Genomic DNA, 57,671 nt, shown 5'->3' with positions numbered 1-57,671 from the left:
AATGAGAAAAGCTGAAAACTTCATCCGGTAATATAATGCCGGGCTTTATTCCTTTATGAATTAGCTGTTGGAAACTATCTGAACTGATTTGGTCAATTGTAAAAACAGGCCACCATGTATCTTGATAGGGGAAAAACATGGAAAGGTCATCTGTACTTTGAACTTCTGTTTTAGTTTGTTCTGCTTTAATTTCACAATGATAATATTGCTGATAAAACTGTTGTAACGTGGCATCAGGATACTGGCTAGATGCAATAATAATTCCACAGATATTAAAGAGATTAGACATTAAGTCATCTCCTCTTCAGGTGGAATTTGAATAATTTTGTATTCTACTTCAAGCCGCAAGGTCATAATTTCTTTTAGCTTTTTAATGAAATCTGGATCTTCATCCGTTTTCTGCTTGCGAATTACAATACTGTATATATTTTCAAGATCATCATCAGCAAACTGGAAAACAATTTCTTGTGGATGATGTTGGCTTAAAATTTTGATCATCTCATTTTGCGTGGTTTTCCAAACATCATCGCCTAACATTTCTTTAATTAAGCTTCGGTTGAGAATTCTAATTTCAAAGACTTCATAGTCTTGTATGTGATGATGATCAAGAAGCTTAAAGAAGCTACGTTGAAAATATTTGAGTGCGCTGAGCGGGAAAATATCACGGCGATAATTCCGGTCATAACTTTGAATATCGCGATATTTTTGAACATTAATTTCAATATTGTGGCGTATAGCACTGAGAAAAAGTGGAATGAGGGGAATAATGAAAAGTAAAAGGAGCTGCCTCTCAATATGAGTTTGAGCTCCTAAATCGAGTAAGAAATATACTGCAACGCCTACGAACGCAATTAAACCAACGATTAAAGATGCACCGACTTGTAAAAAAGCCCCGGAGATTAAAAGAATAAGAATAAAGATCCAGCTTCCTCTAAAACTTACAGGCAACCACTCATAGGCCACTATGCCCATAAATAGATGAGCTGCGATAATCCATAAGACGAGTGTTCTTCCAGGGTTCTTTTGTTGGTGTTGCATGCGACCTATGGCTACCTTCTTGTAATGTTAATTTTTTTATACTTTTATTACTAAATGTGAGACATTGCGAAGTTATTGTTGTTTATGACCTTTTTAAGTAGCTATTATGGTTATTTGTAGATCAAAGTCACCATTTAGTCAAATATTGTTATTATTTTTTAATTAAAAATAAACAGATAAGACGCAACTCTTATCTAAATACTCTTGAAAGTTTCAATAGCCTTAAGGCGAGTTTCCTTTAAATCAACTATTGGTTTTGGATAATTTAAGTGAGTATTCGTTTTGGTCGAGTAGGGCTCATGAATGGTTTTATTGTCTAAATGAGCTAATTCTTTAACCCATTGACGAATATAGTCTCCATCTGGATCGAATTTCTTTGATTGAGCAATAGGATTAAAAATTCTAAAGTAAGGTACAGCATCTGTTCCCGTAGAAGCGCACCATTGCCAACCTCCATTATTTGCTGCTAAATCACCATCTATTAAATGCTCCATAAACCATTGTTCACCTATTCTCCAATCGATAAGCAAGTTTTTACATAAAAACATGGCAGTAATCATGCGAACACGATTATGCATCCATCCAGTTTCTAAAAGTTGACGCATTCCAGCATCAATAATCGGTATACCCGTCTGGCCAGTTTGCCATGCCGTTAGATGTTCTGGATTATGATTCCACTTGATTTTCTGAGTATTCTTTTTAAATGGAATATGTTTAGAAACATGAGGGAAATCAAATAAAATATGCTGATAAAATTCTCGCCAAAGCAGTTCATCTAACCATGTTTGCTGCCCTTCATTTGTCAAATGAAAGTTACCATGTTCATCCCTAAAAAGAGCTTGTAAACATTGACGAATAGATAAAACTCCGATGTTCAGATAAGGGGAAAGTTGGCTAGTACCTTTTACATTTGGAAAGTCACGTTCTAATTTATAATTAGATAAATGATCTTTAATAAATACATCGAGCTGCTCTAGTGCAAAATCTTCTCCAACTGGCCATAAATCATCTTGCTCTTTAGGATCAGATGAGTCAAAAAACGCTTCGATATCTTCTAAAGTTAAGCTGCTTATTTCTGAAAAAGAAGTGGGGTAGTCATTTTGTTTTTCAGGAATCGGATAGCATTGAGGTAAACCACTGATATCCAATTTTGAATAACAGGCTTTTTTGAATGCACCGAAAACCTGATAGGGCTGTTGTGACTGAGTGCGAATCGAGCGTAAAGGAAAAATCGTACGGTCATGGAATAAAAAGAGCTCTTTAGCTTGCTGGTTTAAAACTTCTTGTACAGTTTTATCTCTTTTTAATTCATTAACACCGATTTCTATATTTGAATAGACATTTTCAATATTAAGTTGAGTGCTAAGTTCACCAATATGATTAGCGATATCTTTCCAAAAAGGAATGACTTGGATAATAAGGGGAATATTAAGTTGTTCTAGTTCTTTTTTGAGCTGTTGAAGTTGACGCAAATAGAAATTAATTTTTATAGGTGCATCGTGATGAATTTTCCATTGTTCAGGCGATAAAATAATTAATCCAATACAAGGTCCTTGTTGAGAGGCATGCCATAAAGCAGCATGGTCTCGAACTCTCAAATCTTGACGAAACCAAATTAGCTGATTTACGTTTGACATGAAAATTGGCCTTTATAGAGTGAAATGAGTTAAAGAATTATTATCAAAATATTATATAAAAATAAAGACATAAAAAAAGCAAAGCCGAAGCTTTGCTTTTATCATCTTTAAAGATGAATTAGTGGTGATGACCACCAGCACCGTGTACGTGACCGTGATCTAATTCTTCTTGAGAAGCATCACGGATTTCTACGATTTCAACTTCAAAAGTTAAATCTTGACCAGCAAGTGGGAAGTTAGCATCAACAACAACGTTGTCGCCTTCAACCGCTTTAACAGTAACGATCTGTACGCCGTCATCTGTTTGAGCTTGGAATTGCATACCAGGTTGAATGTTCTCAACACCTTGGAACATTTGAGCTGGAACTTCTTGAACTAGGTCTGGGTTGTATTCGCCATAACCTTCAGCAGCTGGAACGTTAACAGTAAATTTTTCGCCAACAGTTTTACCTGTTAATGCATTTTCTAAACCAGGAATGATATTGCCTGCACCGTGCAAATAGGCAAGTGGTTCACCTTGAGATTGATCAAGTGTTTCACCCTCAGCGTTTGTTAATTTGTAGTGGAATGAAACCACGTGGTTATTTGCAATAGCAGTCATGTTTTTGATCCATTCAATCAATTGAAGCGTACATCATAAAGTGAAAAATAAATTTTGTAGACTACAAAATCTTAATCTTTGGCACTTTTTCTGATGCGTTTTTATATAAATAGGGACGAACTTAAAAAATTCAACTTAATACAGCTTAATTTTTGGACGTACACGTCTTGTAAGTAAATCTTTCATTGTGAGTAGTCCAGCTTGAGTATATCCGTGAATTGTTGCTTGATGTAAACGATATAAAGAAACATACATTGTTTTCGCAATATAGCCTTGCACGCTTACATCCCCAAGTAATTCTCCAACGGCTTTATGACGACTTAAAGACACGAGTGAACCTTTGTCGTTAAAGGTAAACATAGGTTGTGATCGGCCATTTAGTCGAGCAGCCATAGCATCGACTAAAAAACTCGCTTGTTGGCTTGCAACTTGAGCACGTGGGCCAAGTGGAGGATGTCTTGCATCAAGTTGGCAATGAGCACAGTCACCAAACGCAAATACATTTGGGTCGGAATAAGTTTGCAAGGTTGCATGCACCATTAAACGGTTAATGTTATCGCGTTTAAAGTCTGTAAAACTTTCTAGTACTTTAGGTGCTTTTACGCCTGCTGCCCAAACGGTAATATCACTTTTGAGTTGGTTACCATTACTAAAGTAGATGCAATGTTCATCAATTTTTTCAACACGGTGTTGAGTTAAAATTTCAACACCCATTTTTTTGAGTTGCTCGGCACTGTGGTCGGCAGTTTTATCACTTAAAGCAGGTAAAATACGTTCAGAAGCTTCAATTAGTGTGATTTTGACTTGGTTTGGATGAATCTTCTTTAAACCATATCGATAAAAGTTTTTGGTTGTTTCAATTAACTCAGCTGCAAGCTCTACGCCTGTTGCTCCAGCACCAACAATTCCAATATTTAAGGTTCGTTGATTAGGTTGATTTTGCGCTTCAATATAGAGATGTAATAAATCTTGCTGGAAAACATCGGCTTGTTTTCTGCTATCGAGGAAATGGCAGTTTTCACGGACACCAGTGGTATTAAAGTCATTTGATACTGAACCAAGTGCTAAAATAAGTGTGTCATAACTTAGCTCTTGCGAATGAGTCTGTTGATCCTTAGACACTTGAGGGGCAATTAACTCAATTAATTTTTTATCTTTATTGATTCCAACTAATGTTCCGAGCACAAATTCATAATGATGTTTTTCTGAGTGCGCAAAATAGTTAGTTTGTTCTTCGTGAGGATTTAAAGAGCCAGCAGCAATTTCGTGAAGCAAAGGTTTCCAAATATGGGTAAGGTTTTGGTCAACCAGTGTAATCTTCGCTTTATGGTTTTTCCCAAAAGTTTCACCGAGTTGTGTCGCCAGTTCTAAACCACCAGCGCCACCACCAACAATGACAATATGATGTAAATTTTGGGTCATTTTTTCCACCTAATTATTTTTCTATAAAAAAAGATGGCTGAATTATGCCATCTTTTATTTATAAAATTTATTGTGCGTCTGTGCACAATTTGATGTTTTTAGTGCGAATCTACAGGGTAGAGTTTTGCCGCGCTATGTTCACTTGATGAAAAAATAGAGAAGAGGCTAGAAAACCACATTGCGATTTTTTGGAAAATATTGGCTTCTTCAATATGTACGTTATCTTCGATTTGAAGACTACGGATCAGTTGATTATTTTGATAAATTGATACTGTTGCCAAACTTACAACTTTCATTAATGGTGCAGTTAATTGTTTTTCGTTGAGCTCAATGTTTACACGAGTTTGGGTCGTTTCGAGCGGTGCAATAATCTTTGGTTGCATGTTGCTGTCGAGAACTTGGACGCGTTGAGTCACATTGTCGAAATTATTTAAGTCAATTGGTGCTGGGTCTGCATATAAAGAAGTCGTTACAATGGTCGGTTGCTTCGTTTCAACCTTAAACATTTTTAAAGTCGATTTTACAACAGGTAGCTCTGCAATTAATTTTTGCTCAGGAATAATCACTTCATCACGTGTATAGGCATAAGCAAGATTCATTAACTTGTCTGCAATCTCAGCGCGTTTTACTGCACTTGGCGTACCTAAAACAATGACCAATAAACGTCTTTGAGTTAAGTCAGATGAGAATGAAGGACGTGAAGCTGTTAAAGCCAAGTTATAACCTGCTGCTTTGGTATATCCCGTTTTTAAGCCATCTACAGATGGATCATATTTCAAAGCAAGGTTAGTCGCGTGGTGGAAACGTTGGTTATAGCTAAAGCTTGGCATTTTTGAATAATGTAAATATTCAGGGGTCTGCTTAATTACAGCCTGACTTAATAAACTAAGGTCGTGTGCTGTAGTGAAATGATCAGGCATCGTGATTCCGGCAGGATTACTAAAATGAGTATCCTTCATACCCAAAGCTTGAGCTTCCTGATTCATACGTTGTACAAAGCGTGGAACATCACCAGAAATTTTTTCAGCTAAAGTCACGGCTGCATCATTAGCAGACATCACAATTAAACCTGCCAATAACTGATCAACTGAAATTTGTTCACCAGCTTTAAGATACATTTGTGATTCATCCCACTGCACAACACTTACAACAGGAGTCGCAGTAATGATTTCTTCTTTTTTCAGTTTGCCGGCTTTAATCTCTTTTAAGGCAATGTAGGCAACCATCATTTTGGTTAAAGATGCTGGTGCACGTTGTACATGGCTATTATGCTCAGCAATAATTTGACCCGATTGAGTATCTACAATAGTCCATGCAGCAGCTTCAACACTTTCAGGTGCAATATTGAGTAATGCAGCATTGGTTAGGGTAGTACAAAAAATACTAAAGAGGGTAAAAAGAGATAGAAAAAATTTCACGGATGACCTTAACTTTCACTGGCAAATACGGGACACAGATGCACAGCATGCTATGCCTTTTTTTCATGGAAGGCTAGTGGGAATTGTTGCCAAAAAATACATCTACGCAAGACGATACAAAAAAGTGATAATCTAATGTGAAGCCGTTCTTATTTTAAATTGAAGAATTTATGTTGCATTATCAAATTGAGTTCGATGATTACAAACAACACCTTGTTCACGTGACAATTCGTTTTTTAGCCAATCCAAATCAGGAACTTTGGTTACCAACGTGGATTCCGGGTAGTTATCTAATTCGAGAGTTCTCAAAACATATTGAATCCGTTAAAGCTTATGATGAAGCTGGTCGTTTGCTAGACATTAAAAAAACGAGCAAGAATCGCTGGCGTTTATTTAATACAGATCATGAGCTAATGACGATTGAATATGATGTGTATGCATATGATTTGTCGGTACGTGGTGCGTATGTCGACCAGACTCGTCTATATATTAATCCAGCATGTGTATGTTTGGCTTTAGAAGGGCAGGAGCAATCTGCTTGTGAAGTCGAAGTTTTCTTGCCAGATGAATTAAAACATTTTCAATTAGCAACGGGCTTAGCTTCAAAAAGCTTAGTTAAAGGTCGATTTACTTTAAAAGCAGATCATTACGATCAGTTGATTGATAGTCCATTTGAATTGGCTGATCAAACACGCTTTAGTTTTGAGACGAACGGTATTGAACATGAGTTCGTAATTTCTGGTTCGCATAATACTAATATTGATCGTCTAAAAGCCGATATTGAAAAAATTTGTGCAGCTGAAATAAATATGTTCGGTTCAGCACCATTTAAAAACTATACCTTTATGACCATGGCAACAGGTAATAGTTATGGCGGATTAGAGCATTGCAATAGCACAAGCTTGATTACACCACGTGACGATTTGCCAAAGTCGAATGAGCCAACTGAACCTTCTAAAGACTATCAACGTTTTTTAGGTTTATGTAGTCATGAATATTTTCATTCATGGTTAGTCAAGTTTATCCGTCCAGAAAACTTTGCAAACTATAACTTGCATCAAGAAGGCTATACCTCTTTACTTTGGATATTTGAAGGCTTTACTTCATATTATGATGACTTGATTTTATTACGTAGCGGCGTGATTTCACAGAAGTCTTATCTTGATTTACTCAAAGCACAAATTGACCGTTATTTGCAAAATCCTGGCCGTTTTGTTCAAACAGTTGCAGAGTCAAGTTTTGATGCGTGGATTAAATTTTATCGTCAAGATGAAAACTCGAATAATGCGGGCACCAGTTACTACAATAAAGGTTCGTTAGTTGCGTTATGTTTAGATTTAGGTTTACGTCTACGTGGTTCTAGTCTTGATGCTTTAATGCGTCGGTTATATGAAAATACCCAAAATGGTATGCAAGTAAATGAAAGAACCATTTTTGATTTATGTAAAGAACTGACGGGTGATAGCTGGATTGAACAAATTAATCATTTGATTAATACCACTGATGAGTTACCACTTGATCAATTGTTCCCTGAGTTTGGCTTAAGTTATAGAGTTAAAACTGACAAATCTTTGCCACTAGGTTTAAAACTTGTTGATAAGCCAGAAGGTGTACTCGTACAAAGTGCTCGTCGTGATGGCGCAGCAGCTAAAGCAGGTATTTCTGCTAATGATGTAATTATTGCAATTGATGGGTTAAAAGCGACCACTAAACTTGTTGAGAAGTATGCAAAGCAGGGTGGTACTTATACAGTGTTCGCTTTCCGCCGCGATGAGTTACTATCTTTTGACGTTGGGTGTGCTACATCTGATTTAACTGAAGTTGAACTTGTCATTGAAGATCAGGCCAAAACCGAAAAATGGTTAAAAGCTTAAATAATAGTTAAATAGTTTATAAAAAACCGATGTTTTGCACATCGGTTTTTCTTTTTTAATGGTATTAAGAAATAGTAAGACGCGTTATCTTTGAGTTTGTTTTGAATGAAAAGTATAATAATTGTCAGAACTCTGAAAGATATCTCATGTAATTTAAGACTGTTCTATACCTAGAAGGTTGGTAAAGCTGTGTGTATTACTCTAAGTTAGGTATAAGAATATTATTAATAGATTTAAATTATGTATTATTTCACTGCGAAATGTCGTTATCACTGGATATTTCGTTGACTGGAAGACAATGAGAGCCGATACTCTCAGGGTTTTATTTAAGCATATCGGTTCGTAGGCACTGGGCCACAAGCTCGGTCCTCAACACTCAATCAAACGGAAGGGGCTATATATGGCTGGTGAAAAGTCAACTATTATTTACACACTGACTGATGAGGCGCCATTATTGGCGACCTATTCGCTACTGCCGATCATTGAGACCTTTACCAAGCCAGCTGGCATCGAGATTATTAAAAGTGACATCTCTGTAGCTGCACGTGTGCTCGCAGAATTCGCTGATTACCTAAGTGAAGAGCAAAAGGTATCTGACAACCTTGCAGAGCTAGGTCGTCTTACACAAGATCCAGATACAAACATTATCAAACTCCCGAACATTAGTGCGTCTGTTGCGCAATTAACTGCATGTATCAAAGAGCTTCAATCAAAAGGTTACGCAATTCCTGATTATCCGGAAAATCCGACGACTGAAGAAGAAAAATCAATCAAAGCTCGTTATGGTAAGTGCCTTGGTTCAGCAGTAAACCCTGTCCTTCGTGAAGGTAACTCTGACCGCCGTGCTCCTGCAGCAGTTAAAAACTATGCGAAAAAACACCCTCACTCAATGAGCGAGTGGAAACAGTGGTCACAAACTCACGTTTCACATATGGAAGAAGGTGACTTCTACCATGGTGAAAAATCAATGACACTTGATCGCGCGCGTAATGTGAAAATGGAACTTATCACTAACAGTGGTAAGAGCATTGTTCTTAAGCCAAAAGTTGCGCTTCAAGAAGGTGAAATCATTGATTCAATGTTCATGAGCAAGAAAGCACTTTGTGATTTCTATGAAAAAGAACTTGATGATTGTAAAGAAGCGGGAATTTTATTCTCTTTACACGTAAAAGCGACAATGATGAAAGTTTCACACCCGATCGTTTTCGGTCACTGTGTGAAAATCTATTACAAAGAAGCTTTCGAAAAACACGGTAAGTTATTTGACGAGTTAGGCATTAACGTAAATAACGGTATGGCTGGGTTATACGAGAAAATCGAAACTCTTCCAACGTCATTACGTGAAGAAATCATTGAAGACTTACATGCTTGTCAAGAACACCGTCCTGCACTTGCAATGGTTGACTCGGCAAAAGGCATCACAAACTTCCACTCACCAAACGACATCATCGTTGATGCTTCTATGCCAGCAATGATCCGCGCCGGTGGTAAAATGTGGGGTGCTGATGGTAAGCAATATGATGCTAAAGCTGTTATGCCAGAATCAACATTTGCCCGTATTTACCAAGAAATGATCAATTTCTGTAAATGGCATGGTAACTTCGATCCGAAGACTATGGGCACAGTACCAAACGTTGGTTTGATGGCTCAAAAAGCTGAAGAATACGGTTCTCACGACAAGACTTTTGAGATTTCAGAAGCGGGTATTGCAAACATTACCGATCTTGACACTGGTGAAGTGTTATTGACTCAAAATGTGGAAGAAGGCGATATCTGGCGTATGTGTCAGGTTAAAGATGCTCCGATTCGTGACTGGGTTAAACTTGCAGTAACTCGTGCACGTAACTCAGGCATGCCTGCAATCTTCTGGCTTGACCCGTACCGTCCACACGAAAACGAATTGATCAAGAAAGTACAAAAGTACTTAAAAGATCATGATACAACTGGTCTCGATATCCAAATCATGTCTCAAGTACGTGCAATGCGTTACACACTTGAGCGCGTAGTGCGTGGTTTAGACACGATTTCTGTGACTGGTAACATTTTACGTGACTACTTAACTGACTTGTTCCCAATTATGGAACTTGGTACTTCTGCAAAAATGTTGTCTATCGTTCCGCTTATGGCAGGTGGTGGGATGTACGAAACTGGTGCAGGTGGTTCAGCGCCAAAACACGTACAACAACTTGTTGAAGAAAACCACTTGCGTTGGGACTCACTTGGTGAATTCCTTGCGCTTGCAGTATCTTTAGAAGAAATGGGTATTAAAGAAAATAATGCTCGTGCTAAGTTACTCGCCAATACTCTTGATGAAGCGACTGGTAAATTGCTTGACAATGACAAGTCTCCATCACGTCGTACTGGTGAAATCGACAACCGTGGCAGCCACTTCTACTTGTCACTTTACTGGGCTGAAGCACTTGCTGCTCAGAACGAAGATGCTGAGTTGAAAGCTAAATTTGCTCCTCTTGCTAAAGCTTTAGCTGAAAATGAAGAGAAAATTGTTGCTGAACTTGCTCAAGTACAAGGTAAACCAGCGGACATCGGTGGTTACTACGCAATTGATCCGACTAAAGTAAATGCTGTAATGCGTCCAAGTGCTACATTCAATGCAGCTCTTGCGACAGTTGAGGCTTAATTACTAAGTCGTTAGTAATTAGCTTAAGAACCGGTGCATATGCACCGGTTTTTTATTGTCTAAAAATAAAAGACATTAAAAAAGCCCACTGATGTGAGCTTTAAAACTTAAATGTGTTTATCGACTATTATTACGCCCACGACCACGTGGTGCTTTGGTATTTGGACGAGTTGTACCGTTGGTCTTACGACGTGGTTTCTCGCTTTCATCCATTTGCCAAATACGTTTTGTACCAGACTTTTTCGCAGAACCATCTTTGTTTTTGCGAACCATTGGCTTGCCGCCTGTACCGCCTGGTTTTTTCACATATGAGCGTGAACGATAAGGCTGTTCAGCTGGCACATCTTTAAAGTCAGGGTAGAGTAATGGTTCAATTTCTTTAACATCACCTGGTTTTAAGCCAAGTTGAACTAAGTCGATTGAGCCAATTTTAGTACGAATTAAACGTAAAGTTGGAAAACCTACCGCAGAAGTCATACGACGAACTTGACGGTTACGGCCTTCGCAAATTGAAATCTCAATCCAAGATGTAGGAATATTTGCACGGTAACGTACTGGCGGATTACGTTCCCATAACCATTCAGGTTCACTGACTTTAATGGCTTTGGCTGGAAGCGTCATACCATCATTCAGTTCTACACCTTTACGAAGTTGCTCAAGCGCTTCTTCGGTTACATCGCCATCAACTTGAACTAAATACGTTTTGTATTTTTTATTTGCAGGGTTGGTAATGAACTGATTCAGACCACCATGATCGGTTAAAAAAACTAAACCCTCAGAGTCCATATCAAGACGGCCTGCCAAGCGCAAAGTCGGGTCATCAACAAAGTCAGAGACGGTCATATGTGCTTCGTCTTTACGAAACTGGGAGAGAACGTCATATGGCTTGTTGAGAATCACAATTTTCATAAAAAATGGCTTCTTCTTTCAAATAACTAGAGAAAACATTGAGCTATATTTAAGTGCGAAATTTGCTTATTTCTCACATAAATCTCAAAAAGAATTAAATTCGATTAAGCTATTATGCGTTAATAAAAGTTGAAAGTATTGTTTATCGATAATTATTTTTAGTTAATTAAGTATTATAAAAGGGAGAATCTACACAATGGGTTATCAGAAGATCGTGGTTCCTGCCGACGGCGACAAAATCAAAGTAAATGCAGACCTATCACTGAACGTACCAAATCATCCAATTATTCCTTTCATTGAGGGTGATGGTATTGGTGTGGATATTACACCAACAATGAAAGCAGTCGTAGATGCTGCGATTTTAAAAGCTTACGGTGGCAAACGCTCAATCGAATGGATGGAAGTGTATTGCGGTGAAAAAGCCAATAAAATTTATGGCAATTATATGCCCGAAGAAACGTTCGAAGCACTTCGTGAGTTTGTGGTATCAATCAAAGGTCCTTTAACCACACCAGTAGGTGGGGGCATTCGTTCACTCAACGTTGCTTTGCGCCAAGAATTAGATCTGTATGTTTGCGTACGACCAGTGCGTTGGTTTGAAGGCGTTCCTTCACCCGTTCAACACCCCGAATTAACCGATATGGTGATTTTTCGTGAGAACTCGGAAGATATCTATGCCGGTATTGAATGGAAAGCTGATTCTGAAGAGGCAAAAAAAGTCATTAAGTTCCTTCAAGAAGAAATGGGTGTCACAAAAATTCGTTTCCCTGAAGGATGTGGCATAGGAATTAAACCTGTTTCAAAAGAAGGAACACAGCGTTTAGTCCGTAAAGCCATTCAGTTCGCAATTGAAAATGACAAGCCTTCTGTGACGCTCGTTCACAAGGGCAATATCATGAAATACACCGAAGGCGCATTTAAAGAGTGGGGCTATGAGTTGGCTTTGGATCGTTTCGGTGGGGAGCTAATTGATGGTGGCCCATGGGTTAAAATTAAAAATCCTAGAACTGGTAAAGACATCATTATCAAAGATGTCATTGCAGATGCGTTTTTACAACAGATCCTTATGCGTCCAGCCGATTACTCTGTGATTGCCACCCTAAATTTAAACGGTGATTATATTTCTGATGCTTTAGCAGCAGAAGTAGGCGGCATTGGTATTGCACCAGGTGCAAATATTGGTGGCGCAATTGCAGTTTATGAAGCAACTCATGGCACTGCGCCTAAATATGCAGGTCAGGATAAAGTAAACCCCGGGTCTATCATTCTTTCTGCGGAAATGATGCTACGTGATATGGGGTGGACAGAGGCTGCTGACCTGATCATTAAAGGAATTTCTGGAGCAATTGCTGCCAAAACCGTAACGTATGATTTTGAGCGCTTAATGCCGGGTGCAACCTTGTTACGTTGTTCTGAGTTTGGTGATGCGATTATTAAACATATGGGAGAGTAATCTTCTATTAAAAAGCCCTCAGTTGAGGGCTTTTTTTATTGCATAAATTCGGGATGTTTCGGAGTTTTAATAAAACCAGTTTTCTTTTGATAACTCTGGTCTAGGGCTTGAATAACAAGAACGAAAGCAACTAGAAATAAAGGAAAGAGCAGAGTTTTCACGATTTGGTTTCTCCGAGAGTTGAGGTGAAAGACGGGCGTACAGGCAGCAAAAGGCAAATCGCAAAAAGAAGAACGATTCCACCCAAAAGAAAGAGATGGGCATAAGACCAATGCAAATGATGCAAAGTACTAATAACAACCCCACCTAAAAGCTGAGTGCTAGCAAACCCAATAGTGGCAAGGCTCCAAAGCTTTTGATAACGTTGCTCATAAATCTGTAGCAGACTATAAGAACTAATAAAAACGGTTGCGGGAGTGAGTAAGCCTGTCAGAAGCGAAGATAAGGCCAGTAAAGAAGTGGTCTGTGAAAGGAAAGGTAAAACAACAGCGAGGCAGTAAATGGCATATAACCATTTAATAGTCTGTAAATATCCGATTATTCGGCTTAAGCAATAGGCGATGAGTGCACCAATGCAGCTTCCCAATCCATAGAGAACCCAAAATAAATTTCTTTGCTGTAATGGAAAATGCAGAGTTCCAGATAAATAATCCATCCAAAACAAAGAATGTGGAATATAGGCAAAGGCACTACACATATAGGCAATAATAATGACAATGCCTAAACGTGATTTTTGTGGGGCCGGTAAAGTAGTAGATTGCGCTTTAATAATCTGTGCTGTATTACGAGTTAATAATCGATAAAGAGTTAAGCTTCCTAATAGAGAAAGACCCGCAAAAATATCCCAAACATAATGTACGGGCATATTTTTAAGTAGGGGAATAATAATGGTAGCGGATAAAACGCCGACGCCAATCCCGCTAAATCCTAAAAAATTAACTTTTAATCTTTGTGTGTTGGGAGTGTATTTCATTGCAAAACTAGGCGCCAAAATCATAAGTAAACCACCGGCAATACCTGAAATCGTACGCCAAAAAATAAACCACACCAGAGGCATATCCATGAATGAACAGCATAGTAGGCTGAGACTGCCAGCTACAGCCGAAAGTACGATGAGGGATGGGATGTACTTTTCTTTAATACTCAATAGCGCTAATAAGGCACCTATGAGATATCCCAATAAATTTGCACTGCCTAAGAAACTGGCAAAATCATGGGTCCAGTGGTATTGCTCGATCACGATGGGCATAAGCGCAGTATAGGAAAATCTAAAAACGCCAATTCCCAAACAAGTTGCCAAAAAGACAATTAAGCTCATTCGATAAAATGTAGACATGAGAAGACGCTCAATTTTTTTATTATTAAAAGCGAGTTTATCTATCTTTAAAAATGATTTAATATGATAATAATTATCTTATTTTGAGATAGTGAAATGTTACTTAAGTCTCTAGAGTTTTTTTTAGCGGTTGCAGAGGGTGGAAGTTTTTCATTAGCTGCACAAAAAATGTATACCGTTCAATCGAATATCACGAGCCATATAAAAAAACTTGAAGAAGAGTTGGGGGTTATTTTATTCAATCGTAATAACCCAGTGACCTTAACCAATGCCGGTCAACAGCTCCATAGTTATGCTGTTCAAATGATTGCGCTGCATGACAAAGCTAAGAAGATGTTTCAAGAAGGTGATATTGACCCGAATGAAACTATTCGTTTAGGCAGTATGGAAACAACTGCCGCGATACGTTTGCCTCAGCTACTCAATCAATGTATGCAGCGATACCCTACTTTACCCATCGAGCTGCAGACTCATCCGACACGTTATTTATTAAATGCTGTACATCAGGGAGAAGTGGACTGTGCTTTTGTGGCATCTAAACATTCAATTCCTGAATTATATAGTTTTCCTGTATGGCACGAAGAACTGGTTCTGGTTTGCCCTAAGCAACAAGTGAGCTTTCCAGACAAGGCAACCCTTGCAAAGACCAGATTTATAGCATTTCGGCAAGGTTGCTCATATCGACATGCCATAGAGCTTTTCTTGAATGATTTTAGTGTTCCGCCTTCACAAATCATGGAAATGGGAAGCCTTGACGGAATCATAAGCTGTGTAGAATTGGGAGTGGGTTTTGCCTTATTACCTAAATCATATCTTACAAAAGTTGAAGATAAAGTTTCGGTCAATTGTTTTGGATTGAATACGGAATCTGCTCAGTTTACTACCTACTTGGTTGCCCAGTTACCAGAAACATGGGGCACCAATTTAAAGCAGTTCATTCATTTTATTGAACAACAATTTGAATTAAAGGTTGCTTAAGTAGAGGCTGATTTTTATACATAAATATCTTACGTAATTTATAAATTAAAAGTGATATATATGTATTTAAAAGTCATTTTATATTCTCACGCAGGTTTGTAATCATCTTGATGCTATAAAATTGTGGAAAAGGGTAGTTTATATAGGCTGGCTATGGTCAAATATGCCCCCTTGAAAGATGACACAAGCAATAATTTGGAGTTTGGGAATGAATATACCCTTAATCATCAATATTGTGGTTTTTGTCGGGTTAATATTTTTACTCGCCCAAACACGTAAAACAGACTGGAGCTTATCGAAAAAAGTTCTGGCTGGCTTAGTTCTCGGTGTGGTGTTTGGTTTAGGACTACATTTGATTTATGGCGGTGGCCATCCGATTCTTGCTGAATCTATTAGCTGGTTTAATATCGTTGGAAACGGCTATGTAAAACTTTTACAAATGGTTGTTATGCCTTTGGTATTTGTGTCTATTTTGGGAGCAGTTGCAAAATTACACCAAGCCTCATCTTTAGGCAAAATCAGTTTTTATACAATCGGCACTTTACTCTTTACAACGCTGATTGCTGCACTGGTAGGCGTATTTGTTACAAACCTGTTTGGCTTAACGGCAAAAGGTTTGGTGCAAGGTGCTGCTGAAACTGCGCGTTTAACTGCGATTAATACAGATTATGTAGACAAAGTTACCGATTTAAGCGTACCGCAGTTTATTCTTTCCTTTATTCCAAGTAATCCATTTGCTGAATTAACTGGTGCAAACCCAACTTCAATTATTAGTGTGGTGATTTTTGCTGTCTTTTTAGGGATAGCAGCACTCAATCTAATGAAAGATGATGCAGAGAAAGGCCAGCGTATTCTGATTGCAATTCAGACTTTACAGTCTTGGGTAATGAAGCTTGTTCGTTTGGTTATGACACTTACACCGTATGGTGTTTTTGCGCTTATGACAAAAGTCGTGGCAAGTTCGAATGTTGCAGATATTTTAAATTTAGGCGGGTTTTTGGTGGCATCCTATTTAGGTTTAGCCATCATGTTTGTTGTTCATGCCATTATCTTGACCCTGACTGGCGTTTCTCCGCTTAAGTTCTTCAAAAAAGTTGCTCCTGTTTTGACGTTTGCATTTACTAGCCGTTCAAGCGCTGCCAGTATTCCTCTGAGCATTGAAACGCAAACTCGTCGATTAGGTATCCCTGAATCTATTGCGAGTTTCTCAGCTTCTTTTGGGGCAACCATTGGACAAAATGGTTGTGCGGGTTTATATCCTGCAATGCTCGCGGTGATGGTTGCGCCAACCATGGGGATTAACACTCTAGACCCAATGTGGATTGCATCGTTGGTTGGTATTGTGACTTTAAGTTCAATTGGTGTTGCTGGAGTAGGTGGTGGTGCGACTTTCGCTGCGTTGATTGTACTTCCTGCTATGGGGTTACCAGTGACTTTGGTTGCACTGCTTATTTCAATCGAGCCACTCATTGATATGGGTCGTACTGCCTTAAACGTAAATGGTTCAATGACTGCTGGTGTTGTGACGAGTCAGTTAATGGGCCAGACTGATAAAGAAATATTAAACAGTGAAGATGAAATTGAGTTAACTCAACATCATTAAGAATTAGTATTAAACGGCTCTCCACATTGGATGAGCCGTTTTTTTATATGCATAAATTGCCACTGTGATGTTAATTTTAAAAAAACTGTATCTGTTTTTCTTTTAAATAATTTTCGAAAATGAGCCTATTACAAAAGAGAGCACTATCATGAAAATGTATCAAGTCGATGCTTTTACAAAAGAGTTATTTCGTGGAAATCCAGCCGCTGTCGTTGTTGAGAAAGAGTGGTTAGATGCAAATGTAATGCAAAAGATAGCACTTGAAAACAACTTATCTGAAACTGCTTTTGTAAAAATTATAGACTCTGAAAATTATGAAATCCGTTGGTTTACTCCAACGGTTGAGGTTGATTTTTGTGGGCATGCGACTCTTGCCAGCGCTTTTGTAATATTTAAAGATTTTACCGAGAAAAAGACAATTAATTTCCATGTCCGAAATTTGGGTCTTTTTGTGGTTCACCAAGATGAAGATGGCAAAATCAGAATGGATTTTCCAATTCGTAAAGCTCATCAAGTTGAAGATTATCCAGCTATTTTACGTCAAGCATTAACAAAGCCTTTTAAAGCAGTTTATCAAAATGTTCAAGCCTACATTGTTGAGTATGAATCAGTGCAAGATGTGGTAGATGAGCAGCCTGACATGAATTTGCTCAAAGCTCTAGGTAAGAGAACTGCAATTACAACTACAGCGATGGATGTTGCAATAACTTCAAAAGCAGACCAGCATTATGATTGTGTATCTCGGTATTTTGCTCCTGTCGCGGGAATTGATGAAGACCCAGTTACAGGTTCAATTCATACGGCAATAGCGCCATTATGGGCAGAGAAACTCGCTAAAAATAATATTATTGCTTATCAGGCATCTAGCCGTGGAGGCATTTTATATTGCAATGTTCTAACGGAAGAGCGTATTGAGATTTCAGGGTATGGGAAGCTTTATATGCAAGCCGAAATTTTTCCTTAAAATATAAGGCCGTTTAAATAAACGGCTTTCTTTTCAAAACTTTACTATGAAAATTAGTTTAAATTTCCTACTATAGTCCCACAACTATTGATTTTTTATTATTCAAATTAATTGGTATTTATATGTTTATGCAGTTTAAACAACTGACACTCTCCCTATGTATTCTTGGTTTAAGTGCTGCGTCTTGGGCACAAACTACATTAGTAAAAAGTAAGCAAAATATTGAGGAATATAAATTAGATAATGGTTTTCGGATTGTGCTTGCACCGAATGACAAAGAAAATAAAATCTTTATTAATACCATTTATTTAACTGGTTCATTAAATGACCCGCAAGGCAAAAGTGGCTTAGCTCATTTGCTTGAGCATTTGGCTTTTAAGGGGACACAAAATGTTAAAGGGGAAGAATTCCAGCGTCGTTTAGATCAATATACATTGATGACAAACGCCAGCACCGATTATTACTCAACAAAATATACCAATATCGTTCGTCCAGAGAAAACTGCGCTTGATCAAGTGTTGTATCTTGAATCTGAGCGTATGGATAAATTAGTTCTTCAAGAAAAATTCGTTCCTTCCGAAATTGAAATTGTAAAGCGCGAACGTGAAGTCCGTATGGATCAGCCTTTTGCTGTACTGATGGATCAAATGTGGAAGTCAGCTTATGGTAATCAATATTTAGGTCGTTTACCGATTGGCGATTTGCCTGAGCTTAAATCTATTAAGATGCCTGAATTGAACCAGTTCTATCGTAGCTGGTATGCGCCAAATAATGCAGTGATGGTGATTTCTGGTAAGTTTAATAAGACAGATGTCTTAAAAACAATTGACCAATATTTTAGTCCAATTGCGGCACGAGAGGTTCCAAAGCCTGTACAGATTCCTGTGCTTGACTCTACAAAAATAAAAAATCGTCAGTTCATGGTGAAAAAGGGCAGTGATTTGGCTAAATTCCATATCTATATGAATGGTAAAAATACCAAAATTCAGCCAACACTCGCTTTAGCCCCTTTGTTATATACCATGCAGCCAAGTGGTCATTTATATCAGGACATGGTTGAAACAGGCATTACCACAAATGTTGAGTCTAGCACTTGGTTAGATCAAGATTTTAATGTGGTGTTTTTAGGTGCGATTTATTCACCAAGTAATGACCCTAAAAAAGTTGAAAGTTCTTTGTTAGCAGGCATTGAAAAAGGGAAGCCATTTACTGAAGTTGAATTAAATCGTGTTAAAAGTTTAATGAAGACCCAAGGTGACCTAATCACGAAAGATGCGGTGGCACTGGGGTCACGGTTAAGTGATTACACCGTTGCTGGTGGGCAGTGGGATCAATATTTTAAAGATTTAGATTCAGTAGAAAAAGTTAAGCTAGATGAAGTAAATCAAACTTTAAAACAGTTCCTTGTGGCTGAGCATCGTATTGATGGTGAAATTCTACCAACGCCAGAAGACCAGAAAAAAGCTCAACAGCAAAATTCAAAAGAGACACCTAAAACTCTAGATCAGGTAGAAGCAAAGGCTGAGCCTTTAAAAGATCCGAAAGTATATCAACAAGAAGTCGCTGAGTTTTTAAAAACTTCAAAGCAATATGTTGAAAGTAATGAGAAAAAGATTATCCGCGGGAAACTAAAAAATGGAATGAAGTATGCTTTATTCCCAGTTGAAACACGTGATGATCGTACTTATGCAACGATTACCATGGACTTCGGAACAGAAAAATCTTTATTTAATAAAGGTACGGTAGTTGATTTAACTTCCTACTTATTGCTTCGTGGTTCTGATAAATACAGTTTGCAAGATATTGCCGATAAATCAATTGATGCAGGCGGCGCGGCTTATGCAAGTGCTGACGGCAATGGCATGACCATTAATATTCAGTCTAAATCAGAAAAATTTGATGAGTTTTTCAAGTTTGTTCTTGATGTGATGAAAAATCCGAAATTTGAACAATCTCAATTTGATTTAATTAAATCACAAAGTTTATCAAGCCTTGATCGTCCTTATACCGAGCCAGATGTGGTAGCTGGCTTAACACTTTCACGTTTACTTGAAGAATATCAACCGGGTGATTTGCGTTATCACTTTGAACCTGAGCTGGCAAAACAGCAGTTGAAAAACGCAACTCAAGAGCAAGTGAAAGAGTTATATGAGCGTTTCTTTGCAATGAACCATGCTCAAATTGCCATTACAGGTGAATTTGATGCGAAAAAGATGCAGAAATTACTGAATCAGGAATTTGGTCGTTGGAACGGTAAGCAGCCATATCAAAAAATCTTGATTGATCACGTTGATTTTCCAGCACAGAAAGTTCATGTTTTATCTGAGCAACGTGAATTTGGTAGTTACCAGAGCGTACTTTCATTGCCAGTTGGGAAAAACCATCCAGATGCATCTGCTCTTATTTTAATGAACTATATTTTAGGCGAATCTCAAATTTCATCACGTTTGGCTCAAGAGCTTCGTGAGAAAAATGCCCTAGTGTATGGTTTTGGAAGTGGACTGCAACTTGACCGTGACACGAATGTAGGGGCTTTGAGTATTAGTGCAAATTATAATTCGGGTCGTTCAGCACAAGTGTCTGCTTCAATACATAAAGTGTTAAATGACTTGGTTAAAAATGGCGTGACTGAGCAAGAGCTTGAAGCTGCTAAAGCAGATATCATGAAGAAACGAGTTACGGCATTAGAAGATGAGCGTAATATTCATGGCATGTTAAATCTACAGCTTGAAACAGGCAAAACCTTGCAAGACCGCGTTCGTCATGATCAAGAGTTAACTAAATTGACTGTTGCTGACGTTAATAGAGTAATTAAGAAATATATTAAACCTGAGCATTTGGTCGAAGTAATGGCTGATCAATATGGTCAGGCAGCAAAAAAATAAAGACTTGTCGCAAATAAAAAGCCACTGAATCGTGGCTTTTTATTTGGATCTTTAAATCATATTAATGATCGTGTTTATGCGCGTGAAAATCTTCATTTTTACGGAAACGTAAATAATTTTCGAATTGTTCACAATATTCATCAAAGTTATCTTCAAGCATCATTTGAAATTGTTGAAGAAGGTAAGACATGACCTGATCTTTCGCATCACGCATTTCATTACCATCTTTAAAGTTATTTGCAGCTACCCATGTATTAAAGCGGGCAGTAGCAAATAACATTGCAGCACTCACTTGACCACGTAACTCAGCCGGATCTACTTTTTTATCTTTTGGCGGGCGACAAAAATCATTAGCCTGTTTAATAAACTCATCCGCACGCTCAAAGAAAACAGCATTTAGCGCTTCTTCTTCAGTAATATCTGTTGCATTAATCTTTTGAGACATGACTTATTCCCGCAAAAATAGAGCTGCTTATTATAGGCAAACGCTTGCGGAAACAAAACCTTTGACTTAGTCTGTAAATAGCCTAAGTATTGGCAGGAGAGCCTAATATGCAAGATGCAATTGCGATTCAAAGTTTAAAAACAGATATTGCTTTATTACGCCAGCATGTTTTCCCACCTCAATATTTAGAACATGTCGAAGGATTGCCGATTTATTATGGCTTGCAAAAAGAAGTCGAAAATTATTACCAACAATGGCAGGGGCTAATTGAAAGGGCACAAGAGCTTTTTCAGCCATTTATGGAAGATGAATTACCAGATGCCATTCATTTACCAAGTCACTTAAATTTACCGCTGTTCTTTTTTCATGTAGACCGAATTCGGATTAATAAAACACGCGCAAAAGAATCTAAAACTTTCCGTGGTGTGGCGAGTCTTATTGAAAAATGCGGGCAGTTTGAAACAGACCAGATATTGACGATGCAAGAATGGTTGCAAAGCGACGATACAGCGGCTCTGGTTGCTCACCGTGAATTCATTGATTTAAGAACCTATGTATTCCAGCACGGGCAAAGTGAATATACCCGTTCGCGTTTTTATACCAATGGTATTGTGCTAGGGGTTGAGCCGCATTTTAAATTGGTCGATGCTCGTGATAAGCCAAGAAAGCAGCGCAGTGATAGCTATAGTGACCCGTTAGCAGATAACGGCGTATGGAAAGTATTTGGTAAGTATCGATAAAAGTCGCTGCGTGTTTACAGCGACTTTTTATAACTTACCAGAAAGTTTCAACCTCACTAAAAGTTTGTAAAGCTTTTGCTGAGCGCTTTTGTAATTGAGGCTGTTTGGCTTTGACCCAGCCTAGGGCAAACCAGAAAGATGAGTCATTTTCGACAGCTTTATTAAAAATACCTTCTGCGATAAATAAATCGTTATATTGCCCAAGCGTATTTTGCACAGGTTGTAGCTGTTTTAAATATTGTTGTACCTTTTTATTTGGATAAAGACTCGAAATAAACTCAACACAATAACGTAACTGCTTAGCTTGCTTTCTTATTTTGTGTTGTTCAGTCACTTCAAGCTCAGAGAAGTGTTCAGCATTGTTAATTACTTTATGATGTAACTTATCTAAACTCTTTTTAATGTGTTTTTTTAGCCCACTTGTTTTTTTCTTTGAGTCTTCTTCTGAATAAGCAAATGCTAGTAACCCGAGTAAGAGCTTAATCGTGTCTGCAGAGGTAAAGATTGTTGAGAGTTCTGTTGAGGGCTGGGCTGAAACTGGTAGTAAAAGTTCAGGTGAACCGTGTTGTTGTATGACAGGTAACACTTCGGTACGAATTGCATCTTCATCACGAGTGTCGCCAAGCTTACGGAAAAGCTCAGCAATTTGTTCTTCCCAAAGTGAATTTAGCTCGCCTGACCAGCCTGAAAAATGCTTAAACGCACTACGCAAACGTCGTAGACTTACACGTGCCTGATGGATATGCTCAGCTTCGGCAACCCCATCGGCAATTACAGCCATATTTGGCAAAAATTGTTCTAAACAGTTTTCGACAATCTTTTTGAGAGCCTGTTCAGCAGTAATATCTTTATTTAATGTCAAAGCTTTAGCATGAACAGCAGGCGAGGCTGCTTGCCCTAGTGCTAATAAGTTGCCACGCTCGGCTTTACTTCTTACATCAAGCCAAAGTGCATAACGATTAATCCATTGCTGGGCAAATTGAATAAGCGTTTTTACTGCACCTTGTTTGAGTTCAAATTCAACTTCACAAATTACACTTTGTGCATCTGCAGTTTTTACCAAACCATCATCTAAGCAAACTTCAATAGCCGTATCGTCTGCTTCAAATATATGAAAGGTACGTTGTACATCAGTCTCAAACTGCAAACTTAGTTTTTCAGCTTGTGTTCCTAAAGCCGTATTAATTAAATCAGTTACCTCTTTATTATCTTTGTATAATTCAAGGTTTAAGTCAGGTTCTTGCTCACACTTACCTAAATGAATTTCTTCTTCAACACGGTGTAGGTGGCTTTGACCTGCGGCTTTAAATGTTTGTACCCATTGATCATCTTCTTTACGTAGACGCAGGGCCATGCCATTTTTAGCAAGTAGTCGATCAGGAGTATCGTAATACTTTGCCTGTAAGTGAATGTTCTTTGCTTTGTGCTTTTTTAAGTATTGCTGGACAGTTTTTTTCTTCGATTCAGGTAACTGAAACTTTAGCTCGACTTCGACCATAATATATCTCCCTGAATCAGGTATTTAAACTATCTTGAATAAGTATAATAGCTTAGTACTAAAATTAATGGTTTTGATAGACAAAGTTACAATCAAACATATGACGCTATACTTTTATTTAGGTGTACAATCAGGTGACGTTTTGATCAAATAAAAATCAGGAAGATGATCGTGAATGCACCAATAAACTTTAGCCATGAAGCTCAGCCAGAGTTTGAATTACCGATTAAAAACTATCAGGAATTTTATCGTTTTTATTTAACTGAACACCGTAACATCATGAGCAGACGTTTGCATGTGGTGGGTAGCAGTATTGGTATATACTTTTTTTCAAAAGCAGTCCGTAAGAAACAAGCCAAATATGTGCTCTATGGTTTGGTCGCGGGTTACGCAAATGCATGGGTTGGACATTTTGTGTTTGAAAAAAATAAGCCTGCCAGTTTTAAACAACCTTTCTATAGTTTTATTTCTGATTGGCGAATGTTGTCTGATGTTGCACGTGGCCGTTTGAGTTTGGTTGATCGTAAGTTTGATAAAATTCCGAGTTAATTTTTATATCTATTCTAAATATACCGATTGGTACTGGTAAGCCTATATCAATCGGTACTTATGATGTTCTATAAATCCGTTATACTAGCCAAGTTTTTTAAAGCGAGAGTAGAGTATGCGCGGTTTATATCTCATTACCAATGATGACCCAATCCAACTATTATTAGAAAAATTAGATACCGCGCTCGCAACTCGTCAGGTCGCAATTTTACAGTACCGCCGTAAAAAAGTAGACAAAGCAGATCAACCTGCTGAAGTTGAGCACATCAAAATATTATGTGAAAAATATCAGGTTCCTTTTGTGATTAATGATGATTTAAAACTGGCTGCTCAGTTCGGTTTAGGTGTGCATTTGGGACAAAGTGATGGTGAAATTACCGATGCAAAATCGCAATTACCAGAAGATGTCATTATTGGTCGTACTTGCCTGAACTCTTTAGAGCTTGCACAAAAAGCAATTGCAGATGGCGCGACTTATATTGCATTTGGTGCAGTCTACGCGACCTCTACAAAACCTGAAGCAGGTAATGTGGGTATCGAAGTGATTAAGCAAGCAGCAGCTCAATATGATTTACCAATTTGTGCGATTGGTGGTTTAAGTGTTGAAAACTCAAAACCTGTGATTGAGGCTGGGGCTGACCTGTGTGCAGTCATTAGTGATATATTAGGCCGATCAACTGCTGAAATTCCTGCCCGTGTACAGGCCTGGGCACAATTATTTTCTTAAGCTTTCAAAATTATTTTTTAGATATTTAAGACGAGCATTTCCATGAGTTTATCTCCAAAGCAAGAACAGTTATTTAAACAAGCCAGCAAACACATTCCAGGTGGTGTGAACTCTCCGGTACGTGCCTTTAATGGCGTTGGAGGAACACCTGTTTTCATTGAGAAAGCAAAAGGTGCTTATTTATGGGACGTAGATGGTAAGCGTTATGTTGACTATGTTGGTTCTTGGGGGCCAATGATTTTGGGCCATGCTCATCCAGAAATTATTAAAGCAGTACAAACAGCAGCAGAAGATGGTTTAAGTTTTGGTGCGCCAACCGTACATGAAACAACCTTGGCAGATATTATCTGTGAAATCATGCCATCAATTGAGTTGGTACGTATGACTAACTCAGGAACAGAAGCGACCATGACCGCTATTCGTTTAGCACGTGGTTATACTGGCCGTGACAAGATTGTGAAGTTCGAAGGTTGTTACCATGGACACTCAGACTCACTTTTAGTAAAAGCAGGTTCGGGTTTACTCACTTTAGGTGAGGGTGAACCGACTTCGAAAGGTGTGCCTGTAGATTTTGCTAAGCACACTTTAACGCTACCTTACAACGATATTGCTGCATTAAAAGAATGCTTTGCTAAATTTGGTCATGAAATTGCGGGCGTTATTATTGAACCTGTAGCAGGTAACATGAATATGGTGAAACCGATTGACGGTTTCTTACAAGCCATTCGTGATATTTGTGATGAATATAAATCTGTATTCATTATTGATGAAGTGATGACAGGTTTCCGTGTTGCTTTAGGTGGTGCGCAATCGGTTTATAACGTTAAACCTGATTTAACCACTTTAGGTAAAATTATTGGTGCAGGTCTGCCAGTTGGTGCGTTTGGTGGTAAACGTGAAATCATGGAATGTATCGCACCTTTAGGTGGGGTATATCAAGCAGGTACATTATCTGGTAACCCACTTGCTATGCGTGCTGGTATCGAGATGTTCAAACATTTACGCCAACCAGACTTTTACAGCAACTTATCTGCTCAACTTGAAAAGTTACTTGCAGGCCTACAAGCTGCAGCTGATGAAGCGGGTATTCCATTTAAGACTCAACAAGCTGGCGCAATGTTCGGTCTTTATTTTACCGACCAAGAAGACATTACAAGCTTTGACTCAATGTTGGCCTGTGATATTGAAGCTTTCAAAAAGTTCTTCCATGGCATGTTAAAGCGTGGGGTAAACTTGGCACCTTCAGCATTTGAAGCAGGCTTTATTTCATCTGCTCATTCAGATGAAGATATCGAATTTACGATTCAGGCTGCAAAAGAAACATTCGCTGAAATGAAGTAAGTAAAAAAGCCCGTGTTAAACGGGCTTTTTAATTTGAGCTATTTTTATATTTGTAGAGAATAATGTTTTACCCCTTACCTCGAAAAATCCAGTTAGTCGCAAGTACTTCAAATTGGTCAATTGAGTCAGCGCAAAGTATTTTGCTCATGGTTGGGCTCAATGAGCTTAGAGTACGACCAGATTGGTCTGTGCAACCATTGGCAAACCATTTAGAACTGTTGAGTAAACGAGCTCAATCACTCGAAATTCCAGTTATTTTTATTGAGACATCTCAGCTTCAACAAACCATGTTGGAGCTTGGTCAGCGTTTGTCATCAAATACTAAAGCTCAAGTTATGATGGCAGGTGATTTGTCGCCTGTGTTTAAACAAGTCATGCAGCTTATTTTATCGATTACAGATCAGGTCAGTATTGTAAATGATGCAATCTTGGCGAGTAACTTAGAGCAGCATATCCAATGGGTTGAAAAGATCAGTTTTGACTCCATTCAACATGTAAACACAAAGACTTTAATACGCTTATGGTCTTTAAGTGCGCCATCTTCCTATATCTTGTCAGATAAAGGAATTTTATTGGCAATTGCTGAACAGGTGGGGCGACATCCTATGGAGATCCATCCTGAAATTGATTTAAGAAACTACGGACTAGATCAGTCTGCTGTGAATTATCTGGTCGATATATGGCGTGCAAATGGTGCAAGCTTAAGTGCTGAAGAGTTAATGCAAGCACCGACATTGCAGCATATTATGCAGTTATTGAAGCCTTGACTGACGATACACCTCAAGTGATCCATAATATTTGCAAATTCTGCTGTTAATTTACCCGAACGGCATTGTAATTCGGACGTAAGCTTTTTATTATTGCCCGCTTGTTTTTCATCTTACCTTGGGAATACAACTTTGAGTGATTTTCTAAGTGAACATCTGATCTATCGTGATGATGATTTTATGGTGATTCATAAACCTTCGGACATTTTGAGTGTTCCTGGTAAGGGTGATTTACATGATAGCGTTTTGACAAGGTTGGTTGCGATTGAACCTAAAACCTTGCTCATTCATCGTCTAGACCGAGATACTTCAGGTATTTTAGTATTTGGTTTATCGAAGCGCGGTCAAAGTGCAATTGCACGTCAATTTCAAGATCGTCAGACTTCAAAAATATATGAAGCGCTTGTCGCAGGTCATTTAGAAGGTGAAGGGACTGTAGATATTCCTGTCATCTATGACCCAAGTCGACCGCCTTTACATATTGTCGACGCTTCTCACAACAAACCTGCTTTAACACATTGGCAGGCCTTAGAACATTTTCAAATTCAGGGGCAGCCTGTAACTCGTGTGAAATTAACACCAATTACGGGTCGATCCCATCAACTCCGTGTACACATGCAATATCTTGGACATCCAATTGTAGGTGACACGCTGTATGCAACACCGGAGCAGCAACTTGTTCCGCGTTTATGTTTGCATGCCAAACAGTTAAGTTTTAATCATCCTGTCACAGCAGAAACATTAACTTTTGACTGTCCTGTACCGTTTTAATGTAAAAACTTTTGATGAGTAATTTTTTGTAGCAAAGCGATTTAATTGGTTTTTGCTTCAAAATTTTGCTTTAAAGACTACATAAAAAGATGCAAAAATAAGCTAATTTGCATCGTACAATATGTAGTGCGAACTTGAGAGAAAGGTGGAAAAATTGCAGCAGTATGCTATTGGTCAACGTTGGCTATCAGACACAGAAACTGAGCTCGGTTTAGGTGTTCTTATTGATGTAGATGAAAGATCTGTCAGCATTTTATTCCCCAAAAGTGATGAGACACGTGTCTATGCACGTAATAATGCTCCACTATCTCGTATCATCTTCAATACGAATGATGAAGTTCAAGATCAAGAAGGTCAGAAGTGGATCGTTGAGTCGATTGAAGATCGTCATGGTGTTTTACGTTACAACGTCGTTCGTACTTTAGAAAGTGGTGAGCAAGAGCGTAAAGCGTTAAATGAAACGCGTATTGGTGCGCAAATTCAGTTGTCGAAACCTTTAGATCGTTTACTTGCAAGTCAAGTTGATTATAAAGAGTGGTATGACCTGCGTATTGAAGCGATGTTGATGCAAGCGCAAATGCAGAATAGCCCTCTACGTGGTATGGTCGGTGCACGCGTTGGCTTGATCCCTCATCAGCTTTATATCGCACATGAAGTTGGTAAACGTTTTGCACCTCGTGTTTTACTTGCCGATGAAGTAGGTTTAGGTAAAACAATTGAAGCTGGTTTAATTATCCACCAACAGCTTAAAACAGGACGTTCAGAACGAATTCTTATTTTAGTCCCTGATTCTCTTCAGTATCAGTGGATGATTGAAATGCGTCGCCGTTTTAACTTGCAATTCTCTCTATTTGATTTAACGCGTACGGCATCTATTAAAGAACATGATCCAGAGCTTAACCCATTCTTGACTGAGCAATGCATTATTGCCAGCGTTGACTTAATGGTTGACCATGATGATTTGCGTGAGCAAGCCATAGAAGCTGGATTCGATTTGCTCGTAGTTGATGAAGCACATCATTTGATGTGGAGCGAAGAAGAAGGCGGTAATGATCGCTACGATTTAGTTGAAGAGTTAGCTGAAAATACGGCAGGAGTATTATTACTCACTGCAACACCTGAACAATTAGGCGTAGAAAGCCATTTCGCTCGCTTACGTTTACTTGATCCACAACGTTTTAATAGTTTAGAGCGTTTCTTAGATGAAGAAACTCAGTACCAGCAGACTGCAAAAATTGCTGAAGTGCTCATGTCGGATCAAGCTTTAACGCCAGAGCATTTATCAGCTTTAGAAGGTTTATTAGGTCACAGTATTGAAGACCAGCCTGATCAACGCTTTAGAGCTATTCACGAATTATTAGACCGTCACGGTACTGGACGTATTTTATTCCGTAATACACGTGAAGCGATTCAGGGCTTCCCAGGCCGTGATTGTCAGCCAGCACCGTTACCAGCACCAGAAGATTGGTCAAAAGATGGCAAACTGCGTGAGCAGATGTGGCCTGAAGAAGCGCAAATTGATGGTTCATGGATGCAAAATGATCCGCGTGTGCCATGGTTAATGGAAATTTTACGCAAAGATCTTAAGCATAAAAAAGTGCTTTTAATCGCGCGTAGCGGACCAGTGGTTGAGTCTTTAGAAAATGTGTTGCGTTTGCATGCAGGTATTCGTACTGCAATGTTCCATGAAGGCATGAGCTTACTTGAACGTGACCAAGCTGCTGCTTATTTTGCTGAGGAAAGCTATGGCGCACAGATTCTACTGTGTTCGGAAATTGGTTCGGAAGGCCGTAATTTCCAATTCGCCAGTGATCTAATTTTATTTGATCTACCAGCTAACCCTGATGTTTTAGAGCAGCGTATTGGGCGTCTAGACCGTATTGGTCAAGAAAATCGTATTCAGATTCATGTGCCATACCTGATGGGAACAGCTCAAGAACGTATGTTCCGTTGGTATAACGAAGCACTTAATATTTTCAGTAATATTTCGCCAACAGCACAAACGTTGCAAGAGAACTTTATTGTTGAATTAAAAGACTGTTTACTTGCAGACCAAGGTCAAACATTTGAAGATTTGCTTGAAGAGGTGAATGTTCAACGCCAAGCCTTAGAAGCTGAACTTCAAGCTGGTCGAGACCGTTTACTTGAATATAATTCATGTCGTCCTATTGTGGCACAAGAAATTGTTCAGGCCCTTGAAGACTATGATGACAATACAACGCTACCAATGTTTGTGAAGCGTTTCATGTCATCAACCAATATCGACTTTGATGAGCAAAGTAATGGTACGGTGATTATTAAACCGACCGACCAAATGCAAGTGCAAGGTTTGGCTTTAGACGAAGAAGGGATGACAGCAACCTTCTATCGCGATCAAGCTCAGCTTCGTGAAGATGCTCAATATTTAACTTTAGAGCATCCATTCATTGAAAGTGTTATGGAAATGATCCGTACGCAATCATTTGGTAGTACCAATGTTGCTGTGCTCAAATCGAATGCGTTAAAGCAGGGTTCAGTATTAATTGAAGTCTGGTTTAAAGTTGATGTTGTTGCGCCGAAATCACTGAACTTACCATCGAGCTTACCTAAGCAGCTTATTCGCGTATTATTGAGTGAAAATGGTCAAGATTTGTCTGAAAAAATTGATCCGACAATCTTAAAACCGTATTTACATCACTTAGATGGCAATAGCTGTCGTCAGGTGGTTAAGGCTCGTCGTGATATCATTGAGCAGCGCTATAAACAAGCATTAGAGATTGCGAAAGTTGATTTACCTCAGCTTCAACAGCAAGCAAAAGAACACTATGGTAATAAATGGCAATATGAAATTGACCGTTTAACTTACTTAAAACAGTTCAACCCAAGTATTCGCCAAGATGAAATTGACCGTTTACAAAAACTGCAAAAAGAAGGGCTCGGCTTGCTTGATGGTTTAACTGTTACACCAGAAGCAATTCAAGTATTAGTTGTGGTTAAGCCATAATCAACTCAAATAAAAAAAGCGCCAATAAGGCGCTTTTTTTATACATCGATTTTAAATTAGATAAGACCAGCATCTTTTAGTTCTAATTTTAAATATGCATAGAAAATTGGAGCTGCGATTAAACCACCTAAGCCAAAAATTGACTCACAGATTAACATTGCCAATAAAATCTCCCACGCACTTGCATTGATTTTATGCCCAATAATTTTAGCATTAATAAAATATTCAAGTTTATGAACCATAACGAGATAAAGTAATGCAACGCTTGCGAGTCCTAGAGAAATTGTAAGAGCGGCAATAAACGTTAAAGTATTTGAAATTAGATTACCTAAAATTGGAATAAGCCCAAACATAAAGGTCAAAATAGTAAGTGTTTTGGCAAATGGAAGGTGAGTTCCCCAAAGCGGTAATAAAATAAAGGCGAATAAAATAAAGAGTAGAGTATTAATTGCTGAAATTTTTATTTGTGCAAAAACCACATTCTTAAATGAAATTGATAATTTTTGAATACGTTGGATAAGTAGGGACTTAAAAACAGGTTGAGGCGTACGGCGGTGAAAACCATGTATCGCCACCAAAATACCAATAATTAAACCCATGACCATAGTCACGAAGTTATGCAAAATATCGGAACTGGTATTTTTTAGGGTGGTGACGTTATCTTTCATAAATGCAAAGATTTCGTCTTTTAGATCTGTCACGCTATCAGGAATATAACCCGGAAGATATTTTCCGATCTCTGCTTGTAAATGAAGGAGTGTTTGGTCAACTTTGCTATTAATACTATGTAATCCGACACCTTTTAGATCATATACAACAAAACTAATCAGGCTGGTAATGAAAAAACCAAGAAGCGAAATGGTAACAATACTAAGTAAAATACTAATAAAAATACGAGCTCTTTGGCCGTCAATATAACGTTCTACCACCGAACTTAAGCTAATAATAATTTCATAAATGAGAAAGCCTGCAAAAAAACTTGCTAATAGATGTAATGGGATAACCGAAAGCAAAAAGATGCCCATAAGAATGTAGCTTGCAATCAGACTTTGACGATTATTCAAATTTTGCATGTGGATCCCTGAGATCGTTGGGAATATAGGAGAAAGAGCAAATGAAGTGATTATTTATACTCTCGCGAGCTATTAGCTTCAATCAATGAATTATATTTTTATTGGAAAATAGAGGAGTTAGATGTAAAAATGGCCTGTTAATCAACAAGCCATCTCTAAGATAATTTTAGCGAATTTTTGCTTCATCCAGATGACGTGCGCCTTCTAAAATCATTCGAATCATAATCATGGTTTGTTCAGCAACCTCTGTACGTTGATTGATCGGAAGATCAATGACTTTGGCACCCATGTGAAACACAAGTTGAGTAATTGCTTTTGCAACAAGGTCTGGATGATACAGATGATTGTTATTTAGGCGTTCAAGACGAATTAAATCTTCTTGCAACTCTTGCTGAAAAAAGTTGAGCTGGCGGTCTACAGCAGCTTTATAGGAAGCGGAACCTGTAAAACTTTCACGTAGTAATAAACTTAAATTGCCTTCATCTGCATCGAGCTGTTGAAGAAAAATATCGACAGAACTGCGAATAATACTTTCTTGTAAGGAAGCACGTAGGCGAGCTTGACGGATAATTTTACGTAAAACGATACCTGCACGGTCAATTAAAGAAATTGCTAATTCATCAATATCTTTAAAGTGTCGATAGAAACTATTTGGTGCAATTCCTGCTTCTCGAGCTACTTCACGCAAACTCAATGAAGCAATACTTTTTTGCGGACCAATAAGGTTTAAAGCGGCCTGAAAAAGTTCTTCTTTAGTAATTGTCGCTTTTCTTCCAACAGAACGCGTAGCTGTTTTAATTTCAATGACATCTTGTTGAAGAGGTGTGTCATTCATGTTCTGAGAAAGTGAAGATTGGGTCATGCTGTTCAATATATTTGTAAACTCTCAGGATTATAGCCTTAGAAGCTGAACTTGTGAAATTGTAATTAAAAGTACGGGTGTATATACAAATATATATACATATGTATAATAATTAAAAAAGAGCGACAGAGCCTTCAGTTATGCAAGCAATCGAAAAGAGAAATTCTCTATTCAATTCATTGACACAAGCCATCTTTGATAAAGAAATGGCGAATTTCTGGCTACAAAAAGTTAATCCTTTATGGTCCGTAAAACATGGCCTTGTTCAAATTGTAAAAAAAGAATTTGTCGCTCATGACATGGTGAGCTTGACGCTAAAATGCAATCGCTTAGTAAAAATGGGCGTTGCAGGCCAGCATCATCCTGTGATTGTAGAAATTGCTGGTCGTCGCTATGAACGTACGTATAGTTTGACGCAAATTGATGCGCAGCACTTACGTTTAACAGTTAAAAAAGTTGCGGATGGTATTGTCAGTAACTGGTTTATTGCTGAAAGCCAAATTGGCGATGTTTTTGAGCTTGGTCGACCTTATGGCGACATGCAACAAAATATCAAAACACCGAATTTAATTATGTTGGCTGCGGGGAGTGGTATTACCCCAATGTTGAGCCTAATTACTGCGATTAAGCAAAGTCAGCAGTTAGATAAAGTTCAAGTACAGCTTTTATATTGGGTAAAGCAACGCTCAGATGCAGCTTTTGTTGAATACTTTGAAAAAGTTGCACAGCAATATCCGAATTTTAGTTATCAGGTTTTCTATACCCAAGAAACCCCAAATGATGAGCGTTTAAATGCAGAGCATTTAGCATTAGTTGATGATGTTAAAAACAGCACAATTTATGCGTGCGGACCTTCTGGCTTTGTGGCGACTGTTGAGCAACTTTTTGAAAAAGCTCCAGCCGTTTTAACAGAAGCATTTAGCTTAACAAATGAAAGCTCTGCTGATGATATTGGTTATGTGAATGTCACATTAACCCAGTCTAATAAAGTGATTGCAATTCCTAAAGGCCAATCAATTTTGGTCAGCCTCGAACATGAAGGCCTTAAACCGACTCATGGCTGTCGTATGGGAATTTGTAATAAATGTGTTTGTAATAAATCACAAGGTTCAACACGTAATTTACTCAACGGCAGTGAAAACACTGAACCAAGCCAATTACTCAAAATTTGTGTGAACTCAGCACAATCCGATCTAGTTATTGATCTTTAAGAGAGAACTCTTATGAATATGCCAGTGAAAGTCGAATATTTTAAAAATCCTAAAAATCGTGATTTGACTCCAGCAGAACTTGAAGCATTTGCAAAAGAGCTCGATCAGATCAAACAAGAAGTATTGGATGATTTGGGCGAGAAAGATGCTAAATATATCCGTCGTGTTTATGCCGCGATTCGTTATAGTAGCTTTTTAGGTCGTGCATGTTTGTTTGCAGGTTGGTTCCCACCAGCGTGGATTTTAGGAACAGGTCTATTAGGCTTCTCTAAAATCATGGAAAACATGGAACTCGGTCATAACGTGATGCACGGTCAATATGACTGGATGAACGATCCTAAATTTAATGGTCAAACTTACGAGTGGGATACTGTCGGTACTTCTGATAACTGGCGTCAAACTCATAACTATAAACATCACACTTATACCAATATTAAAGGTATTGATGATGACATTGGTTACGGTTTACTTCGTCTATTCCCAGAGCAACGCTGGAAACCAGGTTTCTTACTTCAACCTGTTTATAGCATTCCATTTTGTTTGTTGTTCCAATGGGGCGTAGCCATTCAAAATCTTGAAATTGGACGTGTCCTTTATAAACGTAAGAGCATGGCAAAATTCTTGGAAGAATTAAAACCTGTTAATAAAAAGATTGGTACGCAACTTTTTAAAGACTACGTTTTCTTCCCTTTAATTGCAGGTCCTGCAGCTTTACCTGTTTTCACTGGTAACCTAGTTGCAAATGGTCTTCGTAATATCTGGACATTTACGATTATTTTCTGTGGTCACTTCACAAAAGATGCAGAAGTATTTCCAAAGTCTGTTTTACAGGATGAAAGCCGTGGTCACTGGTATATGCGCCAGATTCGTGGTTCTTCTAACCTAAAAGGTTCAGAAGCATTACATATTTTAAGCGGACATTTGAGTCATCAGATTGAGCACCATTTGTTCCCTGATATTCCGGCGCGTCGTTATCGCCAAATGGCTCCAAAAGTTGAAGCTGTATGTAAAAAATATGGTCTAAATTATAACAATGCGAGTCTGGCTAAACAGTTTGGACAGGTGGTAGGCCGTATCTTTAAATATGCTTTACCGTTTAAAAAATAAGTCAAAAAAGCCCTGATCAGTTCAGGGCTTTTTATTATTTCTTTTTAGAAATCCACATGGTAATCGTAGCTTGAAAAACTTTATCTTTTTGAGCGTCATAGACTTCTACATTTACTAAATATTCACCAGCTTTATCCCAGTCATAATTTTTTTCTACAGGCGTTGCAATTGCAATTAGGTCTGTTTCTGCCTTTTTTAAATATTCGACCGTCATGCCCTTAGGGATCCAGCGGTGTGTAGAAGGTACAGTAACTTCTGTCATTGTTCCACCTGCCAGTTCTGCCATATTACACATCACAATCGCATGTATTGTTCCAATGTGATTGAGTACTGAGCGTTTTTTCTTAATAGATATTTTGCAATAGTTGGGTTTTAACTCGCTAAAGAGCGGGGAAATACTTCCAAAATAAGGGGCTTTCAAACATAGCATACGTGAGAAAGTCCATTTTCCTTTCGGAAAACTAGACACTTTGTTCCAAAGTTCTAAAGTGGTTGCCATGATTTAAGGCTCCATATAAAAAAACAGAATTATGTTCTGTTAAAGAATATAATTCTGTTTACAAAAATGAGTCAAGTCATTCAGAATATCTCCGATAACTGGTTAAGGAATAAATGATGCAATCTGCACAAGCGTTATTGGAGCGGTTATATCCAGGCAGAAGGGCTGCTTTAAAGAGACAGATTTTAATAGACGCCTTGTTTTGTTTTTTAGAAAATGGAATTGAAACCACAAGCATTGAAATGATTCGTTCAAAATCCGACAGTAGTGTAGGGGCTATTTATCATCACTTTAAAAACAAAGAAGGTATTGTTGCGACTTTATTTTTTGCAGCTCTAGATGATCAAGCAGCCTTAAGAGATGACTATCTTGAGCGCACAAAATCGCTTAAAGAAGTTTTATATGCTTTTATCCATAGCTATGTTGATTGGGTAAGTGAACAGCCAGAGTTTGCTAAATTTTTAATCTCTGCTCGTTTTAATGTGATGCAGGGGGGTGAAGACCAAGAACGTCTCGCCCAGAAAAATAAATTAAGAAATCAAAAAATTTTTAATACAATTTCAAATTATGCTGAATCTGACTTTTTAAAATCTATACCGCATGAGCTATTACTTTCACTTGTGATCGGGTCTACAGAAAATTATTGCCGTGCATGGTTATCTCAAAAAGTTCCTTCAAGCCCTAAAGTTTATAAAGATATTTTGGCAAAAGCTGCGTGGGATTCTTTGCAAAATTTGAGTTAGATATCTTTATCACTCGATAAAAAAAAGCCGCATCGTTCATGCGGCTTTTTTAGAGATAGAAATTATTTAAACTGAATGGAACCGTTTGCATTTACAGTAATTTTAGACTCACCAGCTGCCATGTCTTGAGCTGGTGCAGCTTCGGCCATAGCGAACTTAGCCATGCTGGCACGCATTACAGGTTGTGGGAAATAATTGTTGGTATTCAGGTTTAGAGTAACCAAGGTATATTGGTTTTTATTCCATGCTTGTGTCAACATTTGAGCACGTTGTTGGAAGTTTTTAGACGCTTCTACCATCAACTCATTCTCAACCTTTTTACGTTGTTCATCAGAAACCGTAAAATTAATCGATTGTGTTTGGAAGTTTTGCTGTAATTCGTTTACTAGCTGGCTAGCAGCTTTAAAGTCTTTACTTTCAAGACGGATTTCAGCGCGACCGCGCCATTCTTTTAGCTTATTGCTATCGTTATCGTAAATTGGATAAGTGCTTTGAGCACCGGTTTCCACTTTGACTTGAGGATATTTACGAGAAACGCTAAGCGCCTGATTCATCAATTGATTAATTTGATTTGAAAGCTCTGCTGGTTGTTTATTACTTTTTTCAATATATAAAGTTGCATGCATTTCATCATTAGAAACTTGGCGAGAAGCTTCAGCTTGTACATTTATAATATTGTAGTTCAAAGCATTATCATCCTGAGCAAAAACTAAAGGGCTAAGGAGGGAACCTAAAAGAAGGGTAGAGAGGGCTAAAGTACGCATAAATTTTTCCTTTAAAAATTAATATAAATTTAATTTTTTTCATTAAGAAATGTTAAACATAACTTATGCATAACTTTTGCAGATTTTGTGGCGTATTTGTAATATTCAGATCAGGTTTTTTTAAATTTTGGTAAATATAAAGTCTTTAAAAATTAAAAGCTTAAAATTAAAGTGTTTCAATGTAACTTAAAAAATCAAAGTAATATAAAAAAAGAATATTTTCTTTAGGTTGTCACATAGTATGATGATAATTCATCATAACTATTGGGATGATACATTTTTTCAATAAGATTAGATGAGTAAAGTACATAAAAGACGTTTTTTTTCTTGTAAAATTAGGTATCATCGCGCTCCTAGTTACAAGATATAAAATAAGTGTCTTTGCTAGTTCTATAAAGCACCGAGTCAAAGGACCAATCGTCACCAGACTTATTTCTTTCTACCCCTATCAGAGATGGTAATCCGATATGAGCGTTACTTCCGTTAACCCTGCCACTAATGCTACTAACGAATATTATTTGACTCGCCAAAGTCAAATGGAATCAAATGTTCGTAGCTATCCACGTAAATTACCGTTAGCGATAGCGAAAGCACAAGGATGCTGGGTTACTGATGTTGAAGGTACACAGTACCTTGATTGTTTAGCTGGGGCAGGTACATTGGCTTTAGGTCATAATCATCCTGCGGTGATTCAAAGTATTCAAGATACATTGGCAAGTGGTTTGCCATTGCATACTTTAGACTTAACCACACCTTTAAAAGATGCATTCACTGAAGCATTGTTAGCATATTTACCTGGTGGTAAAGAAGAATATTGCTTGCAGTTCTGTGGTCCTGCTGGTGCAGACGCAACTGAAGCAGCAATCAAACTTGCTAAAACTTACACTGGCCGTAGTTCAGTGATCAGTTTTTCTGGCGGTTATCATGGTATGACCCATGGTGCACTTGCTATGACTGGTAACTTAAGTGCAAAAAATGCAGTTAATGGTTTAATGCCAGGCGTACAATTCATGCCGTATCCGCATGAATACCGCTGCCCACTTGGTTTAGGTGGGGAAGCAGGTGTTGACGCTTTAACTTACTACTTTGAAAACTTTATTGAAGATGTAGAAAGCGGTGTAACAAAACCTGCTGCTGTTATTCTTGAAGCGATTCAAGGTGAAGGCGGCGTAGTTACAGCTCCTGTAAAATGGTTGCAAAAAATCCGTGAAGTGACTGAAAAGCACAACATCGTTTTAATTTTAGACGAAGTTCAAGCTGGCTTTGCACGTTCAGGCAAAATGTTTGCATTTGAACATGCAGGTATTGAACCTGATGTTGTTGTAATGTCTAAAGCAGTAGGTGGTGGTTTACCACTTGCAGTATTAGGTATTAAACGTAAATTTGATGCTTGGCAACCTGCTGGTCACACGGGTACTTTCCGTGGTAACCAACTTGCTATGGGTACTGGTCTTGTCGTATTAAAAACGATTAGCGAACAAAATCTTGCTCAAAATGCGCAAGAGCGTGGTGACTTCTTACAAGCTGAATTTAAAAAATTAGCTCAAGAATTCCCATGTATCGGTAACGTACGTGGTCGCGGTTTAATGATCGGTGTTGAGATCGTTGACGAGCGTAAACCAGCTGATCGTATTGGTTCGCATCCTGCCGACTCACAATTAGCTGCTGCAATTCAAACTGCTTGTTTCAACAATAAATTATTGCTTGAAAAAGGTGGTCGTAACGGTACAGTAATTCGTTTACTTTGCCCGCTAATCATCACTCAAGACGAGTGTGTTGAAGTAGTTGCTCGCTTTAAGAAAGCAATTGCAGAAGCATTGGTTGCAGTACGAGGCGCATAAGTATGGTGGATTTTGCAGAACATCGTAAAGCGTTACTCTGCAATGATGCACAATCCATTGCTGACTATGAGTCAGCAATGGGCGAAGCGGTAAAAGCCGTTTCAGCATGGTTGCAAAATGAAAAGATGTACACTGGCGGTAGCATTAAAGAATTGCGTTCAGCAATTTCTTTCCAACCTTCAAAAGAAGGTATGGGTGTACAAGAATCTCTTCAACGTATGATTGAGCTTTTCTTGAATAAAAGCTTGAAAGTACATCATCCACATTCATTAGCACATTTACACTGCCCAACCATGGTGATGAGCCAGATCGCGGAAGTGTTAATCAATGCAACTAACCAGTCTATGGACTCATGGGATCAAAGCCCTGCAGGTTCATTAATGGAAGTTCAGCTCATTGATTGGTTGCGTCAAAAAGTAGGTTATGGTTCTGGTCAGGCTGGTGTTTTCACTTCTGGCGGTACTCAATCTAACTTAATGGGTGTGTTGCTTGCTCGTGACTGGTGTATCTCGAAAAACTGGAAAGACGAAAATGGTAATCCATGGTCTGTACAGCGTGATGGTATTCCTGCCGATGCAATGAAAAACGTCAAAGTCATTTGTTCTGAAAATGCGCATTTCTCTGTGCAAAAGAACATGGCAATGATGGGTATGGGCTTCCAGTCAGTTGTGACTGTTCCTGTGAATGAAAATGCACAGATGGATGTGGATGCTCTCGAAAAAACGATGGCTCATCTTCAGTCTGAAGGTAAAGTTGTTGCTTGTGTCGTTGCGACAGCAGGTACTACTGATGCTGGTGCAATTGACCCATTGAAGAAAATCCGTGAAATTACCAATAAGTATGGTTCATGGATGCACATCGATGCGGCATGGGGCGGTGCATTAATTCTGTCAAATGACTACCGTGCAATGCTTGATGGTATTGAGTTGTCTGACTCGATTACCCTCGACTTCCATAAGCATTATTTCCAAAGCATTAGCTGTGGTGCGTTCTTGTTGAAAGATGAAGCGAACTATCGCTTTATGCACTACGAAGCTGAATACTTGAACTCTGCTTATGACGAAGAGCACGGTGTACCAAACCTTGTTTCTAAGTCATTACAAACGACTCGTCGTTTTGATGCATTGAAATTGTGGATGACAATTGAATCACTAGGTGAAGACCTATATGGTTCAATGATTGACCATGGTGTAAAACTTACTCGTGAAGTTGCAGATTACATCAAGGCAACTGACGGTTTAGAACTTTTAGTTGAACCACAATTTGCTTCGGTATTGTTCCGTGTTGTGCCACAAGGCTACCCAGTTGAGTTTATCGATAGCTTGAACCAAAACGTAGCGGACGAATTGTTTGCACGTGGGGAAGCAAATATCGGTGTAACAAAAGTTGGTAATGTACAGTCATTGAAAATGACAACATTAAGCCCTGTTGTGACATTCGAAAACGTTAAAAACCTTTTAGGTCAAGTATTGGCTGAAGCTGACCGCATTAAAGATGCGATTGCTTCTGGTAACTATGTACCACCAATCGACTAATTGAGTTGATAACAAAAAAAGCCCGGTTTATTACCGGGCTTTTTTATTGCAGACTGTTTTTATTTAAAATGTGTATGAAGAAAAGAATAAATGCACAAATCATGCATATTTTCACAAAACAAAAATAATTATGCATGATTTATGGGGAGCAAATTTCTTATTGTATTGGTATGTCCCCAATATTTTTGGTCACATTGATATATCAATATCGTACTTACTTTAAATAATCCCGCTTTAACTGAAAAAAGTAAGTGGCTGTAATTACAATTAAGACAAGGAAGAAGAAATGCAACAAGCGAATATGCTCAATGAATTTAAACTCATTATTGGCGGTCAGCTTTGTTCAGGTGAGCAAGGTGAACTAGAAATTATTAACCCCGCTACAGGTCTAACAGCCGCACGTTGCGCAAAAGCATCGGTTGAGCAAGTAAATCAGGCAGTGAGTGCAGCTAAACAAGCATCTAAAGCTTGGCAACAAGTTTCCCATAATGAACGTAAGTCGATCTTAAATAAGGTTGCAGATGGTATTGAAAAGCACGCAGAAATGCTTGCAGAGTTAGTTGTACTTGAGCAAGGTAAGCCACTCGCACTTGCACAAATGGAAGTGCAGGGTGCAATTGGCTGGACGCGTTACGCGGCTGCTATGGATTTACCTGTTGAAGTGATCGAAGACAGTGAAAGCAAGCGCATTGAACGCCACCGCCAACCATTAGGTGTAGTGGCTTCAATTACTCCTTGGAACTGGCCACTGATGATTGCGGTTTGGCATATCATGCCTGCATTGCGTGCGGGCAATGTGGTCATTAGCAAACCTTCTGAATACACACCACTCTCAACTTTACGTTTATGTGAAATTATTCAACAAGAAGTTCCAGCAGGCGTAATCTCAATTGTGGTCGGTGCTGGTGAGATTGGTGAAGCATTATCTTCTCATCCAGATGTACAAAAAGTTGTGTTTACGGGGTCAACTCGAACAGGTCAGCACATCATGGCTGGTGCAGCTCAACAGTTAAAACACCTAACCTTAGAGCTTGGTGGTAATGACGCTGGTATTGTATTGCCAGATGCAAATATAGATGAAATTGCAGCTAAGATTTTTAATATGGCATTCTTAAATGCAGGCCAAACATGTGCGGCATTAAAACGTTTATATGTCCATGAAAGCCAATATAAAGCTCTATCTCAAAAATTAGCTGACATTGCCAACGCTCAAGTCGTGGGTGACGGAATGGAATCTTCTACAACATTTGGTCCTGTGCAAAATCAAATGCAATATAACAAGGTGAAAGCCCTTATTGCTGAAGCCATTGAACAAGGTGCAAAAGCACTTTCTGGTCAACAGCAGTTATCAGAGCAAGGCTACTTTATTGCACCCACTATTTTGACTGAAGTTTCTGACTCTTGCCGTGTGGTCCAAGAAGAACAATTTGGTCCTGTATTACCTGTTTTAAAATATACAGATATCAACGATGCTATTGCTCGTGCCAATGATAGTGAGTTTGGTTTAGGTGGCTCAATTTGGTCGTCTGATATTAAAGCAGCTCAGACTTATGCTAGTCAGCTTCAATGCGGAACTGTTTGGATTAATACCCATGCGGAGGTTCTGCCTCATGCACCTTTTGGTGGCTGGAAAATGTCTGGCTTAGGTGCTGAGTTTGGTCTGGAAGGCTTGCTTGAAAATACGATTGGACAAACTGTCCATATTAGTAAAGTCTAAATATTAATTTTAAGGCGGATCTAGTATCCGCCTTTTTATTTTCACTTTTAAGAGTGAAAACCTAAGCTGTTTATTGGGAGTGATGATAGCTCATGCTTTTAGGTTTGATTAAAAAATGATTCTGTTCTTTAATTTTTTTAAGAACAATGTAAGATTTTATATGACCAATAAAATTATAAGAAAGTAATCTTTCGGTCACAAATTGAGAGAGCTGTTCTAAGTTTTCTGCGACGACTTTTAAAATAAAATCTGCATCACCACTAATTGAAAAAGCATCTTGAATATTATCTTCAGCTTCAATGAGCTCTTGAAAAGCCTGCTGTGATTTTGCCTCGTGTGTCCTTAAATTAATGTGAATCATCGCTGTAACTTCCAGCCCTAGCGCCTGTTGCTGGATGCGTGCGGTGTAGCCTAAAATTATGCCTTTTTGCTCAAGTAGCTGCCTTCTTCTTGAACATTGCGAAGCTGATAAACCAATTAAATCTCCTATTTCCTGATTGGTGAGCCGTCCATTCTTTTGTAGTGCCTGAATGATTTGCCAGTCGAACTTATCCATTGCATAAAATCCTTTTATGATACACAAATCATGTATTTTTATTAAAATGCGTTTTCATTATGCACGAAATCTAAAAGATAGATGAAATATTATTTTTCTATGGAATAAAAATTGGTCTCAAAGGATATAGAGCAATGTTCATAGAAATCGGTGACTTTTTAAATCTTCGTTTAAAACAAATGGGTATCCAACATCTTTTTGGTGTACCTGGTGATTTTAACCTCTCATATCTAGAACAAGTTGAAGCAGACCCACAACTCGAATTTATTGGAAATTGTAATGAATTAAATGCTGCCTATGCAGCAGATGGTTATGCACGAATTAACGGTTTTTCTGCCTTAGCAACCACTTATGGTGTAGGTGACTTAAGTGCGATTAATGGCATCGCAGGTGCCTATGCAGAAAATGTACCTCTTATTCATATCTCAGGAATTCCGCCTTTACATGCGGTTCAAAAGGGCACACTAATACACCACACGCTTGTCGATGGTAACTACGACAATATTATGAACTGTATGAAAGAGTTTACAGTTGCCCAAACACGTTTAACTCCAGCAAATGCAGCTTTTGAAATTGACCGTGTATTACGTCAGTGTTTCCTTGAACGCCGTCCTGTGCACATTCAACTACCAGGCGATATTACTCACGTTAAGATTGAAGTATCTGAACGTCCACTCGACCTAAGCTATCCAGCTGTTGAACCTGAATTATTGCAAAGTGTGGTAAGCAAACTCTGTAACATTATTGAGAATGCTCAGAGTCCAGCGCTTTTGATTGATAATGAAGCTTCAGTTTTTGGTGTAACGTCACTTTTAAATGATTTATCACAAAAATGCTCAATTCCATTTGCAGGTATGAATACTGCAAAAAATATTATGGATGAAGGCTCACCTCGTTACATCGGAACTTATGTAGGTGGAGCAAGCCAACCGCATGTGAAAAATATTATTGAACAATCTGACTGCTTAATTGGTGTTGGTGCACGCTTTACCGATGTGGGTTCGGCTGTATTTACTCATCAAATTGAAACCAAGAACTACATCGAAATTAAATCTTATGGCCTAAATATTTTTGGGCAGGATTTTCCGGGTATTGAGATTGGTCAGTTACTCGTTGAGCTAAATAAAAAAGTTGCACCACGTAAATCGACCACCCCTTTTCTTGAAAAACAACCACAGAAAGTAGTTGAAGCTCCAGCACAACAAAAGTTAAGCCAAGATGTACTTTGGAACTACATTTCAGGTTTCTTAAAAGAAGACGATGTAATTATTGGTGAAGTCGGAACCTCAAACTCAGCTTTGTCTGGCTTAAAACTTCCTGCTACAGCTAAATATATTGCTCAGCCACTTTGGGGTTCTATTGGTTATACCTTACCGGCTTTACTTGGCAGTTTGCTGGCCGCACCTGAACGTCGTCAAATTTTATTTATTGGTGATGGTTCATTCCAGCTTACGGTACAAGAGCTTTCTACGATTATCCGTCACGGTTTAAAGCCAACCATTTTCTTGCTGAACAATGGCGGTTACACCATTGAGCGTTTAATTATGGGTGAAAATGCAGCCTATAACGACGTGCAAAACTGGAAATACACTGAAATCCCAGCGGTATTTAACGGTAAAAAAGGCCATACCACTTATGTGGTTGAAACCGCAGGGCAACTGAAGAGCGTTTTAGATAACCTTCAGCAAAATGATCAATTAACTTTTATTGAATTAAAACTACCAGCAATGGATGCGCCGGTAAGTTTGAAAAAATTTGCTTCTGTGATTGCTCGTTTTGACTACGGTGATCGCGGTTACGAAATTTTAAAGGAGCGTTCCCAGCCTATTAAATGTAAGGATGCAATCTCTTTTTAAATAGAAGACAGGACACGTCTTCTCAAAAATTAAATGGACTCACATTACAGCAAACTTATGTCCGAAGGTCGGTTTCTGGTCTTCGGATATGGTGCTGAATAAAGGTGTACAGGAAGTGACACCAACATTGGAGATAATGTTATGGATGCAAACAATAAGCACGAGTTAAAACAAGGCTTATCCAATCGGCATATTCAACTCATCGCACTCGGAGGGGCGATTGGAACAGGTTTATTCTTAGGTCTTTCTCAAACAATTAAACTGGCAGGTCCTTCAATCTTATTAGGATATGCAATTGCAGGTGTGATCGCTTTTTTAATCATGCGTCATTTAGGTGAAATGGTTGTTGAAGAGCCAGTCAGTGGTTCTTTTAGTTATTTTGCGAACAAATACTGGGGCAAAATGGCTGGTTTTATGTCTGGCTGGAATTATTGGGTATTATATGTACTCGTCAGCATGGCTGAATTGAGTGCGATTGGGACGTTTATACAGTTTTGGTGGCCTGAAATTCCGATATGGCTGACTGCTTTATTTTTCTTTATTTTAATTAATGGCATTAACTTGGTAAATGTCCGCTTTTTTGGGGAATCCGAGTTCTTATTTTCCTGCATTAAAATTGTTGCGATTTTAAGCATGATTGGCTTTGGTGCTTATCTTTTACTTTCAGGTTCAGCAGGTCCGCAAGCAGGTATTGCAAATTTATGGCAACACGGTGGTTTCTTCCCGCACGGAATTCACGGTTTTGTCATGGCTCTGGCTGTCATTATGTTTGCATTTGGTGGCTTGGAATTAATTGGTATTGCTGCAGCTGAAACGAAGAAACCTGAAACGACTATTCCTAAAGCAGTCAATCAGATTGTGTACCGTATTTTAATTTTCTATATCGGTGCAATTGGTATTCTTTTATGCCTTTATCCATGGAATATGGTGGCAGAAGGTGGCAGTCCATTTGTCATGATTTTCCAGTCATTAAACAGTAACGGTGTTGCGAACGTTCTAAACTTTGTGGTCCTAATTGCTGCTATTTCGGTTTATAACAGTTGTATCTATTGTAATAGTCGTATGTTGCATGGTTTGGCAGAGCAGGGTAATGCTCCTGCAATTCTGAAAAAAGTAAACAGTCGTGGTATTCCAGTTCCAGCAGCAGTTGTTTCTGCATCTATTACAGCAATATGTGTAGTTGTGAACTATTTGATTCCTGGTCAAGCTTTTCAACTCTTTATGATGTTAGTTGTCGCAGCGCTTGTTATTAACTGGCTTATGATTTCAGTGACTCATTTGAAATTTACTAAAGCGATGAAATTGCAAAAACGTCAAACTAAATTTCAAAGCATTCTTAGCCCATGGAGTAACTATTTAACCATTAGCTTTGTATGCTTTATTCTTATTATTATGGCATTAACGCCAGATATGAGATTAGCTGTTATTTTAGGTCCAATCTGGCTTGCTGTTTTAGCTGTAATGTATTTCTTAAAATATCGTAAAAAAATGGTTGTTCTGCCAGAAGTACAGTCGAATTAATCGTTTAAATTGACAATGATATTGCGGTTACCTGACTTAAGATGGGTAACCCTTTATCTTTTGTCATATTATTTTCATGTTACAAAGAAAATGATTTTTTCTAGAAATTTTTAATAATAATTTTAATGAAAGAAAATATTTAGATTATAAAAGCAAGAAAGACGTAAATTATCGGATTTTAATATATTTATAATATCTTCTATTTTTATATTTTATAAAAAGTAAAATTTAATATTTTTAGTAAATGTCATAATATAGATTGATATAGAAGGTAAAATAACATCTATATTTAAAATAACTAATTGATAGTACATAAAAAATATTAATGTGACAATTAACAATATCGAAATCATTAAAGCGTCATCATACTGTAACTTAATTGTCATATTTTCTATTCACAATGCAGCTATCGAAGAGCGTACAAGCACTCAACAAAAAGTGACGTACAACCTATTGCATTAATGAGAGAGAACAGAATGCGCTTAAATCCACGTCAAATCGCAATTGCGTTAGCAGTAACTGGGGCAGCTGTAACAACGACTGCAAATGCAGCTCGTGATACGATTCAAATTGCTGGTTCTTCAACTGTATTACCGTTTGCCAGCGTTGTAGCTGAAGAGTTTGGTAATACTTTCCCTCAATTTAAAACTCCTGTAGTTGGTTCTGGTGGTTCTTCTGCTGGTTTAAAACAATTCTGTCAAGGTGTTGGCGACAATACTATTGATGTTGCAAACTCTTCTCGTAAAATCAAAAGCACAGAAATCGAAGCTTGTAATAAAGCTGGTGTAAAACAAATTCAAGAAATCAAAATCGGTTATGACGGTATTGTATTTGCGTCTAATTCAAACAAAGCAGCTTATAAATTAAAACCTTACCATGTGTTTGCTGCTTTAGCTGCTCAGTTGCCTTCAAAAGGTAAATTGGTTCCAAACCCATATACAAACTGGAACCAAATTGACAAAACGCTTCCAAATGAGCCGATTACTCTTGTAATCCCTGCATCTAACCACGGTACTCGTGAAGTTTTCCAAGAGAAAATGGTTGAAGCTGGTTGTGAAGCATATGAATACTTCAAGAGCTTAGATAAAGATGCTCAGAAGAAAGCATGTTCTACTTTCCGTAAAGATGGTCGTGTAATTGAAATCGCTGGCGACTATACAGAAACATTGGCTCGCTTAAAGACTTCTCCAAGCGCAGTAGGCGTGTTTGGTTTAAGTTTCTATGACATGAACCGTGACAAGTTACGTGTAGCAACAGTTAACAACGTAGTTCCATCTGAGAAGACAGTATTGAATGGTACATACCCTGTATCTCGTCCATTGTACTTCTACGTGAAAGGCGAACACTTAAAATCAGTTAAAGGCTTACCGCAATATGTAGAATATTTCGTAAGCAAAAAAGCGACTGGTAAAGGTTCTAAAGCTGAGCGTGATGGTTTAATCGCGATGTCTGATGCTGAACGTGCAAAAGTTTTGGCTGACTTTAAAGCAGGTAAAACTGTTAAATAATTTAGTTTGAATGAAGGCTGGTGATCTTAAGAGTTCATCAGCCTTTTTGTCTAACTTGTTTTTCCAAATTATGACAATTGAGAAAACAGTGGAGAATACATGAATCTGCTACTTATCGGTGTGTTGTTAGCCCTTGTGGCAATCGCATATCAACTTGGGCTGAGAAAGAGCCGTAACATAGCAGGTAAGGGAAGCAACTCAGCGACGTTACATTCTCGTCCTGGTTATTATGGCGCACTGGTTGGTCTTTGGTGCGGTATCCCTGCTTTTTTAATTTTGATCATTTGGAACTTGGTTGAACCAAGTATTTTAAATCATATTATTTTTAATAATATTCCGGCGTCTGTAAGTGCTTCGCTTGATGAAGCGGGCAGAAGTGTATTAGTTGATCGTGTTCAATCAATTGCTTCAGGTTTTGGTGTAAGTGACAAACCAGCTGCTTATGAATTAGCTGCTGCTCAACAGTTTGCAAAATTTCAAACCATTGGCTCTTTTGCCAAATTTGCTGTTGTAATTTGTGCAGCTTTACTAGGTTTAGTATGGGCTAAGAAAAAAATCAATCAACAATATCGTGCTCGTAACCAAGTTGAACGTGCCATTAACGTTGCTTTGATTTTATGTTCTGGCGTTGCGATTTTAACCACCATCGGGATCGTAATGTCGATGTTTGGCGAAGCAATGCACTTCTTCCGTTTTGTTAGTCCAGTAGACTTTTTCTTTGGTACAGAGTGGAATCCGGGCTTTAGTACTTCCGGTAATGCGGAAGGCAGTTATGGTTTATTACCATTGCTATGGGGTACGCTCATGGTCAGTGGTATTGCTCTACTTGTTGCTGTTCCAGTTGGATTAATGATTGCAATTTATTTAGCTGAATATGCTTCACCATGGTTCCGCTCATGGGCAAAACCAACAATTGAAGTTTTAGCTGGTATTCCAACAATTGTTTATGGTGTATTTGCCATGATGATTATTGGACCATTCTTTAAAGCAGCTGGTGCTTCTATTGGTTTAGAGATTAATGCAACGAGTGCTTTAACTGCTGGCTTTGTGATGGGGATTATGATTATCCCGTTTGTTTCATCTTTGTCTGATGACATTATTACTCAAGTCCCGCGTGCACTGCGTGACGGCTCTTTAGGACTTGGCGCGACTAAGTCTGAAACGATTCGTCAAGTTGTATTACCAGCAGCTTTACCGGGTATTACAGGTGCTTTCTTATTGGCAGTCTCTCGTGCTGTTGGGGAAACCATGATTGTGGTTTTAGCAGCAGGGAACAGTCCACTTTTACATGCAAATCCATTTGAAGCTGTTTCGACTGTGACAGTAACTATTGTCAAACAATTGACTGGAGATACAGACTTCTCAAGTCCACAAGCATTGGTTGCATTCGCGCTAGGTTTAACACTATTTGTGATTACCTTGGGATTAAACATTGTAGCACTGTACATTGTGCGTAAATACCGTGAGCAATACGAATGAGTACATCAAATACATCGTCTCCTATGGATCAGAACGTATTTGATCCGAAAGCTGCTGCTGAAACTCGTGAACGACGTAAACAGGTTATTGAAAAATCTTTGGCTAAACGTCATCGCAAAGAAAAAGCTTTCCGCTTTGCGGGATTCTCGGCAGTCGTTATTGGTCTTGCATTCGTTGCTCTCTTGTTCGGTAGTATTTTGGCAAAAGGTTTACCAGCTTTTTGGCAAACCAGTATGAATGTTCCAATTTACTTTGACCCGAAAGTGATTGATGCAGGTCCTGTGCCTGTGCGCACTCAAGGGGAAACACCTGCGCATTACCAAGAACGTTATGTTGATTGGCAAACTAAGATGGGTATGGTGGATTGGGATGGCATCATTGTAAATGGAATGATTGCTAAAGATCCTGCACTTGCATCACAACGTGATTACTTAAGTAGCTTATATGCAAGCTCAGAAGCTTATCGCTTACGTGATATGGTTTTTGCAGACCCATCACTCATTGGCAAGAAAGAAAATATTACTTTCTTGGGCGATGCGAATGTCGATGTTTGGTTAAAAGGTAATATTGATCGTTCATTACCGGATGATCAGCAACAACTTGATCCAGAAGTGCGTAAGCTTGCCGATGACTTAAAAGCAAAAGGCGTTCTTGAAAGTACATTTAACATGAACTTATTTAAGAACCCTGACTCACGTAGTTCACCAGCAATCAGTGGTCTTGCAGGTGCATTCATGGGTTCATTATTCATGATGCTGATTGTAATCATCATTGCAATTCCAATTGGTGTTGCCAGCGCAATTTATCTTGAAGAGTTTGCTCCAAAAAATGTTCTTACCGACATTATTGAAGTAAATATTAATAACCTTGCTGCTGTTCCTTCAATCGTATTTGGTTTACTCGGTGCTGCAATTTTCATTGGCTGGATGCATTTACCTCTATCAGCTCCGCTGGTGGGTGGTTTGGTTTTAAGCTTAATGACATTACCAACAGTCATTATCACCACGCGTGCTTCATTAAAAGCTGTGCCACCTTCTATTCGACAAGCGGCACTTGGTTTGGGAGCTTCTAAGTTCCAAACTATTTTTCACCATGTTTTACCGTTGGCATTACCGGGCATTATGACAGGTGCAATTATTGGTGTTGCCCATGCACTTGGTGAAACCGCACCTTTACTTTTAATCGGGATGAGTGCATTCGTTGCAAGTATTCCAACAACACCATTTGATCAAGCAACTGCTTTACCTGTCCAAGTTTACTTATGGCAAGGTAATGAGTTGCGTAACTTCTTCGAAGGCCGTACTGCCGCTGCGATTATCGTACTACTTGCATTAATGATTGGTTTAAATAGTCTTGCAATTTGGTTACGTAAAAAGTTCGAAGTGCGTTGGTAATAGAGGATAAATCATGAATACTATTGATATTACGAATTCCTTAGAAAAGGATAAGTTAGTGAATACTGAACAATCGCAATTTACAGATAAACCGCTGAACCATGGCACTTCGTATGTTTCGCATTTTGAACCACATGCTTCAAAAAAGCAGAACTCGACCGAAATCAAGATTAGTGCACAAGATGCCCATGTTTATTATGGTGATTTTGAAGCCATTAAAGGTATTGATCTAGATATTTACCAAAACGAAGTAATCGCGTTTATTGGTCCGTCAGGTTGTGGTAAATCGACTTTCCTTCGTACTTTAAACCGTATGAATGACACCATTGATGGTTGCCGAGTAACAGGTAAAATTACACTCGACAATCACAATATTTATGATCCAAATCTAGACGTTGTATTATTGCGTGCTCAGGTTGGAATGGTATTCCAAAAGCCAAACCCGTTCCCTAAATCTATTTTTGACAACGTGGCTTATGGTCCTAAACTTCATGGTTTAGCACGTGATAAGTACGACCTTGAAGAAATTGTTGAAAACAGTTTACGTAAAGCGGGTTTGTGGGAAGAGGTTAAAGACCGTTTGAACCAACCAGGTACAGGTTTATCTGGTGGTCAGCAACAGCGTTTATGTATTGCACGTACTATTGCGGTCAGTCCTGAAGTGATTTTAATGGATGAGCCGTGTTCTGCACTCGATCCAATCGCAACAGCAAAAGTAGAAGAATTGATTTCTGAACTGTCGAATCAATACACGATTGTAATTGTGACTCACTCAATGCAACAAGCTGCACGTGTTTCTGATCGTACCGCTTATTTCCATTTAGGTGATTTGATTGAAGTCAACTCAACTGAAAAAGTCTTTACTCAACCTGACCATCAGTTAACAGAAGCGTATATTACTGGACGCTTCGGTTGATTCGTAAGTCATACAAGAAAAAGAGCCATGTGCTCTTTTTTTTATTCTATAAATGAAAATGACTCTATTTTGCAAAAACGCTATTGAATTTTAATCAAAAGGACCACATCTTAAGGCTATAAAAGATAACTTATGAGCTTAGAATTTTATGTTATTCCATTTGCCTAAACTCCCTGCAGAAATACGTGTTAGTCATTTAAATGCACGTGTAAATGAACAGAGAAAAAAAATTGCACAAACAACTGCAAGCCGTTTAGAGTTATTACAATTAGCTCAACAACTTGTGAAAGAAGCAAAAATCCGCCGTAAAAATAATCAGAAAATTTTTGTTTTAGATTTCAAAGGCGATATCCAAGCTTCGGCAGTTGAAAACTTACGTGAAGAAATTACCCTCATTTTAGCAACTGCTAAAGCAGGACGTGACCGTGTTGTCGTTCGTCTTGAAAGCCCTGGCGGTATGGTCCATGGTTATGGTTTAGCAGCAGCTCAATTGGTTCGTTTACGCGATGCAGGTTTCCATTTGACTATCTGTGTTGATAAGGTCGCTGCAAGTGGCGGTTATATGATGGCATGTATTGCAAATGAAATTATTACTGCGCCGTTTGCTATTGTGGGTTCAATTGGTGTGGTTGCTCAAGTTCCAAACTTTAATCGTCTTTTAAAAGAACATAACGTGGACTTTGAGCTTTATACAGCAGGGCAATATAAGCGTACTGTAACTATGTTTGGTGAAAATACGCCTGAAGGTAAAGCGAAGTTTGAAGAAGAGCTACAACAAACTCATGTGTTATTTAAGCACTTTGTAGAAAAGTATCGCCCACAGCTTAATGTTGATAAAGTGGCTACAGGTGAGCATTGGTATGGTGAAGATGCGCTAGATTTAAACCTTGTTGATAAACTGCAAACATCTGATGAATATTTGTTGGGTCTTTTGCCCCAACACGATGTATACGTCATTAATACACGTAAGAAAGCGACCTTGGGTGAAAAGCTAGGTTTGCAAGCAGCGCAAATGGCAGATGGTTTGATTCCAGCTGTGATGAGTAAAGTAATGGAGAGCCTTGCAAAAGCCAATACGACGCTTGTGCAGGTACGTGATCCAAAACTATAAGTTTATATAATTCAAATGTTATAAAAGACCAGCTTAAATGCTGGTTTTTTTATAAAGTTAATATTCACAGTTGCCTTATTAAATACGCTTAGATTTTTAATAGAAAGTAAAAAATAATTATTGATAAATATAATTTTTGAATTGTGATAAACACCTGACTTTGATATTTTAAACAGCAATAAAATAGCTTTTAAATGAAATATTTAAAAAGTTAGACATTTAAAAATATAACTGAAATTTAGGACAGGAAATAATGACAAGAATAATTGTAGCATCCAAAGAGGGTTTGGACGTTCTGCAAGATGGTCAGCTCAATAAAGTTGTTTTAAATAAACCTTCTATTATTCAAATTGGCGTTAGTCAAAAAGATATAGCATCGGTGGAAAAACAGGGTGGAAGTCTAGTCATCCATTTAAAAAATGGTGAAACCCTTGTTTTAGAAAATTTCTTTAATGAAGCAACGAATACAACAGAACATTCGGTTGTTCTTCCGACTGAACATGGAAAATTTGTGGAAGCACAATTTGATGCTCAGGGTAAGGTGATCGACTATACAGGTTTAAACCATGTCACAGATTTAGCCTATACCGGCACCAGTCAACCAGCCTCGACAATGGCAGTTGATGATTCACCAACTTTTTCGATGGGTAACGTCCTAAAAGCAGGTTTGGCAGTTTTAGCTGCTGAAGGTTTATACCTATGGGCTTTTGATAAAGATGACAAAGATGATTCTTCAGGACCTGTAGATATCTTAGCCCCTGAGGTACCGACCGCTACTGTTGCCGATGATACTGTTACAGTAACTGGTAAAGCCGAAGCAAATGCAAAAATTTATATTAAAGATGCTGCTGGTAATATGGTCGCAACGGGTGTTGCAGATGCAAGTGGAAATTTTACAATCAAACTCGATAAGCCTTTAGCGAACGGGAATAAACTAAATGTTTTAGCGGAGGATGCTGCTGGTAATATTTCTAAACCAGGTGTTGTGACTGGTAGTAAAGACACAATTGCTCCAGATGCTCCCCAAACTCAGCTGAGTGATGATGGCTCATTGGTAACTGGTAAAGCCGAAGCAAATGCAAAAATTACTGTTTATGATGCTAGTGATAAGGTATTAGGTACTGTAACTGCAAATAAAGATGGTATTTTTTCTTTAAAGCTTACTCCTCCATTGACGAGTGACACAGGTGGAAAAGTTATAGCTGAAGATGCTGCAGGCAATAAATCTGAACCAACTAAAATTATTGCCGGAAAGGATACTTTCGCTCCAGATGTTCCTTTAATTGAAGTCAATAAAGAAGGTACCACGGTTGAAGGACAAACTGAGCCTAATGCAAAAGTTCAGATAAAAGATGCTGATGGTAAAGTGATTGGTACGGGTACCGCAAACGCTCAGGGCGAATTTCAAATCACGCTTTCCCCAGCATTAAAAGAATCACAAAAGGCAACCGTTGTTGTTGAAGATGCGGCAGGTAATACGTCAAAGCCCTTAGAAATTTCTCCAAGTTATGATTCTATTGCACCTGATAAACCCGTTGCTCAAATCAATGCTGATGGCACAACGGTAACAGGTACAACCGAAGCAAATGCAAAAGTTGAAATTAAAGATACAACAGGTAAGGTCATTGGTACGGGAACGGCAGATGCAAACGGCAAATTTACAATTACCATTTCGCCTGCTTTAACTGATAACAAACATGCTTCAGTTTCGGCTATTGATAGTGCAGGAAATAAATCTGAGGTTCTTGATATTATTGGTACTAAGGATACCACACCACCTGCAAAACCTGTCTTAAACAGTGTGGATGATGATGTTGGTGCACTAAAAGGCGCCATTACTGCTGGTTCAGAAACTGATGATGCAAGACCAAAGCTCACAGGCTCTGGTGAGGCAAATGCAACTTTAACCATTTATGATAATGGTGTTGCTATTGGGATTGTAAATGTAAGTAGTGGTCGATCATGGAGCTTTACGCTCGATAAAGACTTAGCGATTGGTAAACATACCATTACTCTAACTCAGACAGATGCGGCAGGACTTACAAGTGAAGTGAGCTCGCCATTTACGTTTTATGTGGTCGCTCCAAAGACTGCAAGTTTAAGTGATGTAGTAGTTGATACTGCTCATACAGAAACTGTATCTGTTGCTGATAGTGTTGGGTTAAATACATTAAAGTTAGTACATAGCACAATAAATGAAACGGATACTCAGCAGCAGAAATCTGTGCCAGTAGATGATTTGTTAAAAAGCTCTACGTCTAGTGAACCAGACCCAATTGAAACACTTTTGTCTTCAGCCGCATTAAAGCCTACTCAGGTAAATGATCAGAGTGATATACCTACCAACGCTAGCAATACGACAGCTAATCTTGAGCATGTTCTACCTGATACAAATTCTTCAGTTTTACAAAGCCTTTTAGAACAAACCTATCCTGTTGTTTAAAATAGTCTTAAAAAAAGCGCTCATTGAGCGCTTTTTTATTTATGAGTTATTTGTTTTAGGTGGAATCATGAGTGCTGGAATTCCATAGAGAATGGCACCAATGGTCGCTAACAGCATATCTTTATGGGCATCCCACATATCGCCTTGTTGTCCATTGTAATTCTCAGCTTCTTCCGGAGATAATCCAATAGCGATTGCCCATTCAATAAGTTCATATAAAACACTTGATGCCATTACAAATTGAACCACTAGCAAAAATAGACTAACTGGCTTTGCTGAGGGTAACCACACTTGAAACACGCGATAAGTAAGAGGGTAGAGTAAAACACCACAGGCAAGATGAACCAAACGATCATACATATTACGGGACCAACCCATATATTGATCTAAATTGAAATTGAATGCCTGTTGTATCCAATCATTGTATGGGACGTATGAATACAGATAGTGTGCACCAACAATATGGATGAGCAAAAACAGCAAATAGAATGTGAAACTTAAAAAATCGAGTCCAATCTTCTTAAAAATAACAAAGAGCAAAATCAGCATAAACACAGTGCCCACTTGGTGAAGTAAATAGGCTTCAAATTCAAGAGGCTGAATAGCTGAAATGACAATCGCAATCAAAAGCAGGCCAAGAGCAATATAGTGTTTAAGTTTGAATTGTTTTTCGATCATTTTATAAAGTCTTTATTGTGATTTATATCAGTGTAATAAAAAAGCGAAGCCTAAGCTCCGCTTTTTGTAAACTTTTTAATTAGATTTTGCTAATTAAATCGTTAATCTGTTTCGCTTGCTCAGCTGCATTACCTGTGTAAGTTGCAGGAGTAAGTTCAGCTAAACGCGCACGTTCTTCGCTTGGTACTTGAGAAAGTTCATCACCATTTACGAAATTAACCATCATGTCACGAGTCATTGCTTGACCACGAGTTAATGCTTTTAATTTTTCGTATGGTTTTTCAATGTTGTAGCGACGCATTACAGTTTGAATTGGTTCAGCTAAAACTTCTTGAGCTTGGTCTAAATCTTCATTTAAACGGTTTGCGTTTAACTCAAGTTTACCAACACCTTTTAAGCACGCATCGAAAGCAATCAAGCTTTGCGCAAAACCAACACCCATATTACGTAATACAGTTGAGTCAGTTAAGTCGCGCTGCCAGCGTGAAATTGGTAATTTTTCACCTAAGTGAGCCAATACTGCATTTGCAATACCTAAGTTACCTTCAGAGTTTTCAAAGTCAATTGGGTTAACTTTGTGTGGCATTGTTGATGAACCAACTTCGCCTTCTTTCAGTTTTTGTTTGAAGTAACCTAGAGAGATGTAACCCCATACGTCACGGTTAAAGTCGATTAAAATCGTATTGAAACGACGTAACGCATCAAACAACTCTGCCATGTAGTCATGTGGTTCGATTTGAGTCGTATAAGGGTTGAATGTTAAACCTAAAGATTCAACAAAAGCTTGTGCGTGAGCAGCCCAATCAATATCTGGATAAGCAGAAAGGTGAGCATTGTAGTTACCTACAGCACCATTGATTTTGCCAAGTAACTCAACATTTTCAAATTGTTTGATCTGACGAGCTAAACGGTATGCCACGTTTGCCATTTCTTTACCCAAAGTTGTTGGGCTAGCAGTTTGACCGTGGGTGCGGGACAACATTGGTTGTTCTGCGTGAGTCGTTGCCAAAGCAGAGATCGCATTAAGGATTTGCTTCATGCTTGATACTAAAACTTCACGACCGTTTTTAAGCATAAGCGCGTGAGACAAGTTATTGATGTCTTCTGAAGTACATGCAAAGTGAATGAATTCACCCGCATTTTGTAATTCAGTAATCCCCGCGATCTTCTCTTTTAAGAAGTACTCAACTGCTTTTACATCATGGTTAGTCGTACGTTCAATTTCTTTAATACGGTTAGCATCTTCTTCAGAAAAGTTGCTAACAATTGCATCTAAAGCTGCATTTGTTTCATTTGAGAAAGGAGCAACTTCAACAATTTCTGGACGGTTAGAAAGTGCTTGTAACCAACGCACTTCTACAGTGACACGAGCATGGATTAAACCAAACTCAGAAAGAAAAGGGCGTAGCGCATCACATTTGCTGGCATAACGTCCATCTAATGGTGATAGAGCGGTTAAAGCGTTCATAACGATTCCTTAATGTTGGAATAAACATAAAACTAAAAAAATCTCGTTTATAGTCTTAAACGACTTGGTACTGTAAACGAGCAAGTGCTTGAATATCCTGAAGCAACTTACGTTTGCTAAAAATCATGTTCCACGAACTACCGCCGAGTTGTCGCCATAAATGGGCCATTTGCAAGCCAGTAAACAGACAAGCACGGATGCGGTTAGTATGGTTGGTATCTTTAAAGGCTTCTGCATTACCACGAACTAAAATGCGTGGGTTAATCTGCCCAGCAGTATCAACATAAGTTTGTGCCAAATTGGCTAAAATGCTTGGGTGTAAATAGTTATTATCAAAAAAAGAAAGCTGTTTTAAAATTTTCTGCTGAGCTTTTTCAATGATTGCGACATATTCAGGGTTGCTATAAACCTTTTTTTCTAGCTGTAAAAGCGACATCGCGTAGGACATTGGAAGTTTCGCCGTGCCCATTTTTGGGAGGCGAGATTTAGGCATGTTTGTAAAAGGTTGAGTAATACAATTTTCGAGTGTTTTAAGCCCTAAAGAAATATCAGCTAACTGATTAAAAAAATCTAAGGTTTGAACACCATTATTGGCTGTAGGGCGAATATTTAAACTTGCTTTAATTAACAACTCAAAATAGAAGTTACCACTTTCACCAATACTTTGCTGACCCGTCATGGCTGTCATATGGGTGAGCTGGGTGGCCTGAAATACCCCAGCCAAGGCAAGGGCACGGTTTTGTCGAACATTCAAGGCTTGTGATTGTTGAAATGGTAACTCCACCATGCCATTCATTCCCTTAAATAAAATT

Annotated in this window: 48 protein-coding genes (2 of these 48 cut by a window edge); 28 read left to right on the top strand and 20 right to left on the bottom strand. The window is 38.4% G+C overall.

Annotation, left to right across the window (positions count from 1 at the left end; translation table 11 throughout):
- The 6 genes from AWW73_RS14515 to AWW73_RS14490 all read right to left on the bottom strand — a co-directional run.
- Positions 1-289, bottom strand: partial view of a hypothetical protein gene (locus tag AWW73_RS14515; RefSeq protein ID WP_062850007.1) — the 5' end (the start) only. It extends 608 nt beyond the left edge of the window; only the first 289 of its 897 coding nucleotides appear in the window; the start codon lies at positions 287-289; its stop codon lies beyond the left edge, outside the window.
- Positions 289-1,038 (bottom strand): hypothetical protein, encoded by a 750-nt coding sequence (locus AWW73_RS14510; RefSeq protein WP_057105750.1) that lies wholly within the window; start codon positions 1,036-1,038, stop codon positions 289-291. The genes AWW73_RS14515 and AWW73_RS14510 overlap by 1 nt, the downstream gene beginning before the upstream one ends.
- Before the next feature lie 194 nt (positions 1,039-1,232).
- Positions 1,233-2,675 carry a cryptochrome/photolyase family protein gene (locus AWW73_RS14505; protein WP_062850006.1) on the bottom strand — a complete coding sequence of 481 codons (1,443 nt, stop codon included), beginning with the start codon at positions 2,673-2,675 and terminating at the stop codon, positions 1,233-1,235.
- 118 nt (positions 2,676-2,793) lie between these two features.
- Positions 2,794-3,276: an FKBP-type peptidyl-prolyl cis-trans isomerase gene (locus tag AWW73_RS14500; RefSeq protein WP_002118581.1), complete on the bottom strand. Its 483-nt coding sequence runs from the start codon at positions 3,274-3,276 to the stop codon at positions 2,794-2,796.
- Between the two features lie 135 nt (positions 3,277-3,411).
- Positions 3,412-4,698 carry an NAD(P)/FAD-dependent oxidoreductase gene (locus tag AWW73_RS14495; protein ID WP_062850005.1) on the bottom strand — a complete coding sequence of 429 codons (1,287 nt, stop codon included), beginning with the start codon at positions 4,696-4,698 and terminating at the stop codon, positions 3,412-3,414.
- Positions 4,699-4,796: 98 nt separating this feature from the next.
- Positions 4,797-6,116, bottom strand: a complete 1,320-nt coding sequence (locus AWW73_RS14490; RefSeq protein WP_061875473.1) for a D-alanyl-D-alanine carboxypeptidase PBP6B — start codon at positions 6,114-6,116, stop codon at positions 4,797-4,799.
- A 170-nt stretch (positions 6,117-6,286) separates the two neighbouring features.
- Here AWW73_RS14490 and AWW73_RS14485 point away from each other — a divergent pair, with 170 nt between their 5' ends.
- Together AWW73_RS14485 and AWW73_RS14480 are read left to right on the top strand one after the other, a co-directional pair.
- Positions 6,287-7,990 carry a M61 family metallopeptidase gene (locus tag AWW73_RS14485; protein ID WP_061875474.1) on the top strand — a complete coding sequence of 568 codons (1,704 nt, stop codon included), beginning with the start codon at positions 6,287-6,289 and terminating at the stop codon, positions 7,988-7,990.
- Positions 7,991-8,390: 400 nt separating this feature from the next.
- Positions 8,391-10,628 (top strand): NADP-dependent isocitrate dehydrogenase, encoded by a 2,238-nt coding sequence (locus tag AWW73_RS14480; protein WP_031949025.1) that lies wholly within the window; start codon positions 8,391-8,393, stop codon positions 10,626-10,628.
- Between the two features lie 117 nt (positions 10,629-10,745).
- Here AWW73_RS14480 and AWW73_RS14475 read toward each other — a convergent pair whose 3' ends face one another.
- Entirely contained in the window at positions 10,746-11,537 is a 792-nt protein-coding gene (locus tag AWW73_RS14475; RefSeq protein WP_031949024.1) for an rRNA large subunit pseudouridine synthase E, read from the bottom strand.
- A gap of 196 nt (positions 11,538-11,733) precedes the next feature.
- Here AWW73_RS14475 and icd point away from each other — a divergent pair, with 196 nt between their 5' ends.
- Positions 11,734-12,990: an NADP-dependent isocitrate dehydrogenase gene (gene icd, locus AWW73_RS14470; RefSeq protein ID WP_005067916.1), complete on the top strand. Its 1,257-nt coding sequence runs from the start codon at positions 11,734-11,736 to the stop codon at positions 12,988-12,990.
- A 35-nt stretch (positions 12,991-13,025) separates the two neighbouring features.
- Here the strand turns inward: icd and AWW73_RS18790 are convergent, their stop codons facing one another.
- Both AWW73_RS18790 and AWW73_RS14465 read right to left on the bottom strand, forming a co-directional pair.
- Positions 13,026-13,151, bottom strand: coding sequence for a hypothetical protein (locus AWW73_RS18790; RefSeq protein WP_013197121.1), 126 nt, complete (start codon positions 13,149-13,151; stop codon positions 13,026-13,028).
- Positions 13,148-14,326: a YbfB/YjiJ family MFS transporter gene (locus AWW73_RS14465; RefSeq protein WP_062850004.1), complete on the bottom strand. Its 1,179-nt coding sequence runs from the start codon at positions 14,324-14,326 to the stop codon at positions 13,148-13,150. Before AWW73_RS14465 ends, AWW73_RS18790 begins: the two co-directional genes overlap by 4 nt.
- Positions 14,327-14,422: 96 nt before the next feature.
- Here AWW73_RS14465 and AWW73_RS14460 point away from each other — a divergent pair, with 96 nt between their 5' ends.
- From AWW73_RS14460 to AWW73_RS14445, 4 genes are all read left to right on the top strand, one after another.
- Positions 14,423-15,304 (top strand): LysR family transcriptional regulator, encoded by an 882-nt coding sequence (locus AWW73_RS14460; RefSeq protein WP_062850003.1) that lies wholly within the window; start codon positions 14,423-14,425, stop codon positions 15,302-15,304.
- Positions 15,305-15,512: 208 nt separating this feature from the next.
- The gene (locus AWW73_RS14455; RefSeq protein WP_031949021.1) at positions 15,513-16,907 is read left to right on the top strand and encodes an L-cystine transporter; all 1,395 of its coding nucleotides are present in this window, start codon (positions 15,513-15,515) and stop codon (positions 16,905-16,907) included.
- Positions 16,908-17,055: 148 nt separating this feature from the next.
- Positions 17,056-17,871 (top strand): PhzF family phenazine biosynthesis protein, encoded by an 816-nt coding sequence (locus tag AWW73_RS14450; protein ID WP_062850002.1) that lies wholly within the window; start codon positions 17,056-17,058, stop codon positions 17,869-17,871.
- A gap of 122 nt (positions 17,872-17,993) precedes the next feature.
- A complete protein-coding gene (locus AWW73_RS14445) occupies positions 17,994-20,756 on the top strand; it encodes a M16 family metallopeptidase (protein ID WP_062850001.1) in 2,763 nt (920 codons plus the stop codon).
- Between the two features lie 61 nt (positions 20,757-20,817).
- Here the strand turns inward: AWW73_RS14445 and AWW73_RS14440 are convergent, their stop codons facing one another.
- Positions 20,818-21,201: a DUF3144 domain-containing protein gene (locus AWW73_RS14440; RefSeq protein WP_002118682.1), complete on the bottom strand. Its 384-nt coding sequence runs from the start codon at positions 21,199-21,201 to the stop codon at positions 20,818-20,820.
- 107 nt (positions 21,202-21,308) lie between these two features.
- Between AWW73_RS14440 and AWW73_RS14435 the strand changes: the two genes are divergently transcribed.
- On the top strand, positions 21,309-21,941 hold the full coding sequence (locus tag AWW73_RS14435) for a hypothetical protein (protein ID WP_062850000.1): 633 nt from the start codon (positions 21,309-21,311) through the stop codon (positions 21,939-21,941).
- Between the two features lie 34 nt (positions 21,942-21,975).
- Here the strand turns inward: AWW73_RS14435 and AWW73_RS19295 are convergent, their stop codons facing one another.
- Entirely contained in the window at positions 21,976-23,439 is a 1,464-nt protein-coding gene (locus AWW73_RS19295) for a CYTH and CHAD domain-containing protein (RefSeq protein ID WP_062849999.1), read from the bottom strand.
- Positions 23,440-23,604: 165 nt separating this feature from the next.
- Here AWW73_RS19295 and AWW73_RS14425 point away from each other — a divergent pair, with 165 nt between their 5' ends.
- From AWW73_RS14425 to rapA, 6 genes are all read left to right on the top strand, one after another.
- The gene (locus AWW73_RS14425; RefSeq protein ID WP_081409641.1) at positions 23,605-23,988 is read left to right on the top strand and encodes an Mpo1-like protein; all 384 of its coding nucleotides are present in this window, start codon (positions 23,605-23,607) and stop codon (positions 23,986-23,988) included.
- A gap of 115 nt (positions 23,989-24,103) precedes the next feature.
- Positions 24,104-24,715, top strand: a complete 612-nt coding sequence (thiE, locus tag AWW73_RS14420; protein ID WP_062849998.1) for a thiamine phosphate synthase — start codon at positions 24,104-24,106, stop codon at positions 24,713-24,715.
- A 42-nt stretch (positions 24,716-24,757) separates the two neighbouring features.
- Positions 24,758-26,056: a glutamate-1-semialdehyde 2,1-aminomutase gene (gene hemL, locus AWW73_RS14415; RefSeq protein WP_016140339.1), complete on the top strand. Its 1,299-nt coding sequence runs from the start codon at positions 24,758-24,760 to the stop codon at positions 26,054-26,056.
- 62 nt (positions 26,057-26,118) lie between these two features.
- Entirely contained in the window at positions 26,119-26,823 is a 705-nt protein-coding gene (locus AWW73_RS14410) for an isochorismatase (RefSeq protein WP_062849997.1), read from the top strand.
- Between the two features lie 132 nt (positions 26,824-26,955).
- Entirely contained in the window at positions 26,956-27,594 is a 639-nt protein-coding gene (locus AWW73_RS14405) for an RluA family pseudouridine synthase (RefSeq protein WP_062849996.1), read from the top strand.
- Positions 27,595-27,739: 145 nt separating this feature from the next.
- Positions 27,740-30,577, top strand: a complete 2,838-nt coding sequence (rapA, locus tag AWW73_RS14400; protein ID WP_062849995.1) for an RNA polymerase-associated protein RapA — start codon at positions 27,740-27,742, stop codon at positions 30,575-30,577.
- A 56-nt stretch (positions 30,578-30,633) separates the two neighbouring features.
- Here rapA and AWW73_RS14395 read toward each other — a convergent pair whose 3' ends face one another.
- Both AWW73_RS14395 and fabR read right to left on the bottom strand, forming a co-directional pair.
- Positions 30,634-31,650 (bottom strand): AI-2E family transporter, encoded by a 1,017-nt coding sequence (locus AWW73_RS14395; protein WP_016146068.1) that lies wholly within the window; start codon positions 31,648-31,650, stop codon positions 30,634-30,636.
- Positions 31,651-31,816: 166 nt separating this feature from the next.
- A complete protein-coding gene (fabR, locus tag AWW73_RS14390; RefSeq protein WP_016146067.1) occupies positions 31,817-32,512 on the bottom strand; it encodes an HTH-type transcriptional repressor FabR in 696 nt (231 codons plus the stop codon).
- 140 nt (positions 32,513-32,652) lie between these two features.
- Here fabR and AWW73_RS14385 point away from each other — a divergent pair, with 140 nt between their 5' ends.
- Together AWW73_RS14385 and AWW73_RS14380 are read left to right on the top strand one after the other, a co-directional pair.
- Complete coding sequence (locus AWW73_RS14385; protein ID WP_062849994.1) at positions 32,653-33,723, top strand: ferredoxin reductase; 1,071 nt, start codon at positions 32,653-32,655, stop codon at positions 33,721-33,723.
- A 12-nt stretch (positions 33,724-33,735) separates the two neighbouring features.
- The gene (locus tag AWW73_RS14380; protein ID WP_016146065.1) at positions 33,736-34,830 is read left to right on the top strand and encodes a fatty acid desaturase family protein; all 1,095 of its coding nucleotides are present in this window, start codon (positions 33,736-33,738) and stop codon (positions 34,828-34,830) included.
- 34 nt (positions 34,831-34,864) lie between these two features.
- On the opposite strand, the gene AWW73_RS14375 is transcribed toward AWW73_RS14380, so the two are convergent.
- A complete protein-coding gene (locus AWW73_RS14375; RefSeq protein ID WP_062849993.1) occupies positions 34,865-35,329 on the bottom strand; it encodes a hotdog fold domain-containing protein in 465 nt (154 codons plus the stop codon).
- A 116-nt stretch (positions 35,330-35,445) separates the two neighbouring features.
- Here AWW73_RS14375 and AWW73_RS14370 point away from each other — a divergent pair, with 116 nt between their 5' ends.
- Positions 35,446-36,072: a TetR/AcrR family transcriptional regulator gene (locus AWW73_RS14370; RefSeq protein WP_062849992.1), complete on the top strand. Its 627-nt coding sequence runs from the start codon at positions 35,446-35,448 to the stop codon at positions 36,070-36,072.
- A 62-nt stretch (positions 36,073-36,134) separates the two neighbouring features.
- Here the strand turns inward: AWW73_RS14370 and AWW73_RS14365 are convergent, their stop codons facing one another.
- Positions 36,135-36,836: an SIMPL domain-containing protein gene (locus AWW73_RS14365; RefSeq protein ID WP_062849991.1), complete on the bottom strand. Its 702-nt coding sequence runs from the start codon at positions 36,834-36,836 to the stop codon at positions 36,135-36,137.
- A 467-nt stretch (positions 36,837-37,303) separates the two neighbouring features.
- On the opposite strand from AWW73_RS14365, the gene AWW73_RS14360 reads away from it, so the two are divergent.
- The 3 genes from AWW73_RS14360 to AWW73_RS14350 all read left to right on the top strand — a co-directional run bounded on the left by AWW73_RS14360 (position 37,304) and on the right by AWW73_RS14350 (position 41,929).
- Positions 37,304-38,677, top strand: a complete 1,374-nt coding sequence (locus AWW73_RS14360) for a diaminobutyrate--2-oxoglutarate transaminase (RefSeq protein ID WP_002118718.1) — start codon at positions 37,304-37,306, stop codon at positions 38,675-38,677.
- A 2-nt stretch (positions 38,678-38,679) separates the two neighbouring features.
- Positions 38,680-40,212, top strand: a complete 1,533-nt coding sequence (locus tag AWW73_RS14355) for a pyridoxal phosphate-dependent decarboxylase family protein (protein ID WP_002118849.1) — start codon at positions 38,680-38,682, stop codon at positions 40,210-40,212.
- 286 nt (positions 40,213-40,498) lie between these two features.
- On the top strand, positions 40,499-41,929 hold the full coding sequence (locus AWW73_RS14350; RefSeq protein WP_062849990.1) for an aldehyde dehydrogenase family protein: 1,431 nt from the start codon (positions 40,499-40,501) through the stop codon (positions 41,927-41,929).
- Positions 41,930-41,999: 70 nt separating this feature from the next.
- Here the strand turns inward: AWW73_RS14350 and AWW73_RS14345 are convergent, their stop codons facing one another.
- The gene (locus AWW73_RS14345; protein ID WP_004700117.1) at positions 42,000-42,485 is read right to left on the bottom strand and encodes an Lrp/AsnC family transcriptional regulator; all 486 of its coding nucleotides are present in this window, start codon (positions 42,483-42,485) and stop codon (positions 42,000-42,002) included.
- 134 nt (positions 42,486-42,619) lie between these two features.
- Between AWW73_RS14345 and AWW73_RS14340 the strand changes: the two genes are divergently transcribed.
- The 8 genes from AWW73_RS14340 to blp2 all read left to right on the top strand — a co-directional run bounded on the left by AWW73_RS14340 (position 42,620) and on the right by blp2 (position 54,713).
- Positions 42,620-44,341 (top strand): alpha-keto acid decarboxylase family protein, encoded by a 1,722-nt coding sequence (locus tag AWW73_RS14340; RefSeq protein WP_062849989.1) that lies wholly within the window; start codon positions 42,620-42,622, stop codon positions 44,339-44,341.
- A 141-nt stretch (positions 44,342-44,482) separates the two neighbouring features.
- The gene (locus AWW73_RS14335) at positions 44,483-45,862 is read left to right on the top strand and encodes an amino acid permease (protein WP_062849988.1); all 1,380 of its coding nucleotides are present in this window, start codon (positions 44,483-44,485) and stop codon (positions 45,860-45,862) included.
- A gap of 476 nt (positions 45,863-46,338) precedes the next feature.
- A complete protein-coding gene (locus tag AWW73_RS14330; RefSeq protein WP_005073265.1) occupies positions 46,339-47,370 on the top strand; it encodes a substrate-binding domain-containing protein in 1,032 nt (343 codons plus the stop codon).
- 99 nt (positions 47,371-47,469) lie between these two features.
- On the top strand, positions 47,470-48,849 hold the full coding sequence (gene pstC / locus AWW73_RS14325; RefSeq protein ID WP_016146057.1) for a phosphate ABC transporter permease subunit PstC: 1,380 nt from the start codon (positions 47,470-47,472) through the stop codon (positions 48,847-48,849).
- Positions 48,846-50,243 carry a phosphate ABC transporter permease PstA gene (gene pstA / locus AWW73_RS14320; RefSeq protein WP_061875668.1) on the top strand — a complete coding sequence of 466 codons (1,398 nt, stop codon included), beginning with the start codon at positions 48,846-48,848 and terminating at the stop codon, positions 50,241-50,243. Before pstC ends, pstA begins: the two co-directional genes overlap by 4 nt.
- Before the next feature lie 13 nt (positions 50,244-50,256).
- Positions 50,257-51,159, top strand: a complete 903-nt coding sequence (pstB, locus tag AWW73_RS14315; RefSeq protein ID WP_031949005.1) for a phosphate ABC transporter ATP-binding protein PstB — start codon at positions 50,257-50,259, stop codon at positions 51,157-51,159.
- 148 nt (positions 51,160-51,307) lie between these two features.
- Positions 51,308-52,270, top strand: coding sequence for a protease SohB (gene sohB, locus AWW73_RS14310; RefSeq protein ID WP_016146054.1), 963 nt, complete (start codon positions 51,308-51,310; stop codon positions 52,268-52,270).
- A 253-nt stretch (positions 52,271-52,523) separates the two neighbouring features.
- Positions 52,524-54,713 (top strand): Ig-like repeat protein Blp2, encoded by a 2,190-nt coding sequence (gene blp2, locus AWW73_RS14305; protein WP_062849987.1) that lies wholly within the window; start codon positions 52,524-52,526, stop codon positions 54,711-54,713.
- Positions 54,714-54,752: 39 nt separating this feature from the next.
- Here the strand turns inward: blp2 and AWW73_RS14300 are convergent, their stop codons facing one another.
- From AWW73_RS14300 to mnmA, 4 genes are all read right to left on the bottom strand, one after another.
- Positions 54,753-55,391, bottom strand: coding sequence for a DUF2238 domain-containing protein (locus AWW73_RS14300; protein ID WP_062849986.1), 639 nt, complete (start codon positions 55,389-55,391; stop codon positions 54,753-54,755).
- A 79-nt stretch (positions 55,392-55,470) separates the two neighbouring features.
- Positions 55,471-56,859: an adenylosuccinate lyase gene (purB, locus tag AWW73_RS14295; protein ID WP_062849985.1), complete on the bottom strand. Its 1,389-nt coding sequence runs from the start codon at positions 56,857-56,859 to the stop codon at positions 55,471-55,473.
- Between the two features lie 55 nt (positions 56,860-56,914).
- Entirely contained in the window at positions 56,915-57,646 is a 732-nt protein-coding gene (hflD, locus tag AWW73_RS14290) for a high frequency lysogenization protein HflD (protein WP_031949000.1), read from the bottom strand.
- A gap of 13 nt (positions 57,647-57,659) precedes the next feature.
- Positions 57,660-57,671 carry the 3' end of a tRNA 2-thiouridine(34) synthase MnmA gene (mnmA, locus tag AWW73_RS14285; RefSeq protein ID WP_005073282.1) on the bottom strand. The gene runs 1,122 nt beyond the window's last position, so 12 of the gene's 1,134 nt are visible here — the last part of the coding sequence; its start codon lies beyond the right edge, outside the window; its stop codon occupies positions 57,660-57,662.

This window comes from Acinetobacter lactucae (genome assembly GCF_001605885.1).
Taxonomy (GTDB): Bacteria; Pseudomonadota; Gammaproteobacteria; order Pseudomonadales; family Moraxellaceae; genus Acinetobacter; species Acinetobacter lactucae.
Note: the sequence above shows the minus strand (reverse complement) of the source record. Positions and strands in the feature narration are given on the sequence as shown.

Coding starts and splice junctions, on each gene's coding strand:
- AWW73_RS14510 (WP_057105750.1), bottom strand. CDS start 1,038: ATGCAACACCAACAAAAGAACCCTGGAAGAACACTCGTCTTATGGATT.
- AWW73_RS14505 (WP_062850006.1), bottom strand. CDS start 2,675: ATGTCAAACGTAAATCAGCTAATTTGGTTTCGTCAAGATTTGAGAGTT.
- AWW73_RS14500 (WP_002118581.1), bottom strand. CDS start 3,276: ATGACTGCTATTGCAAATAACCACGTGGTTTCATTCCACTACAAATTA.
- AWW73_RS14495 (WP_062850005.1), bottom strand. CDS start 4,698: ATGACCCAAAATTTACATCATATTGTCATTGTTGGTGGTGGCGCTGGT.
- AWW73_RS14485 (WP_061875474.1), top strand. CDS start 6,287: ATGTTGCATTATCAAATTGAGTTCGATGATTACAAACAACACCTTGTT.
- AWW73_RS14480 (WP_031949025.1), top strand. CDS start 8,391: ATGGCTGGTGAAAAGTCAACTATTATTTACACACTGACTGATGAGGCG.
- AWW73_RS14475 (WP_031949024.1), bottom strand. CDS start 11,537: ATGAAAATTGTGATTCTCAACAAGCCATATGACGTTCTCTCCCAGTTT.
- icd (WP_005067916.1), top strand. CDS start 11,734: ATGGGTTATCAGAAGATCGTGGTTCCTGCCGACGGCGACAAAATCAAA.
- AWW73_RS14465 (WP_062850004.1), bottom strand. CDS start 14,326: ATGTCTACATTTTATCGAATGAGCTTAATTGTCTTTTTGGCAACTTGT.
- AWW73_RS14460 (WP_062850003.1), top strand. CDS start 14,423: ATGTTACTTAAGTCTCTAGAGTTTTTTTTAGCGGTTGCAGAGGGTGGA.
- AWW73_RS14455 (WP_031949021.1), top strand. CDS start 15,513: ATGAATATACCCTTAATCATCAATATTGTGGTTTTTGTCGGGTTAATA.
- AWW73_RS14450 (WP_062850002.1), top strand. CDS start 17,056: ATGAAAATGTATCAAGTCGATGCTTTTACAAAAGAGTTATTTCGTGGA.
- AWW73_RS14445 (WP_062850001.1), top strand. CDS start 17,994: ATGTTTATGCAGTTTAAACAACTGACACTCTCCCTATGTATTCTTGGT.
- AWW73_RS14440 (WP_002118682.1), bottom strand. CDS start 21,201: ATGTCTCAAAAGATTAATGCAACAGATATTACTGAAGAAGAAGCGCTA.
- AWW73_RS14435 (WP_062850000.1), top strand. CDS start 21,309: ATGCAAGATGCAATTGCGATTCAAAGTTTAAAAACAGATATTGCTTTA.
- AWW73_RS19295 (WP_062849999.1), bottom strand. CDS start 23,439: ATGGTCGAAGTCGAGCTAAAGTTTCAGTTACCTGAATCGAAGAAAAAA.
- AWW73_RS14425 (WP_081409641.1), top strand. CDS start 23,605: ATGATCGTGAATGCACCAATAAACTTTAGCCATGAAGCTCAGCCAGAG.
- thiE (WP_062849998.1), top strand. CDS start 24,104: ATGCGCGGTTTATATCTCATTACCAATGATGACCCAATCCAACTATTA.
- hemL (WP_016140339.1), top strand. CDS start 24,758: ATGAGTTTATCTCCAAAGCAAGAACAGTTATTTAAACAAGCCAGCAAA.
- AWW73_RS14410 (WP_062849997.1), top strand. CDS start 26,119: ATGTTTTACCCCTTACCTCGAAAAATCCAGTTAGTCGCAAGTACTTCA.
- AWW73_RS14395 (WP_016146068.1), bottom strand. CDS start 31,650: ATGCAAAATTTGAATAATCGTCAAAGTCTGATTGCAAGCTACATTCTT.
- fabR (WP_016146067.1), bottom strand. CDS start 32,512: ATGACCCAATCTTCACTTTCTCAGAACATGAATGACACACCTCTTCAA.
- AWW73_RS14385 (WP_062849994.1), top strand. CDS start 32,653: ATGCAAGCAATCGAAAAGAGAAATTCTCTATTCAATTCATTGACACAA.
- AWW73_RS14380 (WP_016146065.1), top strand. CDS start 33,736: ATGAATATGCCAGTGAAAGTCGAATATTTTAAAAATCCTAAAAATCGT.
- AWW73_RS14375 (WP_062849993.1), bottom strand. CDS start 35,329: ATGGCAACCACTTTAGAACTTTGGAACAAAGTGTCTAGTTTTCCGAAA.
- AWW73_RS14370 (WP_062849992.1), top strand. CDS start 35,446: ATGCAATCTGCACAAGCGTTATTGGAGCGGTTATATCCAGGCAGAAGG.
- AWW73_RS14365 (WP_062849991.1), bottom strand. CDS start 36,836: ATGCGTACTTTAGCCCTCTCTACCCTTCTTTTAGGTTCCCTCCTTAGC.
- AWW73_RS14360 (WP_002118718.1), top strand. CDS start 37,304: ATGAGCGTTACTTCCGTTAACCCTGCCACTAATGCTACTAACGAATAT.
- AWW73_RS14355 (WP_002118849.1), top strand. CDS start 38,680: ATGGTGGATTTTGCAGAACATCGTAAAGCGTTACTCTGCAATGATGCA.
- AWW73_RS14350 (WP_062849990.1), top strand. CDS start 40,499: ATGCAACAAGCGAATATGCTCAATGAATTTAAACTCATTATTGGCGGT.
- AWW73_RS14345 (WP_004700117.1), bottom strand. CDS start 42,485: ATGGATAAGTTCGACTGGCAAATCATTCAGGCACTACAAAAGAATGGA.
- AWW73_RS14340 (WP_062849989.1), top strand. CDS start 42,620: ATGTTCATAGAAATCGGTGACTTTTTAAATCTTCGTTTAAAACAAATG.
- AWW73_RS14335 (WP_062849988.1), top strand. CDS start 44,483: ATGGATGCAAACAATAAGCACGAGTTAAAACAAGGCTTATCCAATCGG.
- AWW73_RS14330 (WP_005073265.1), top strand. CDS start 46,339: ATGCGCTTAAATCCACGTCAAATCGCAATTGCGTTAGCAGTAACTGGG.
- pstC (WP_016146057.1), top strand. CDS start 47,470: ATGAATCTGCTACTTATCGGTGTGTTGTTAGCCCTTGTGGCAATCGCA.
- pstA (WP_061875668.1), top strand. CDS start 48,846: ATGAGTACATCAAATACATCGTCTCCTATGGATCAGAACGTATTTGAT.
- pstB (WP_031949005.1), top strand. CDS start 50,257: ATGAATACTATTGATATTACGAATTCCTTAGAAAAGGATAAGTTAGTG.
- sohB (WP_016146054.1), top strand. CDS start 51,308: ATGTTATTCCATTTGCCTAAACTCCCTGCAGAAATACGTGTTAGTCAT.
- blp2 (WP_062849987.1), top strand. CDS start 52,524: ATGACAAGAATAATTGTAGCATCCAAAGAGGGTTTGGACGTTCTGCAA.
- AWW73_RS14300 (WP_062849986.1), bottom strand. CDS start 55,391: ATGATCGAAAAACAATTCAAACTTAAACACTATATTGCTCTTGGCCTG.
- purB (WP_062849985.1), bottom strand. CDS start 56,859: ATGAACGCTTTAACCGCTCTATCACCATTAGATGGACGTTATGCCAGC.
- hflD (WP_031949000.1), bottom strand. CDS start 57,646: ATGGTGGAGTTACCATTTCAACAATCACAAGCCTTGAATGTTCGACAA.